The organism is Pseudomonas sp. NFX5 (assembly GCF_049132125.1).
GTDB lineage: Bacteria > Pseudomonadota > Gammaproteobacteria > Pseudomonadales > Pseudomonadaceae > Aquipseudomonas > Aquipseudomonas marginalis.
In genome coordinates, this window is sequence record NZ_JAFMZG010000009.1 from 514,771 (window position 1) to 571,002 (window position 56,232).

The following is a 56,232-nucleotide window of genomic DNA, read 5'->3' on the forward strand; positions in this document are numbered from 1 at the left end:
CACGTAGCGCGACAGTTGCCCGGCACCGATCAACAGCAGGCGCCAGCGCGGGCCATAGATAGCCCGCAGGCGTTCGCCATCAAAGGTGACCACATCGGTCTTGTTCGCACTGCTCAACGTGACTTCACCGGAGACCAGGTCCAGTTCCCGCGCGACAATTTCATGCGCTTCGCAACGCTCCAGCAACTGCGCGACCCAGGCCCAGTCTTGCACCCGCTCTTCGGTCAAGCGCAAGGTGCCGCCGCATGGCAGGCCGAAACGCGCCGCCTCGTCGCGCGTCACGCCGTAGGTCACCAACTGCACCGGCGGCCCGTCGTGCGTCAGGCGACCATCCTGCAAGCGGGCGATCAAGTCGTCCTCGATGCAACCGCCGGACACCGAGCCGATCACCACGCCATCCCCCCGCAACGCCAGCATGGCGCCCGGTGGACGCGGCGCGCTGCCCCAGGTCTGGACAACGCTATACAACACCACCTGCTGCCCGGCGCGGCGCCATTCGAGCACGCTGCGCAGGACATTCAAATCAACACTGTCCATATATCCTCCTGCCAGTCTGCGTTTGGAACATGCCGCGTAGCGCGAATTTCATCAGTCGCTGACTCTAAGTGAAAATATTGCAAAAAAGTAATCCCGCACAAACGCAAACGCCCCGAACCAGTCGGGGCGTTTGCGGATAGCTGTCGGCGCGGATTTCACGCCATCAGCGGTTTACTTGATCACAGGGGCTGGGCCCTCGGCCACGCCCAGGTCATCGACTTCGCGGGTTTCAGAGATACCGGTACCGCCGGATGCCAGCTCGCTTTGCAGCTTGTCGGTGTCCAGTTCCTTGACCCACTTGGCCACAACGAGGGTAGCAACGGCGTTACCCACCAGGTTGGTCAGTGCACGGGCTTCAGACATGAAGCGGTCGATACCCAGGATCAGCGCCAGGCCGGCAACCGGCAGGTGGCCGACAGCCGACAGGGTGGCTGCCAGTACGATAAAGCCGCTACCGGTCACGCCAGCAGCACCTTTGGAGGACAGCAGCAGCACCAGCAGCAGGGTGATCTGGTGGGTGATGTCCATGTGGGTGTCAGTTGCCTGGGCGATGAACACGGCAGCCATGGTCAGGTAGATCGAGGTACCGTCGAGGTTGAACGAGTAACCGGTCGGGATTACCAGGCCGACTACGGATTTCTTCGCGCCCAGACGCTCCATCTTGATCAGCATGCGTGGCAGTGCGGATTCGGAGGAGGACGTACCCAGAACGATCAGCAGTTCTTCACGGATGTAGCGGATCAGTTTGATCACGCTGAAACCGTGGGCGCGGCAGATACCGCCCAGCACCACCAGCACGAACAGCAGGCAAGTGATGTAGAAGCAGATCATCAACTGGCCCAACTGCACCAGGGAACCTACACCGTAGGCACCGATGGTGAACGCCATGGCGCCCAGGGCACCGATTGGCGCGAGCTTCATGATCATGTTGATGATGTTGAACATCACGTGGGCGAAGCGATCGATGAAGTCCAGCACCGGCTTGCCGTAGGCACCCAGGCGATGCAGGGCGAAACCGAAGATCACCGAGAACATCAGCACTTGCAGGATGTCGCCGTTGGCGAAGGCGCCGACGATGGTGTTCGGGATCACATTGAGGATAAAGCCAACGATGCTCTGGTCTTTACCGGCAGTGACGTAGGCCGCCACTTTGGAGGCGTCCAGGGTTGCCACGTCGATGTGCATGCCGGCGCCCGGTTGCACGACGTTCACCACGATCAAGCCGATCAGCAGTGCGATGGTGGAAACGATTTCGAAGTACAGCAGCGCGTAGCCGCCGGTTTTGCCGACCGATTTCATGCTTTGCATGCCGGCGATGCCGCTGACAACGGTGCAGAAGATGATCGGGGCGATGACCATTTTGATCAGCTTGATGAAGCCGTCACCCAGTGGCTTGAGCGCCACGCCGGTCTGCGGGTAGAAATGACCGAGCAAAATACCGATAACGATTGCAACGATCACCTGGAAATACAGGGATTTGTAGATTGGCTGACGAGTCGTCATTGCAAAATTCCTCAATCGTCCCGTGTGGCAAATATCCGCCATTGCCCACGACACTTGAATTGCGAACCCTCCTGCACTGGAGGGATTTGTTGTTTGCGAAGCCTGTAGGACCAGGCCTGCGCTGTAATCCTTATCGCAAACGCCGTGCCACTTTGCTGAAAACCCCTGGGAGCCTTAATACATCAGGGTTGCGGATTTCAAAGCCGCCACCAATGTGCCGAATAGGCTGGCGGATTTCCGCCACGCCGCCCAATCCCGTCCTACAATTTGGCGGATATCCGCCTTGTCGCCCTGCCAGGTGATGACTACCATCCGCCATTCCATGGACGAGGGCCCCGCATGCGTGAACGTACCATCGCCAGCCATTACGCCCGGGCAGCCCTGGGCGGTGCGCGTCGAACCGGTTACGACTATTCGGGCCTGTTGCAACAGCTGGGCATCACCCCGGAACTGTTGGCCGAACCCCGTGCCCGCATTGCACCCGAGCAATTCACCCGGCTGTTGCAAATGCTCTGGCTGGCACTGGACGATGAATACTTGGGGTTCGCCGACGGGCCGAGCAAACGCGGCACCTTCGCCATGATGTGCCATGCGCTGATCCACTGCCGCACCCTGGAGAAGGCCCTGGAACGCGGTTTACTATTTTATAGCCTATTCCCACAAGGCCCGCGCTGGCAGCTGACACGGGAAGGCGAAATGGCCCGCCTGAGCCTGGATGATTCTCACCTGTGGGACCCGGATCACTTCCTCAGCGAATGCCTGCTGGTGATCTGGCACCGCCTGGGCAGTTGGCTGATCGGCCGGCGCATTCGTTTGCACCAGGCCACCTTCAGCTACCCGATGCCGGCCCACGCCGCTGAATATGACCTGCTGTTTCCCTGCGCCCAGGTGTTCGGTGCCCCGCACAGCAGCCTGGTGTTTCCCGCCCGCTACCTGAGCCTGCCGCTGTTGCAGGACGAGCGCACCCTCAAGCATTTCCTCGAGCGCTCCCCCGCCGACCTGCTGTCACGCCCGGATGAAGGCGACAGTTTGAGCAGCCAGCTGCGACGCTTATTGAGCCGCGACCGCACGCCCTGGCCAGACCTGGAAGCCGTCGCCCGGCACTTGCACGTCAGCCCGCAAACCCTGCGCCGACATTTGCGCGAAGAAGGCACCAGCTTTCAGGCGCTCAAGGATGAATTGCGGCGGGACATCGCCATCTACCACCTGGGGCGGGCGGACTTGTCCTTGCAGGCGATCGCCGAGCAGCTGGGGTTCTCAGAACCGTCGGCGTTTCATCGGGCGTTCAAGAAGTGGACGGGGCTGACACCGGGGGCCTATCGGGCGCAGGAGAGCTAGCGCTGCGTCGTGTGTGGGGCCTCATCGGCGGCAAGCCCCCTCCCACCTTTGACTGTGTTTACAAAGTTTGATCTGTGAATAAGTTCAAAATGTGGGAGGGGGCTTGCCCCCGATAGGGCCAGCCCAGCCACTACCGTTCACAAGGCCGGAAAGTGAATCTTGAACGCCGCGCCACCCAGCGGCGAATCCCCCAGGGTCAATCGCGCGCCGTAGCTTTCTATGATGTCCTTGACCACCGCCAACCCGATCCCCTGCCCCGGATGCTGACGGTCCAGGCGCTCGCCCCGTTGCAGGATCCGTGCACGCTGGTCCGGCGGCACTCCGGGGCCGTCGTCCTCGATGCACAACTCGAGCCCTTCGGAATTTTCCACCAGGCTGATGCGTACTTCACTCAGGCACAACCGGTAGGCGTTTTCCAGCAGGTTGCCGAGCAATTCAAGCAGGGCACCCTTCTCGATCGGTACATCGCATTCGTCCGGCAATTCAAAGGACACCGTGACGCCCTTGTCGCGGTAGACCTTGCCCAGGGTATCGCAGAGGCTTTGCACTACCGGCTCCAGGCGCACCTGATGGCGCACCAGGCCGCTTTTGCGCAGGCTGGCACGCTGCAGCTGGTAGCCGATCTGCTGGCTCATGCGTTCGATCTGGGATTGCAGCACCCAGGCCTGGTCGCGATCTTCCGGACGTTGCGCCATGTCTTCGCTCACGCTTTGCAACACGGCGAGCGGCGTTTTCAGGCTGTGGGCCAGGTCATCGAGGGAGTCGCGGTAACGTGCCCGTTGTTCGCGCTCACTGTGCAGCAGGCGGTTAAGGGAGCCGGTGAGACGCAGCAATTCGCGCGGGTGTTGCTCGGAGAGGCTTTCGCGGGTACCGCCTTCGATCTGGTCAAGCTCCTGGCTCAATCGCCGCAGGGCCTGCAGGCCCCAGGTCAGGCCCAGCCACAGCAAGGTCAGCAGCACCAGCAGTGCCGCGCCGAAGCCCAGGTAGAGGTTTTCGCGCAGGCCTTCGAGGGTCAATTGGTATTCGCGCACCGGTTGCAGGGCCACGATACTGAACGCCGCGCTCTTGCCACCGAGCAGCCTGACCTCGACGTCGTAGACGAAGAACTCCTGGCCGTCGGCCTCGCGAATCCGCGCGAACTCATTGCCGCGCCCGTCATAGCGCGGCTTGTAGTTGATGTTTTCGTCCCGGGTGGCCCGCGAACGCCACACCAAGTGGCCTTCGCGGTCATAGATATAGCCGAGCAAGCGGCTATCGGTGAGGTTGAAGCGTTCATCCGGCAACTGCGCCGGCATCAGCAGGCGATTGTTTTCCACCCGCGCGGCGGAGATCAGGGTGGTGACGTCCGACGCCAGGCGCTGCTCGATGGAATCCTGCAATGCCAGGCTGAACGCACCCTGCATGGCGGGCAACAGGCCCAGCATAAACAGCACGGCCAGGGTGGCGGCCGCCAGCATCAAGCGCACACGGAGCGAGCGAATCAACGGCAGCGCTCATTGAACAGGTAGCCCAGGCCGCGCACGGTGTCGATCGGCTTGAACCCCGCCGGGCCTTCCAGCTTGCGGCGCAGGCGGCCGACCAGCACTTCAATCACATTCGGATCGCGCTCATCGTCGTCGGGGTAGAGCTGCTCCATCAGGCGGTCCTTGGCGACGACCTGCTGGTGATGGCGCATCAGGTATTCGAGGATGCGATATTCATAGGCGGTCAATGCCAGGGGCTGTTCATCGAGGGACGCTTGCTTGCGGTTGAGGTCCAGCAGCAAGGGCCCGGCGACGATGGTCGACTGGGTAAACCCGCTGGAGCGGCGCAGCAAGGCGTTCATCCGCGCCTCCAGCTCTTCGAACTGGAACGGCTTGACCACATAGTCGTCGGCCCCGGCGGCCAGGCCTTCGACCTTGTCCTGCCAGTTGCCGCGCGCGGTGAGGATCAGGATCGGAAAGGTCTTGGCCTGGCTGCGCAGTTGGCGGATCAGGTCCAGGCCGCCCATGCCGGGCAGGCCCAGGTCGATGATCGCCAGGTCATGGTTGAATTGACCGGTCTGGTACAGGGCCTCTTCGGCATTGGCCACGGCCTCGACCACGTGGCCGCTGTCGGTCAGGCGGGTAAACAGGTGATGGCGCAGCAGCGCCTCATCTTCCACCACCAGCAATTTCATAAGGCTCTCCAAAGCAAATCAACTGTCCGACAGAGGGGTATCATAGCGGCCCTGCAGGTCTTGCGGGCGCAGTTTAATGCCGTTGAACCGGCCGCTCAGGTGTTCATAGCCGGCGCGATAGCTCGGCTGCGGGGTGGCCTGGCCCAGGGACTGGCCCCAGGGCGCGGGCTGACTGCCAGCATCTTCGATGCTGACGCGCTGCATCAGGATGCTGGACTTCTTGGTTTTCTCACGACCGAATGCGGCAAAGGCACCATCGGAGGCCTGAACCCCGACGGTGGCACTGAGCATGGTTAAGGCCAACATCAGCTTCTTGATCGCAGTCATGGTGTTACCTCATTACGCGTTTGGCTGTGAGGCCAGACTACGCAAGCGCCCCTGAACTCCCCCTGAACAGGCTTTGAACCTCGCCTGAATCACGGCGGGCTATCCTCTTGCCCTCCAACTCGGCAAAATACCGCCCATGACCCCCCTACCCGCTTGCTGCACCCCACTCGACGCCCATTGGCCGCTGCCCGCCCCCTTGCCGGGCACGGTGTTTCTCAGCACCCGGTTCGATCCTGCATTGCTGGCACCCGGCGACTTCCAGCATTGCGCCGTGCCGCCACCGGCGAGTATCCAGCGTTCGGTGGCCAAGCGTCAGGCCGAGTTTCTCGCCGGTCGCCTGTGCGCGCGCGCGGCCCTGCAACGGCTCGATCAGATCAACTGCATCCCGGCGATCGGCGAAGACCGCGCACCGGTGTGGCCCGCCCATATCAGCGGTTCCATTACCCACAGCACCGGGCATGCCGCCGCGATTGTCGGGCACAAGGCGCAATGGCGCGGGTTGGGGATGGACCTGGAAAACCTGCTGAGCCTGGAACGGGCGGAGCGCCTGGCCGGGGAGATTCTGACGGCGCAAGAGCTGCAGCGTATGGCCGACCTGCCGCGAGAGCAGATCGCCTTGCTGGTGACGCTGACGTTTTCGGTCAAGGAGAGTTTGTTCAAGGCGCTCTACCCGATCGTGCAGAAGCGCTTTTATTTTGAACATGCCGAGGTGGTGGAGTGGTCAGAGGCCGGGCATGTGCGCTTGCGCTTACTCACAGATCTGTCCAGCGAGTGGTGCCACGGCAAGGAACTTACCGCGCAGTTTGCGGTGAATGAGGGGCAGTTGTTGAGCCTGGCTGCCATCGCCGCTTGATAGACCGACATCAGGGTTTGTCTTGATCCCTTGGCCAACTCAGGCTGAAACACGCACCGCCCAGGTTGTTGCTCTTGCTGATCAATGCTCGCCCGCCGTGCCAATAAATGATGCGCCGCACAATCGACAACCCCAGGCCATGCCCGCCCGAGGCGCGGGTGCGGCTGTCGTCCAGGCGCAGGAACGGCGTGAAGATACGCTCCCAGGCGCTTTCCGGCACACCGGGCCCGTCGTCCTCTACATCAATGCGACAGCGCACCTGGCCCACCTGATAACTGATCAGCACCTGGCCCTGGGCGTGGCGCATGGCGTTGCTCACCAGGTTTTGCAGGGCGCGGTGCAAGTAGCGCGGCTCGGCATCGACCCAAGCGTCGTCCCAATGTGCCGACGACAGGCAAATCCCCCTGGCCACGCTCACCTGCGGGCGCAGTGGCGATAATTCGCCGATCACCTGGTCAAGTAGCGCATCGAGGTCGACCCGCTGGAAAATCAACGCCGGCGCACCCTGCTCCAGCCTTGCGTAGGTGAGCATTTCATCCACCAGGCCGTCGAGGTCCTGGATATCACTGTCCATGCCTTCCAGGTACTTGCGCCGGGCTTCAGGCGTGGCGGCGTCGCCGATCATCTCCAGGCCGAAGCGCAGGCGTGCCACCGGTGTGCGCAATTCATGGGACACCGCGCGCACCAGTTCACGCTGGATCGCCAGCAGTTGCTGCAGGTGCTCGGCCATGCCATTAAAGGCCGCCGCCAGGCGCCCCACCGAGTCGGCACCCCGGGCCGGCACACGCACCTCGAGATTGCCTTTGGCGATGCGCGTGGCGGCGGCTTCCAGGCCTCGGAGCCGGCGCTCAAGCTGACGCACCAATAAATAGACAATCAGGCCGATCAGGGTCAGGCCGATCAACGCGATCAGGACCAGCCATTGCGCCGGATACGGGTTCATCTGATACAGCGGGCCAAGCTCCAGCACCCAGGGCGTGCCGACCATGCCGGCAAACACGCGGATCGAATCGCCGCCCTTGCCCAGGGCCATGACCGTATCGCCCTCCGATACGCGGCGGCGTTGGTCGTCGTCCATGTCGGCCTGGTCGAGGGTCATCAGGTGCATTTCGAAACCAAAGCCCTTGGCTTCCTTGATATCCGCCAGCCGTTGCGGCTGCTCGGCCACGGGGAAGCGCACCAGTTCATCGGCCAGCAGGTAAATGGTCGCGCGGGCCAGTTGCTCGCTGATCTGCTGCACCTCCCCCGTCAAAACCCACTGTTCCTTATCGCTGACCAGGCGCAGCACCCGGGCGGCGTGGGGGCCGGTCTGTTCCACCAACACCTGGCCGCGTTGCAGGCGGGTTCGCTGGCTGAGGTCCAGTTGGGCATCGGTAAGGCTGCGCAATTCCAGGGGGATGCCGAGCAAACGTTCCCACACGGCCAGGGCGCGCTGGCGTTCGATGGCGCTCATGGGCTGCAGGTTATCGCCCATCAAGGCAAAGGTGCCGTGGGCCAGACGCTCGCGGTATTGGCCGCTGCGCACCTCGTTGAGCAGGTGCAGGGCCAGCACGCCGAGCAGCGCCACCAGAATCAGCGCCGCGCACATGCCGCCGTAGATACGCAGGAAGATCGAGTTCACAACGGCATATCGGCAGCGGCTTCAGGGACGAACAGATAGCCTTTGCTGCGGATGGTCTTGATCAGCCGTGGGTGGATCGGGTCATCGCCGATTTTCGGGCGAATCCGTGAGATGCGCACATCAATGGAGCGGTCCTGGCCGTCATAGCCGATGCCGCGCAGGGCGATAAAGATTTCTTCGCGGGACAGGATGCGCCCGGCATTCGCCACCAGCAGCCACAGCAGGTCGAACTCGGCACTGGTCAACTCGATACCTTCACCCTGCAGCCAGGCTTCGCGCAGGGCGTTGTCCACCAGCAGCGGGCCGAATTGCAGGCGGCGCTGGCTTTCCACGCTGGTGGGTTCCGCCGGCTCACTGCGGCGCAACAGGGCCTGGATACGCGCGAGCAACAGGCGCGGGCGCACGGGTTTGCACACGTAGTCGTCGGCGCCCATGTCCAGGCCGAGCACCTGGTCCATGTCGTCGGTGCGGGCGGTGAGCATCAGGATCACGCCGTCGTAGCGTTCGCGCACTTTGCGGCAAATGCTCAGGCCGTCTTCGCCGGGCAGCATCAGGTCGAGAATCACCAGGTCCGGCTGCTCGGCGATGATCCGCGCCGCAGCCAGGGCGCCATCACCTTCCACAGAAACCCGCAGGCCGTTGCTCTCCAGGTAATCGCGGGTCAACTCGGCGAGTCGCTCGTCGTCCTCGACGATCAGGATGTGCCAGGCTTCTTGCTCCACGGGTGATCCTCGTTGTTATAAAGGGATGCGTTGGCCGAACAGGCCACACCTTATTTGTAATGTTTTGAGGGCATAACAGAGGCCGATTGTAGCCATGCCCAAGCCCTCTCGCACAAGCCGGGAAATCCATTCGGTGATCGCGCTTTTCTGTGATAGGGTTCGCGCCCTCAAAAATCCAACCGGCTGTTTTCAACTTGGAATATTCAGTGACAAACGGCCGAATCCAGCAGTGCTGCGGCCTACACGGGTGTTCCACGTTTCATACACATTTTACCCACAACGTTATCCACAGGTAGTGCGTTGCTAAGCCCCCCAAAACGCATTATCTTGTAGCTCGGCGCAAAAAAAACCCTACATGTAGGGTTTTCAGCGAAAAGACCCAACACAAATCAGACAAGAAACTCAAGCCCTTTCTTGCTCCTGTTGGGTCTAATCCAAGCATTTTTTGAAAGCCCAAACCGCTCAAGCGGATGGCAGCCGTTTTCCAGCTCCAACAGCGGAAAACGGTACGGGTGTTGCAGTGCTTGAACCTGGCAACTGTCACCCACCAGGAATACGGCCAAGGGCGTTTGAGCCCCGAACCGAAGACTTCGGCATGGAAGCGGCGCGTTCAGCTCCCTTCCTCCTGTCCCGAAGTTGTTATGCCAGGCCCAGGCCTGCTGTAAGTGCTTCAGGACGGAACGGTGGGCACCGTGATGGTGCCCAAATAAATATAGAAATGTGGAGACAACCCCCCATGCAAACCGACACAACTCGCGAGAACCCGCAAGGCTCCGTGCCGCAGGCCGCCGATTCGACTATGGATCTGTCCGCCACTGCACCTGGCCAATTGCGCGTGATCAAGCGTAACGGCACTGTCGTTCCTTACACCGATGACAAAATCACCGTCGCCATCACCAAAGCGTTTCTTGCAGTTGAAGGCGGCACCGCTGCTGCCTCGTCGCGCATCCACGACACCGTTGCCCGCCTGACCGAACAGGTCACCGCGACCTTCAAGCGTCGCATGCCGTCGGGCGGCACCATCCACATCGAAGAAATCCAGGACCAGGTCGAACTGGCCCTGATGCGTGCCGGCGAGCAGAAAGTGGCCCGCGACTACGTGATCTACCGCGATTCACGCGCCAAGGAACGTGCCGTCCGCACCCCGGCCGAAGAAGCCGCCGTGCAAGCGCACCCGTCGATCCGCATCACCCTGGCCGACGGCAGCTTCGCGCCGCTGGACCTGGGCCGCCTGAATACCATCATCACCGAGGCCTGCGAAGGCCTGGAAGAAGTCGACGGTGACCTGATCCAGCGCGAAACCCTGAAGAACCTGTACGACGGTGTGGCCCTGACCGACGTCAACACCGCCCTGGTGATGACCGCCCGTACCCTGGTTGAACGCGAGCCGAACTACTCGTTCGTGACCGCGCGCCTGCTGATGGACACCCTGCGTGCCGAAGGCCTGGGTTTCCTGGGCGTGGCCGACAGCGCCACCCACCACGAAATGGCCGACCTGTACGCCAAGGCGCTGCCTGCCTATATCGCCAAGGGTATCGAATTCGAATTGCTGAACCCGGTCCTGGCCACCTTCGACCTGGAAAAACTCGGCAAGGCGATCAACCACGAGCGCGACCAGCAGTTCACTTACCTGGGCCTGCAAACCCTGTACGACCGTTACTTCATCCACAAGGACGGGATCCGCTTCGAACTGCCGCAAGTGTTCTTCATGCGCGTGGCCATGGGCCTGGCGATCGAAGAGAAGCACAAGGAAGACCGTGCGATCGAGTTCTACAACCTGCTGTCGTCCTTCGACTACATGTCGTCCACTCCGACCCTGTTCAACGCCGGTACCCTGCGTCCACAGCTGTCGAGCTGCTACCTGACCACCGTGCCGGATGACCTGTCGGGCATCTACCACGCGATCCACGACAACGCCATGTTGTCCAAATTCGCCGGTGGCCTGGGCAACGACTGGACACCGGTGCGCGCACTGGGTTCGTACATCAAGGGCACCAACGGCAAGTCCCAGGGCGTCGTACCCTTCCTGAAAGTCGTGAACGACACCGCCGTAGCGGTTAACCAGGGTGGCAAGCGCAAAGGCGCTGTGTGTGCCTACCTGGAAACCTGGCACATGGACATTGAAGAGTTCATCGAGCTGCGCAAGAACACCGGTGATGACCGTCGTCGTACCCACGACATGAACACCGCCAACTGGATCCCTGACCTGTTCATGAAGCGCGTCTTCGATGACGGCAAGTGGACCCTGTTCTCGCCATCCGAAGTACCGGACCTGCACGACCTGACCGGCAAGGCCTTCGAAGAGCGCTACGAGTACTACGAAGCCCTCACCGAATACCCAGGCAAGGTCAAGCTGTTCAAGACCATCCAGGCCAAGGACCTGTGGCGCAAAATGCTGTCGATGCTGTTCGAAACCGGCCACCCATGGCTGACCTTCAAGGACCCGTGCAACCTGCGCAGCCCGCAGCAGCACGTGGGCGTGGTCCACAGCTCGAACCTGTGCACCGAGATCACCTTGAACACCAACAAGGACGAGATCGCCGTTTGCAACCTGGGCTCGATCAACCTGCCGAACCACATCGTCAACGGCAAGTTGGACACCGCCAAGCTGGAACGCACCGTCAACACCGCCGTACGCATGCTCGATAACGTGATCGACATCAACTACTACTCGGTGCCACAGGCGCAGAACTCCAACTTCAAGCACCGTCCGGTCGGCCTCGGCATCATGGGCTTCCAGGACGCACTGTACCTGCAGCACATTCCCTACGGTTCGGACGCTGCGGTCGAGTTCGCCGACAAGTCCATGGAAGCGGTCAGCTACTACGCGATCCAGGCTTCCTGCGACCTGGCCGACGAGCGCGGCGCCTACGAGACATTCCAGGGCTCGCTGTGGTCCAAGGGCATCCTGCCGCTGGATTCGCAACAGATCCTGATCGAACAGCGTGGCCAGAAGTACATCGACGTTGACCTGAACGAATCCCTGGACTGGGCGCCGGTACGTGCCCGTGTGCAGAAAGGCATCCGTAACTCCAACATCATGGCCATCGCACCGACCGCGACCATCGCCAACATCACTGGCGTATCGCAGTCGATCGAACCGACCTACCAGAACCTGTATGTGAAATCGAACCTGTCGGGCGAATTCACCGTGATCAACCCGTATCTGGTCCGCGACCTGAAAGCCCGCGGCCTGTGGGACTCGGTCATGATCAACGACCTGAAGTACTACGACGGTTCCGTGCAGCAGATCGAACGCATCCCGCAGGAACTCAAAGAGCTCTACGCGACCGCCTTCGAAGTGGACACCAAGTGGATCGTCGACGCCGCCAGCCGTCGCCAGAAGTGGATCGACCAGGCTCAGTCCCTGAACCTGTACATCGCCGGCGCATCGGGCAAGAAGCTCGACGTGACCTACCGCATGGCCTGGTACCGTGGCCTGAAAACCACTTACTACCTCCGTGCCCTGGCCGCGACCAGCACCGAGAAGTCGACCATCAACACCGGTAAGCTGAACGCTGTGTCCAGCGGTAACCACGGTGATGATTCGGTGCTCGCCGCCCCGGCCGGCCCGGCGCCAGTGCCAAAGGCCTGCGCGATCGACGAGCCGGATTGCGAAGCTTGTCAATAAGCTGAGCGGTTCACGGGCTTGAACGCCCGGAACTGAAAAAGCCCGATAGACCCCGACTGTATAGGGTTTATCGGGCTTTTTTCGTTTTCCGGCAAGACGTTTGCCACTCCAACCTCTAGAGAAATGTGTATGCAATACCCGCTTTGGGATGACCGCCACGGGTCCCCCACATCTCCACCAGCCCGCCAATCACAGCCATTGAATGGCCGTCATAGGCCACGATCCCCAACCTGCCATTCGCGAGTTCACTGCTCGTAGAAGGCCTGTAGAGCCCCCTCAACCCCAGACGATCCAAGGCCTCATGGGCCGCCTCGCCGTTGTTCATGCTTTCCAACGCATCGGCATAGCTCCTTTTTGATTTATTGATATCGTCGTCGATACCATTACCCTCCATTTCAATGCGCTTGCCGCTCACGGCAAACATGAAAATGGCGTCGGCCAGCATCTCCGGATCGGTCCCTTTAAACTTAGACGCAAGGGCAGCCTGCCTTAACTCGTCCTTGGTTAAATGAAGCTCAAATCCATCCCGCATCTTCACGTAATAGCCATCGTCCGTTTCTTTCACCTCCTTGAAGACATCGGTGGGTTTCTGGCCAAACTGCATCATTGCAGCCTTTATCGCTGAAACGGTGACGCAATTGCCATCAGGCCCCTGGCTGAATCCACTCCAAATATCATTGGGTTTCTTGCCAGGGTTGGATCGATCCGGTCGATAGTTAAAATAATTCGCCCCACTCAAAATGGGCTTGTTGCTCATTTTCTCGCCAAACCCATATACCCTGCCGCTTGAAGGTCCACCGCCAGCCGCACCTCCTCCTACTCCTAGACCCCCAGCAAGCCTTGGACCGAGCAACGGCTGAAGAAGCTGGCGAAACTGCGGGGACTCCGAGCCCGCAGCCAGCTCGCCAAGTATGTTTTTGAATTGTTCAGCACCCAGTTCCTCGCGAAGATCGTTCAGCTTATCGCGCAAGTCCTGAGCCAATTGTTTTTTTGAGCCTTGCTCTGCGTAAAACAGCTGGTTGAGCAACTGCTTGACCGCCGACCCGCCAGCCACGGGCTGAGTGCGAGTCGATGCTCCTGAAGCGATACCGGGCACGAATGTTACGTGCCCAGCGCCTGACACGGACACTATTGAACTGCACATCTTCACCTCTCCATAGATTGATGAGCCTGCAGGCCCTAGACCAATCAGTGGCAAGGTAGGAATGGAGTGTTCCTCTCCATACATTTCAACGCGTAACCTGCCGCGTCTAGAGGTATTTTCCCACATCCACAAAAAAGCCCCTCTTACGAGGGGCTTCTTGTGGAGCACTACCGCATCAGGTCATCTGAATGATGGTCTGCATGATGGTGCTCTGGGTGGAAATGGTCTTGGCGTTCGCCTGGTAGTTGCTCTGGGCCTTGATCAGGTCCACCAGCTCGTTGGTCAGGTTGACGTTGGAGTTCTCCAGGGAGTTGGCCACGATCGAACCCAGGGTACCGGATTGCGGGGAGTCATAACCCGGCTGGCCCGAAGCGAAGGTTTCTCTCCAGGTGGTGCCGCCCGATGGCTGCAAGCCTTGTTCGTTGTTGAAGCTGGCCAGGGAGATCTGGCCGATGGCCTTGCTCTGCTGGTTGCTGAACGTGGCGAACATTACGCCATTGCCGTCGATTTTCAGGCCGGTGATCTGGCCAGTGGCGTAACCGTCAGTGGTCGGCGGATTGCGGTAACTGGCGGAGTTGTACTGGGTGATATCGGCCATGTTGACGGCAATGTTTGGCGCTGTAGCCTTGTTAGGCGCCCATACGCCATTGGTCACTGTGCCCGGGATCCAGCCGGTGAGCGTCAGGGTCGTGCCGGACACGCCTGCGGTGGTGATATCCGTCAGTTTACCGGCACCGTCAAAGCTCAATACCGACGGTACGGGAGCAGTGGTACCCGTCGTTGTAGGCTTGGAACCATCCAGGTTACGGCCATCGATCAGCGTGTAGGCGCTCCACTTGTTGGCGTCGGTTTTCACCATGTACTGCACCATCTCGTGGGAGTTGCCCTGGGAGTCGTACAGGGTGGTGCTGTACTGGGTGGTGAAAGTGGTGGTGTCAGTCGGGTCGAACGGCTTGGTGGTCTGGTTGATCACCGGCTCCGACGAGTTCAGGTTACTGGTGGAGTCCACTTTGGTGGACGCCTTCGGTGGCAGGTACGACAGGTTCAATTGCAGGTCGGTCAAGCCGCCTTTGATGATCTTGCCGTCGTCATCCGCCGCGTAGCCCTGCAGGCGCGAGGTACCGGTGTTGTTGGTGATGTAGCCGTCTTTGTCGGCACGGAAGGCACCGCTACGGGTGTATTCCAGCGAGCCATCGCTGCCCTTCTGCACGAAGAAGCCACCGCCCTGGATCGCCATGTCCAGCACGCCGCCGCTGTTGTTGACGTCACCCTGGGTGAACTGCTGGGACACCGCTGCCAGGTTCACACCGTTGCCGATGCTGTTCTGGCCGGTGCCCAGTTTGGACGCGGCGTAGATATCCGCGAATTCCGCACGGGACGACTTGAAGCCAGTAGTCGCAACGTTGGCGATGTTGTTGCCGGTTACGTCCAGTTGTTTGTTGGCCGCATAGAGGCCGCTAAGGCCGATATTAAAAGACATGTTTCTCTCCCTCTGCCGTATTTAGCCGGCTCTATGTACCGATAGTCTGAATTTGCGACAGCTTGACGCTGCCCATGCCACCTGCAAGGTTCAGCAGCATTTCGCCGCCGGTCTTGCTCAACGTCACGCTGGTCACCGTTGCCGGCAACGAAGTCGCCATGGCCACCGATTCACCCTGGTCGTTCTTGGTCGTCGCCGCGAAGGTGTAGGTGCCGGCTGGGGCGACCTCGCCCTTGTCGTTCTTGCCATCCCAGATGAAGTCGGACGAACCCGCGCTTTGGGCACCCATATCGATAGTGCGCACCACGTTGCCGTCTTTATCGGAGATCTTGATCGAGACGTTGCCCGTCGCCGCAGTCACCGCCACCGAACCGGTCATGCTCTTGCTCGTGTCTACCAAGGCCTTGTTGGTCTGGGTAATGATCGAGCGCCCCACCAGCGACGAAGCCTGCAACGCCTGCGACGAGCTGAAGTTGCTGGAGATCGCATTGACCGAGTCGTTCAGGGTGTTGATGCCTTCCAGGCTGCTGAATTGCGCCAGCTGGGCCACGAACGCACCGTTGTCCTGAGGCGACAGCGGGTTCTGGTTTTTCAGTTGGGTCACCAGCAGTTGCAGGAACGCATCCTTGCCCAGGGACTGGCTGCCCGTCGCCGTCTTGGTAGCATCGGCGACGGTGGTGTTGTCGGTGGCGGTCTTGACCTTGGAGTTGAAAAGGTCCTGGACTGCCGTGTTGGTCGTGGTATCAACGATGGCCATTATTTGGCGCCCCTTATCACTGACCCAGGGTCAGGACCTTCTGCATCATGGTTTTGGCGGTGTTCATCATTTCCGCGTTGGTCTGGAACGAGCGGCTGGCGGAGATCATGTCTGCCATTTCCTCGACCACGTTGACGTTGGGGTAATAGACATAACCCTTTTCGTTCGCGGCAGGATGGTTCGGCTCGTAACGGGCCTCGAGGTTGCTCTGATCTTCGACCACACCGAGGACCTGCACGCCCTGGCCGGCAGCATCCTGGTTCTGGAACAGCGAATCGCTGCCACCGCTCTGGCCACCCTGGAACATGGTGGCGAACACCGGGTGACGGGCGCGGTAGGTCTGGTCGATGCTCGAAGACACGGTCTCGGCGTTGGCGATGTTACTGGCGACGGTGTTCAAGCGCGTGGTCTGCGCGCTCATGCCACTGCCGGCAATATTGAAAACACTGGACAGGGACATGGCTTACTCTCCACGCAGGGCTGACATCAGCCCTTTGAATTTACTGTTGAGCAGGGTAAAGCTGGCCTGAAAGTTCACCGAGTTCTCGGCATAGGCCGATTGCTCCAGCTGGGCGTCGACGGTGTTCTGGTCGATCGACGGCTGCATCGGCGTGCGATACAGCAGCGACTCGTCACCACTGCTCAGGCCTTGTGCTTCGATATGACGGTTGTTGGTCATGTTCAAGGCGAAGGTGCCGTTCTTGGTCTTGTCCTGCTGTGCGGCGAGCACGGCGGAGAAATCCAGGTCCCGAGCCTTGTAGTTCGGGGTGTCGGCGTTGGCAATGTTGTTGGCCAGGACTTCGGCACGCTGGGCGCGAAAGCCCAGGGCTTGTTCGTGGATACCGAGCGCTTTATCGAAGCTGATGCTCATGGCGGAAACCTTTAGGCTGACCTGCTGTTAACAGGGTTATAGCAAGGCGCATGCCAATATCTGATACCCCCGTAAATCAAGGGGTTGCGAGGAGCTTGCCGGCGGCAATGCCAGAAAAGCGGCAACGGGTTTCCGCGTGGCGCCAGTAAAGCGGCAATAGGGAGTTGCCGCTTTCTTCAACTTTTTTGCCGCAGAAACAAATGTGGGAGGAGGCTTGCCCCCGATAGCGGCTGATCAGTTGATGTCTCTATCACTGATACACCGCTATCGGGAGCCAGCCCGCTCCCACATTATTATCTGGCCTGATTATTTGGCCTGGTAGATGATCCCAGGGCTGCATTGCACCATCTGGAAGTGATCCGGCAAACCATTGAGCGCCTCGGATGCACCGAGAAACAGGTAGCCGCCACGCTTGAGGGTGCCGTGGATGCGCAACAGGATGTCTTTCTTCACCTCGGCCGAGAAGTAGATCAGCACGTTGCGGCAGAACACCATGTCGAACTTGCCCAGGCTGGCGTAGCTGTCGAGCAGGTTGAACGAGCGAAACTCCACACGGTTCTTGATCGGCGCCTTGACCGCCCAACGCCCTGCCCCTTTCGGGTCGAAGTAACGTTGCAGGCGTTCCTGGGACAAGCCACGGCCCAGGGCCAGGCTGTCATACTCGCCGGTCTTGCAATTGGTGAGCATGGTGCCGGACAGGTCGGTGGCGACGATCTGCGCCCCGGCTTTAAGCTGGCCCATGTTGATCCGCTCGAACTCATCGATGGACATCGAAATCGAGTACGGTTCCTGACCCGAAGAGCAGGCGGCCGACCAGATACGCAGGCGCTGGCCCGGGCTGGCCTTGATGGCCTCCGGCAGCACTTTGCTCTTGAGCACTTCAAAGGGGTAGGTATCGCGAAACCACAGGGTTTCGTTGGTGGTCATGGCATCGACCACCATCTCCTTCAGGCCACTGCGCGGCTGCCCCTGGATCCGCTGAACCAACTCGCCCAGGGACTTGATGCCCTGCTGCTCCATCAGTTTGTTAAGACGGCTGGATACCAGGTATTGCTTGTTTTCACCGAGCAATATGCCACAGGCTTTTTCCAGGAAGACCCGGAACTGTTCAAAATCCAAATTACCCGTAGACACTGATACCGCCTCTAAAATCGTATGACCGCCAGGGGAAAACCCTAGCCGTGATCTGCTGCCTTGATCCGGTCGACTACCCGGGATGCCAGGTCATCAGGGCGGAATTTGGCAAGGAAGTCATCGGCACCGACTTTCTTGACCATCGCCTGATTGAATACGCCCGACAACGAAGTATGCAGGATGATATGCAGTTTTTGCATGCGTGGATCGCTGCGTATCTCAGCAGTGAGGGTATAGCCGTCCATTTCCGGCATCTCGATGTCAGAGATCATCATCAAGAATTCTTCTTCCGGCTTCTTGCCTTCATCCACCAGCTTGCGCAGGTAATCCAACGCCTGGCGCCCGTCATTGAGGGCGACAACGTCCACGCCGACGGTTTGCAGGCAACGAGTCACCTGTTTACGCGCCACCGAGGAGTCATCCACCGTCAGCACACGCAGCGAGACCGCCTTGTGGGCCGTTTCGGCGTCGACCACTCCCACGGAAATCGATTCCGAGGTGGGCGCCACTTCGGCGAGGATCTTCTCCACGTCGATGATCTCCACCAACTGGTTATCGACCCGCGTCACCGCCGTGAGGTAGTGATCGCGACCGGTGCCCTTGGGCGGCGGATGGATCTCTTCCCAGTTCATGTTGACGATGCGCTCCACCGAGCGCACCAGGAAACCCTGGGTCTTGGTGTTGTACTCGGTAATGATCACGAACGGGTTCTCGCGATCCTGCAGGCCGGCCGAACCGGTGGCCAGGGCCAGGTCAAGAATCGGGATAGTCGCACCACGAATATTCGCCACACCGCACACCACCGGACTGGACTTGGGCATGATCGTCAGCTTGGGACATTGCAGCACTTCCCGCACCTTGAATACGTTGATGCCATACAACTGCTTGCCATCCAGGCGAAACAGCAGCAACTCCAGGCGATTCTGCCCTACCAGCTGTGTGCGCTGGTTTACTGAATCCATTACTCCTGCCATGCCATGACTCCTACGCTAAAACCTTTGGCTATACTTACAAGGGCGGCGCGCCCCAACACTAAAACGGCACGAGCTTTGCTATTTGTTCAATTATGGACATTACAACGACAGTTTCCCGACGCCTTCACCTGACACGGTTTTGCAGATTGCTCTGCGCACCGCTCGCGCTGCTTGCCTTCAGCCTGGGCACCACGGCCCGTGCAGAGAACGTCACCTTGCCTGATCTACTTATCGGCGTCACCCAAGGCTTTCTTGAGTTCACTGTAGAAGATTATCTGGCAACCACACAGACGCCGGGGCGTTATGAAATCCAGGTCAACCAGTTGGACCCGCGCCTGCGCATGCCGATGTGCGACAAGGAATTGACAGCAACCCTGGAAAGTCCCGCCCAACCCATCGGGCGCGTAACGGTCAAGGTACGCTGCGAAGGCGCCTCGCCCTGGACCGTGTTCGTACCGGCCCAGGTCAAATTGTTCCGTGATGTGGTGGTGGTTGCCCGCCCACTGAAGCGCACGGGCATCATCGATTTCGAGGACGTCGTACTGCGTGAGCGCGACATCAGCCAGATCAGCCAGGGCTACCTGACATCCCTGGACCAGGCCATCGGGCAGAGATTGACCCGACCAGTGGTCACCGATCAGGTGATTACCCTGGTACACCTGGAACAGGCCGAGGTCATCCGCAAGGGCGACCAGGTAGTGATTTCCGCGAGCAGCGGCGGCTTGAATGTGAAAATGCCGGGCGAAGCGCTGTCCAACGGCGGCATGAGCGAACAGATTCGCGTCAAGAACCTCAACTCCAACCGCGTGATCAAGGCGCGGGTAACAGCCCCAGGGCAAGTCGAGGTCGCTTTATAGATTACTGGTACAGGACGCTGGGTTTTCCTACACTGTGCACGAGAAGCCCCGTGCGGAGATTTATTGTCATTCGCGCCTAAAGTTTGTCCGGGTATGGCCGAAAACATGGCAAGCGTCCAAATACCCAGAGGTTTTTTTATCATGGTCATCGATTTCAGCCGTTTGAATAACACCCCGACGACGTCAGGCACTACGCGCACCACCAGTCCCAAGGACAACGTAGAAGCCAAGGCCCCGGCGCTGCCCGCCAAGGCAGAACAGGCCAGCGCCAGCCAGAGCGGGGAATCCGTACACCTGAGCAATGAGGCTCAACAGTTGCAGAAGGTCACTGACTCGCTGCGCGACCAACCGGTAGTCAATAAAGCCCGCGTGGCCGAATTGAAACAGGCGATCGCCGATGGCAGCTATAAAGTCGACAGCAACCGTGTAGCCAGCAAGCTGCTTAACTTCGAAGCCGAGCGCTAGGCAAAGGCCTGCGCAGGGCTTTTGGACGCTTAAAACCCAAGGCCAGCCATGCATCACGACGAACATTTGCTTCAACTGATCATTGATGATCTAGCGCCGACGCAACAATTGCTCGAGCTGCTCAAAGAAGAATCACTGACCCTCTATGGCCGGGACATGCCGCTGCTGGAAGAAATTCTGGCACGCAAGCAGTCGTTGATCGTCCTGCTGGAACAGCACGGCAAAAAACGCAGCCAGATCCTCATCAGCCTCGGCCTGCCGGCAGACCACGACGGCTTGGCGCAGTTGGCCAGCCACTCCTCGGTCGGCGATCAATTGCTGGCCCAGAGCAAAGAACTCAACCAATTGCTCGCCCAGTGCCAGGAAGCCAACCTGCTTAACGGTCAGTCGATCCAGCTTCAGCAAGCCACGACCGCCAACCAGTTGCGTATACTCCACGGCGGAGAGCCTCCGGCACTCTATAACGCCCAGGGCTCCACCTCGCGCCTGGTCAAGCCAAGCACCCGCAGCCAAGCCTGACACCGGTTTACAGCGCGCCCTATCCAAGGCGCGCCACATGCTGGCAAAATGCCGGTTCTTGCGTGTAGTCGTATTTTGTCTGGAGATGGAAGAACCGTGTTCAACGCCCTTAATGCGGAAGATGCCCCGCAGCCACCCAAGGTCCTCACCACGCCTCTGGAAATCGCCGGCACCTTGCGGATGCTGCAAGACAGCCATGATCCGCTGATCATCACTTTCCATGAACGCAGCCAGCGCTTCCAGAGCTACCTGGTGGACGTCAACCGCGACAGCAACACGCTGGCGCTGGACGAAATGATCCCCCGTGACGGCGAGCGCCACCTCGAAAACGGCGAACCCTTTCGCATCGAAGGTTTCCATGATGGCGTACGCGTCGCCTGGGAAAGCAAAGGCACCCTGACCATCAGCGAAAAAGGCGGCCACCGTATCTATACCGGCAGCCTGCCGGACGAGGTGGTCTATCATCAGCGCCGCAATGCCTTCCGCGCCGCGTTGAAGCTGGCGCAACTGGTGAATATCGAGCTGGGCGGCGAGAAGCTTCAGCTGCCGGTCAACGGCAAACTGCTGGATATTTCCGCCACCGGCTGCAAATTGCGTTTTGAAGGCGATATTTCCGAGCGCCTGCAACTGGGCCAGGTCTACGACCGTTTTATCGCAGCCCTGCCGTTTGGCAGCATGACCACCGCCGTCGAACTGCGATACCTGCACTTCGAAGAAAGGATCAACACGACCTTTGCCGGCGTGCGCTTCCACAACATGAGTGGTTTGGTGCAACGCCAGGTCGAGCGCTTTGTGTACCAACTGCAGCGTGAAGCACGACGGTTCGACAAAGACGACGATTTTTGATCCTTAACCATCGCAGCAAAAAAACGGGCAGACCCTTTGGGATCTGCCCGTTTTTGCTTTCAGGGGCGTGCCCTGCTCAATTCGTGAGGATGCTCGTCCGGCCCCAGGGGCTCAGGTGGGCCTTCGAAGGCGGGCTCATCCACCGGCGGCTCCGGATCGGCCTGCGGCTCGGGGTCGGGTACAGTCTGCATCTGCTCCTGCACCACCTGCTCGTCGACCCGCGGGTCCAGCGCCGCCACCAGCGGTGAACTCGACATACTGTCGGGCATTGCCACGTGATGCAGGGGGGCATCTTCCACCTGGTGCAGGTTGGTCACCGCCTTAGGACGGATTCGCCACACCAGGATCAGCGCGCACAGACTGAAAAACGCATACAGCATCTGGCTGCCGAACAGCTTCATCACCACACCCGCCAGCAACGGCCCGACGCTGGCGCCGATACCGTAGGTCACCAGCAGCATGGCCGTCAGCGATACCCGGCGATCCCCCTCCACATGGTCGTTGGAAAACGCCACCGCCAATGGGTACAGGCAAAACTGCACGAGAGAACACAGGAAGCCCGCCACGAACAGCACCTCCAGCGGCACCTGGGTCATGATTGCCAACGGCAGTGCCGCCACCGCCAGGCATAAGGCGAAGCAGCGGATCAGCAGCGCGCGATCATAACGATCCGACAACCAGCCCAGGGGCCATTGCACCAGCAACCCGGCAAAAATGCAGCTACCCATGAACAGGCCCACCTGTTCGGTGCTCAACCCTTGCTGGGAGGCATACAGCGGCGCCAAGCCGTAGAACGAACCGACGATCAACCCCGCCCCCAACACCGTACTCAGCGACTGCGGCACACGCTTGATAAAGAAGCGCGGCTCCATCGGCGCAGGATGCAAGGCCGCCGGGTGAATGCGCCGGGTCATGGCCACCGGCACCAAGCACAGGGCGAAACACAGCGCCACCAGCATCAGCAGCTCAAGGCCAAGCTGGGGATGCATCACCAGTATCAACTGGCCCAATACCAGACCCAGGTAGGAGGCGATCATATAACCGCTGAACACTACGCCACGCTGCTTGGCATCGGCCTGCTCATTGAGCCAGCTCTCGATGACCATGTACTGGCACATCATCCCCAGGCCCACGATTATCCGCAGCACAATCCAGGCCGGCAGCCAATCGACCAGGCCATGACCCAGCACCGCCGCACCGACAATCCCGGCACAGGTGGCATAGGCACGGATATGCCCGACCCGGGCAATCAGGCGATGCCCGATCTTGCCGCCCAGTACCAGGCCAAAGTAGTTGGCCGCCATCAGTGCACCCACCCATAGGCTGTCGACATGGTCGGCCGCCAGGCGCAAGGCCAGGTAGGTACTGAGCAGGCCGGAGCCAATCAGCATCATCAAGGAGGCGAAATAAAGGGCTCGAAAAGATTTCCAGATCTGGCGCATCGGCGTTCCGAGCGGCTCCTTGCGGTGAGGGACAGGGCTATCGGCATGATAGTCCGGGGTGACCGGGTCCGGACAGGCAACATGCGCTGTTTCCGGGGATTATTTTGCTTAACAGCTCAGACGCCGTCGGATGGCGCGCAAGGTACATGGTTGCGACAAATACATCACAGCACCTGCTGTGAACCTTGATCGGCGGCAAGGTTCGACCTGCGTGCAAAAAGATCGAGCACGCAAAAAAAAGCCCCGCCAGGAGGTTCTGTACGGGGCTTTCTCTATGGGCTACGAATCTGGTGTCCCAGGGCCGGTTCGAACGGCCAACCTTCCCCTTAGGAGGGGGATGCTCTATCCAATTGAGCTACTGGGACAAATGACAGCCATCAGGCCAAGGGCACTGCGACGGACGGCGTGCATGTTAACGGCCGAGGTGGGTTTTGTCATGTCGTCCGTGGGCTTTTTAAGTGTAGGCCGAGCCTTGCCCGAGCAATTGCGGTTTCGCCCCGCGAATACGGGCACCTGGCCTGATCGTGCAAAATGCAACCACCCAAAATGCCATCATTGCAAATTGCAATCCTTCACCTCCTCAAAGTAAACTCAAGCCATTGATTTTATTGAATTAATACATTGGCACGACACCTGCAACAGTTCTCCTGCAAACCCCATCCAGCCAAGGCATTAAACGGAGAACATGACCATGAACAGTGCCATTCTGTTAGCTCTCAACACCGTCGCCCTGGCTGCACTGGTGATGTTCCACTTTCAATCGACTGGCAGCAACGACCCCGCCCAGATCAGCCAGCAGGCAGTCCCCCACCACTTGCAACAACGTCCGCAACTGGCCGTGATGACACCGAATGCACAAGCGCCAGTACGCCTGACTCAAGGCACCCACGCCGCGCCAGCATCTGAACACTGGGTTTTTTAAGGACGCTGATCATGAGCAAATTTGCCTGGCTGTTCCTGAGCCTGACCATCGCCACTGGCCTTATGGGCCTGAGTGCAAGCTCCCAGGATGGGCAAACCAGCGCATTCGTCGCCGCCGGCGTTTTCGCAGGCCTGCTTCTGTTGACGCTCGTCGTGGGTCGCCGAATCAAATTTGACCCGGTTTTACGCTGACCCCTCCCTTCCCTGCGCTGCCCTCCCCCTACCTTATGTCGCCTCGTCCTAGTAAATCGGCAAATTGCCACTAGTCTTAAAACTAAGGGCAAAAGGCCACTTTGCTATAGGATGTGCGACCTCAAACCCTGTGGTGGCCTGGACTTACGGGAAGTTCCCTCGTGGAATCACTCATGGAAAAGTTTTCCAACCAGTCCGCAAAAATGCAAATGAGTGCTGGCATAAAGCCTCTAGGCAGTTCAATATTTGTCACAGAATTGACGCCAAGGAACTGGCAAATCTGAGGCATGATGCGGCCTCTTTGCAATTCGGGTTGAACTTTGGTCGTGAGTCTTGTCTTAACACTCATCTTGCGGCCAATTCCAATAACCGCTCCCCTGAACTAACCGGTTAAATATATGCGCCCATTGAAACAGGCAATTTATTCCAGCCGTACGGCTGACAAGTTCGTCGTACGTCTGCCAGACGGAATGCGGGAACGCATTGCCGAGGTGGCTCGCAATCATCACCGCAGCATGAACTCCGAAATCATCGCGCGCCTGGAGCAGAGCCTTATTCAGGAAGGTGCGCTGGGTGACGAACTGAGCATGCGCCTGGACAGCCCCGAGCTGTCGCTGCACGAACGCGAACTGCTGCAGCGTTTTCGCCAGCTCTCCCACCGCCAGCAAAATGCCCTCGTCTCGCTTATCGCGCACGACGTAGAGGCGGCCGCAGAAGCCAATTGATCCGCCACTGAAAGCCGAAGCCAGCCCTGTGCTGGCTTTTTTTTGCCTGGGATTCACAGGGCTCGGCATTCTTATCACGTAGCAGAGGGCGCCCGCCCGAGACAGATCAGAGCAGGAAGATCGTCGCCAAACCGAGGAAGATGAAGAAGCCACCACTGTCGGTCATGGCCGTGATCATCACGCTGGCGCCCATGGCCGGGTCGCGCCCAAGGCGTGCCAAGGTCATGGGGATCAGCACCCCCATCAGGGCCGCCAGCAGCAGGTTGAGGGTCATGGCAGCGGTCATCACCACCCCCAGGGACCAACTGCCGTACAGCAAGTAGGCCACCACGCCAATCACCCCACCCCACACCAGGCCATTGATCAGGCCCACGGCCAACTCCTTGCGCAGCAGGCGCGAAGAGTTGGCGGTACTGACCTGGTCCAGCGCCATGGCGCGTACGATCATGGTGATGGTCTGGTTGCCCGAGTTACCACCAATGCCTGCCACAATCGGCATCAACGCTGCCAAGGCCACCAGCTTCTCGATGGAACCTTCGAACAGCCCGATCACACGGGAGGCGATAAACGCGGTAATCAGGTTAACGGCCAGCCAGGCCCAGCGGTTATGCAGGGAACGCCAGACTGACGCAAAAATATCTTCCTCTTCACGCAAACCCGCCATGTTGAGGACTTCGGTTTCACTCTCTTCACGAATCAAGTCGACGATTTCGTCGATGGTCAGACGGCCGATCAGCTTGCCGTTCTTGTCGACCACCGGGGCAGAGATCAAGTCGTAACGCTCAAAGGCCTGCGCTGCGTCGTAGGCATCCTCATCGGGGTGAAAGCTCACGGTATCGCTGGCCATCAGGTCAGCAACCTTTTTCTCCGGATCGTTGACCAACAGGCGCTTGATCGGCAGCACGCCCTTGAGAATGCCTTCATAGTCGACCACGAACAGTTTGTCGGTATGACTCGGCAGCTCTTTCAGCCGGCGCAGGTAACGCAAGACCACTTCCAGGCTGACGTCTTCGCGGATGGTGACCATCTCGAAGTCCATCAGTGCGCCGACCTGATCCTCGTCATAGGATAACGCGGAGCGCACGCGCTCACGCTGCTGGCCGTCAAGGGCCTCCATCAACTCATGGACAACATCACGCGGCAACTCTGGAGCCAGGTCGGCCAGTTCGTCAGCGTCCATCTCCCTGGCGGCCGCCAGGAGCTCGTGATCGTCCATGTCGGCGATCAGGGTTTCACGGACCGAGTCGGATACTTCGAGCAGGATATCGCCGTCGCGGTCAGCCTTGACCAACTGCCAGAGAGTCAGTCGATCATCCAGGGGCAAGGCTTCGAGAATGTAGGCAACGTCGGCGGAGTGCAGGTCATCGAGCTTGCGTTGCAACTCGACGAGGTTCTGGCGGTGGACCAGGTTTTCGACGAGATCGTTATTCGGACCATCCTGGCGGTGCGTGAAATCTTCGACCACGCGCTGGCGCTGCAGCAGCTCGATGACTTGAGCCAGGCGATCCTGCAGGCTTTCCTGTGTTTTCTTTACTTCTACTTCGGTCATAGGCGAACTCCACTCCCAGCAGCGGGGCACGCCGGAAGGATCAATCAGTCAATTCATGATTGGTAAAACGGGGTACTGAGTAACTACTGGGTAAGTCCATGGAGGTATTCCATAAGCCCCGGCGGGGCTGACGGGCGCAATGATACACCGTGCGTCCGGTTTTAACGTCAAAAAACTGGAAAGAACAAGCGCTTGCGAGCCAAAGTTGAGTATTGGCCACACCTATTCAACTGCGACGCCATCACCGGAATGGAAAACACATAAGGAAGGAGAAAAAGATAAGGATCCACACAAACCCCAGACGGCAAAAAGCCCGCACTAGGCGGGCTTTTTGTTTGTATGGTGCACTCGACAGGATTCGAACCTGTGACCGCTCGGTTCGTAGCCGAGTACTCTATCCAGCTGAGCTACGAGTGCATATTGTGTTTTTAGACCAGATCACAACTGGTTGAAGCCGAGCTACCTGCATTGCTGCAACTAACTCTTAAATGGTGCACTCGACAGGATTCGAACCTGTGACCGCTCGGTTCGTAGCCGAGTACTCTATCCAGCTGAGCTACGAGTGCATTTGTTGCCGCGCATTATAGGCCGTTCAATCTCTATGTAAAGCTATTTTTTCGTTTAATTTCAACAACTTAACGAAAAAACCAGATTGCAACGTACTAAGCAAATAATGGCGGAGAACGGGGGATTCGAACCCCCGACACCCTTTTGAGGTGTACTCCCTTAGCAGGGGAGCGCCTTCGGCCACTCGGCCAGCTCTCCGCAACACGGGGCGTATATTAACCACGTTCATCCCCGTTTGCAAACATAAAAAACGATAAAAATTAAAGGCTTGGTTCTCAGTCCTTTTCCTCGTCCTTCTGTTCGTCGTTTTGCGCGTCCTGATCTTTACCCTTCTCTCTGTCCTTCTCTTTACTGATCCGCAAGAAGATTTCCTCGCGATGGACCGCCACCTCTTTCGGAGCGTTAACCCCGATACGCACTTGATTGCCTTTGACGCCGAGCACGGTCACGGTGATTTCGCCATCACCGATAATCAGGCTTTCTGCGCACCGACGAGTCAGAATCAGCATACCTTTCTCCTCACGCATTTCATTTCAGGAACAACAGTCTGCAAAAAAAAGGCGTTCGACCTACGACTCGAGAGCCATAGCCCTAACGGCCTAAGTATTGTCGAGCGCACGCAAAAGACCATGCGCCCTACAAAAAAATGAAAGGCGCGGTAAACCGCGCCTTCCTGGCATTGCATCACTCGCCCTGTCGGGCCGGAGCATCCAGCTCAAAAGCGGTATGCAGCGCGCGTACAGCCAGTTCCAGGTACTTCTCTTCAATCACCACCGAGACTTTGATTTCCGAGGTAGAGATCATCTGGATATTGATGCTTTCCTTGGCCAAAGCCCCGAACATGCGGCTGGCAACGCCGGCATGGGAACGCATGCCCACACCTACGATCGACACCTTGGCAATCTTGGTATCGCCGACCACTTCACGGGCGCCAATTTCGCTCGCGGTGTTCTCCAGGATTTTCAACGCCGCATCGTACTCGTTGCGGTGCACGGTGAAGGTGAAATCGGTGGTGTTATCGTGCGAGACGTTCTGCACGATCATGTCGACTTCAACATTCGCATCGCTGATAGGGCCCAGAATCTTGAAGGCCACGCCCGGGGTGTCTGGCACGCCACGGATCGTCAGCTTGGCTTCATCGCGGTTGAAAGCGATGCCGGAAATGATCGGCTGTTCCATGGATTCCTCTTCATCAATAGTAATGAGGGTGCCCGGACCCTCCTTGAAGCTGTGCAATACGCGCAGCGGAACGTTGTACTTGCCGGCGAACTCCACCGCGCGGATCTGCAACACCTTGGAACCGAGGCTGGCCATTTCCAGCATCTCTTCAAAGGTGATCTTGTCCAGGCGCTGGGCCACGGACACCACACGCGGGTCAGTGGTGTAGACGCCATCCACATCGGTGTAGATCTGGCACTCGTCAGCCTTGAGGGCCGCAGCCAGGGCCACACCGGTGGTGTCAGAACCGCCACGCCCGAGGGTGGTGATGTTGCCGTGCTCGTCCACACCCTGGAAGCCCGCTACAACTACCACGCGGCCTGCTTTCAGATCAGTGCGAATTTTCTGGTCGTCAATCTGCAGGATCCGCGCCTTGGTGTGCGCGCTGTCGGTGAGGATGCGCACCTGGCTGCCAGTGTAGGACACGGCAGGCACGCCACGCTTGTTCAGGGCCATGGCCAGCAAGGCGATGGTCACCTGCTCGCCGGTGGACACGATCACATCCAGCTCACGCGGCAGCGGCTGTTGCTCGCCACTGATGGCCTTGGCCAGTTCGATCAGGCGATTGGTCTCGCCGCTCATGGCCGACAGCACCACGACCAGGTCATCCCCGGCATCGCGGAATTTCTTAACCTTGTCGGCCACCTGCTCGATTCTTTCGACAGAGCCGACCGAGGTGCCTCCAAATTTCTGTACGATCAAAGCCATTTCCAAGCCGCCTCAGCCCGTAAAGGGGCGCCTAATATCCAATCAACCAGCACAGAACAGCCCGTGACTAGACCACGGGCAGGTTAACAGTGCCTTAAATACCTGCCTCGACAAATGGCACGGTCAGGGCCAGGGCCGCGTCCAGGGCACTGGCGTCTACACCACCGCCTTGCGCCATGTCCGGACGACCGCCGCCCTTCCCGCCCACTGCCGCAGCGGCCTGCTTCATCAAATCACCGGCCTTGAGTTGGCCAGTCAGGTCCTTGGTTACACCGGCAACCAGCACGACCTTCTCCTCATGGACACTGCCGAGCAGGATCACTGCGCGGCCGAGCTTGTTCTTCAACTGATCGACCAGGGCCAACAGCGCCTTGCCGTCCTGGCCGTCCAGGCGTGCAGCCAGGACTTTCACGTCCTTGACGTCAACGGCCGAAGCCGACAGATCGTCGCCCGCAGCGCTGGCCGCCTTGGCTTGCAACTGCTCCAGCTGTTTCTCCAGCGCACGGTTGCGCTCCAGAACGGCGGACAACTTGTCGATCAGGTTGTCGCGGCTGCCCTTGACCAGGCTGGCCGCTTCCTTGAGTTGTTCTTCAGCGGCATTCAGGTAGGCCAGGGCCGCAGCGCCGGTCACCGCCTCAATACGACGCACACCCGACGCCACGCCGCCTTCGCTGATGATTTTCAGCAGGGCGATATCGCCGGTACGGTTGGCGTGGATACCGCCACACAGTTCCACCGAGAAGTCGCCGCCCATGCTCAGCACGCGCACGCTGTCGCCGTATTTCTCGCCGAACAGCGCCATGGCACCCTTGGCCTTGGCCGTCTCGATGTCGGTTTCTTCAGTTTCTACCGGGGAGTTCTTGCGAATCTCAGCGTTGACGATGTCTTCCAGGGCCTTGATCTGCTCAGGCTTGATCGCTTCGAAGTGACTGAAGTCGAAACGCAGGCGCTGGCTGTCGACCAACGACCCCTTCTGCTGGACGTGCTCGCCCAGCACCTGGCGCAGCGCGGCGTGCAGCAAGTGCGTGGCCGAGTGGTTCAGCGCGGTGGCATGGCGCACCTCAGCATCGACCTGGGTGTCCACCGGCGCACCGACCGTCAGGTTGCCCAGCACCAGCACGCCGTGATGCAGGAACGCACCGCCGGTCTTGGTGGTGTCGCGCACCTCGAAACGACCGGAGGTCGAACTCAGGAAACCACAGTCACCGACCTGGCCACCGGATTCGGCGTAGAACGGCGTCTGGTCCAGGACCACAACTGCCTCTTCGCCTTCGCTCAACACGTCGACCGACTTGCCGTCTTTATAAATGGCAACGATCCTGGCCGCGCCAACGGTCGCCTTGTAACCGGTGAATTCGGTGGGCACGTCAACCTTGACCAGGGTGTTGTAGTCCAGGCCAAAGGAACTGGCGGAACGGGCGCGCACGCGCTGGGCTTCCATCTCACGCTCAAAGCCGGCTTCGTCGATGGTCAGCTCGCGCTCACGGGCAATGTCGGCGGTCAGGTCCATCGGGAAGCCATAGGTGTCGTACAGCTTGAACACGACATCGCCCGGCACCACGGTGCCTTTGAGCTCGGCCAAGTCCTGTTCCAGAATCTTCAGGCCGTGCTCCAGGGTCTTGGAGAACTGCTCCTCCTCCGCCTTGAGCACGCGCTCGATGTTGCTTTGCTGTTGCTTGAGTTCCGGGAAGGCATCGCCCATCTCGGCAACCAGTGCAGCGACGATCTTGTAGAAGAAGCTGCCGGTGGCGCCCAGCTTGTTACCGTGGCGGCAGGCGCGACGGATGATGCGACGCAGCACGTAGCCACGGCCTTCATTGGACGGCAGTACGCCGTCGGCGATGAGGAAACCGCAGGAACGGATGTGGTCCGACACCACCTTGAGGGACGACTGGCTTTCATTGGCACAACCAATGGCCGCGGCCGACGCGCTCAGCAGGTTGGTGAACAGGTCGATCTCGTAGTTGGAGTGAACGTGCTGCATCACCGCACTGATCCGCTCCAGGCCCATGCCGGTGTCCACCGAAGGCGCTGGCAGCGGATGCAACACGCCATCGGCGGTGCGGTTGAACTGCATGAACACGTTGTTCCAGATCTCGATGTAACGGTCGCCGTCTTCTTCCGGCGAGCCCGGTGGGCCACCCCAGATGTCGGCGCCGTGATCGTAGAAAATCTCGGTGCATGGGCCGCATGGGCCGGTATCGCCCATGGTCCAGAAGTTGTCGGAAGCATAAGGCGCGCCCTTGTTGTCGCCGATGCGAATCATGCGCTCGACGGGCACCCCGATTTCCTTGGTCCAGATGTCATACGCTTCGTCGTCCGTCGCGTAGACGGTCACCCAGAGTTTTTCCTTGGGCAGCTTCAACACGCCGGTCAGGAAGGTCCAGGCGAAGGTAATCGCGTCTTTCTTGAAATAATCACCAAAGCTGAAGTTACCCAGCATCTCGAAGAACGTGTGGTGGCGGGCGGTGTAGCCGACGTTTTCCAGGTCACTGTTCTTGCCGCCGGCACGCACGCACTTCTGGCTGCTGGTGGCGCGGGTGTAGGCGCGTTTTTCCTGGCCCAGGAAGCAGTCCTTGAACTGGTTCATCCCCGCGTTAGTGAACAGCAGGGTGGGGTCATTGCCTGGGATCAAGGAGCTGGAGGAGACACGGGTGTGACCTTGCTCTTCGAAGAAGCGAAGGAAGGCTTCACGGATTTCTGCGCTTTTCATAGGTTCTTCCACGGAGGCTGCGGCCAAAGGCCAGTGCGCAACATCATCAGACGGAGCGACGGCAAAAGGCCGCATTATATCGGCCCTTTGCCGGTGGTACAGCGTGTTTATGCGATAGAGAGGTTCAATTAGACGGTCTGCACACTCATTTGCGCGAAAATTCGACGAATGCCTCGAGCACTTGCTCGATCTGCGCCCGGCTCACATCCAGGTGCGTCACCATGCGCAGGCGCGGCGCAGCACTCAACTTGATCCCACGCTCGGCGGCAAACGTCTTCAAGGCCTGGGCCTGGTCGCCGATCTGCACGTAGACCATGTTGGTCTGCACCGGCTCCACCGCGTAACCGGCGTTGCGCAGCTCATCGCCCAGCCATTGCGCATTGGCGTGGTCGTCGGCCAGGCGCTGCACCTGGTGATCCAGGGCGTACAGCCCCGCCGCCGCCAGGGAACCGGCCTGGCGCATGCCACCGCCGACCATCTTGCGCAAACGGCGTGCCTTGGCGATCAACGCCGTGGAGCCGCACAGCACCGAGCCGATCGGCGCACCGAGGCCCTTGGACAGGCACACCGACACCGAGTCGAAATGCTGGGCGATCTCCCGTGCATCTACCCCCAGCTTGACCGCCGCGTTGTAGAGTCGCGCGCCATCCAGGTGCAGGGCCAGGCCATGTTCGCGGGTCAACGCCCGCGCCTTCGCCAGGTAGTCCAGCGGCAGCACCTTGCCCTGCATGGTGTTTTCCAGGGCCAGCAGGCGGGTGCGGGCGAAGTGGAAGTCGTCGGGTTTGATAGCCTCGAGCACCTGATTCAGGTCGAGGGAGCCATCCGCCTGCACGTCCAGCGGCTGCGGCTGGATCGAACCCAGCACGGCCGCACCGCCGCCCTCGTATTTGTAGGTGTGGGCCTGCTGGCCGACGATGTACTCCTCGCCACGCTCACAGTGGGCCATCAGCGCCAGCAGGTTGCTCATGGTGCCGGTGGGCACGAACAGCGCGGCTGCAAAGCCCAGGCGTTTGGCCAGCTCGGCTTCCAGATGGTTGACGCTGGGGTCTTCGCCGTAGACGTCATCGCCGCTGGCGGCATTGGCCATGGCGTCGAGCATGCCGGCGGTGGGTTGGGTCACGGTGTCGCTGCGCAGGTCGATCACAGACATGAAACAAGCCTCGAAGGGGTTCATTAAGCTTCTTATGAGGATGATTACTGCGGGCAAAGCCGCGGAATATCAAGCCCCACGCGTTCTCAATCGAATACCAACCAAACAAACCGATATAGCTTATCGATACGACGCTCGTGCAGTTTATGAAAAACCATGTTAAAAACTCTCCGCCACCAGGGTTCTGGTGGCAACGTTCTCAGGGCGGGGTGCAATTCCCCACCGGCGGTAATTGCACGCAATGTGCATAGCCCGCGAGCGCTTGGCGCCTCGAACTGCTCACGCAGGACGGCGACAAGGTCAGCAGACCCGGTGTGATCCCGGGGCCGACGGTCATAGTCCGGATGAAGAGAGAACGGGATTGGCACCTAAGGGCCGCACGCTGAGCGCATGCCTGCATGACTCGGCGGTTCGTACCCTTAAATCCCATTCGATTCATAACGCCCTGTTTTTTTCTTAAACAGGAGTCAGAACATGCAACCCACCGCAATCGACAGCAAAAGCAAAAACCATCACGGCGAGCGCGTCGCGTTTATCCAGGCTTGCTGGCACAAGGATATTGTCGACCAATCGCGCAAAGGCTTCCTCGCCGAAATGATCGCCCAGGGCTATCAGGAATCGGACATCGATTTCTTCGAAGTCGGCGGCGCCTTTGAAATGCCCCTGCACGCCAAGCTGCTGGCCAAGACCGGCCGTTACGCCGGTATCGTGGCCGCCGCGCTGGTGGTGGACGGCGGGATCTACCGTCACGAATTCGTCGCCCAATCGGTGGTCAGCGGCCTGATGCAGGTTCAGCTGGAAACCGAAGTGCCGGTGTTCTCGGTGTCCCTGACGCCGCATCACTTCCACGCCGGCAGCGAACATACCGCGTTCTTCCATGAGCACTTCGTGCACAAGGGCCAGGAAGCTGCACGTACATGCGCCGACACCCTGCACAAGGTGCGGGCGATCCGTCGCAGCGAGCCACGGGCGGTAGCGGTCTAAGCAACACTGCAAAACAAAATGTGGGAGGGGGCTTGCCCCCGATGGCGGTGTCTCAGCTCCAGATGAGCTGACTGACACACTGCTATCGGGGGCAAGCCCCCTCCCACATTTGGACCAGGTTAAGGCTCAGATCTACGCCAGCCCGGCCTCTGTGGTCGGCACAATCAATATCCCCGCCCGCAAGCCATTCTTTACCTTCGGGTTGGGGAAGATGATGCGCGCACCCTCCTCCTCGATCACCCAACGGGTCTTGGCCACGTCTTCGGCCAGCAGATAACCCTTTTCCAATTCCGAAAAGTTTTCCACGTCCGCCGGCAAGTGCAGCAGGAATGCATCGCTGTGCTTGATGACTTCCCGCGACACGGCGAACAGTTTCAACCCGTCCAGACTGTCAGTCTCAGGCTCGGTGCCTTCGATGATCTGCTTGAGGCGCAGCTCCAGGCGGGAGACATTCACGCCCTGGTTGTGCCCGAACGGTCGCGCCTTGCCCAGTTCGAGGGTGAAGGCCTCGGCCTCCAGCTGCTCGTAGGTAAACGCGGTGAAGGTGATCGAGCTCTTGTTCTGCAGCAGCACCGCTTCCATGCCAGCGGCGTTCAGGCGCGCCAGTTCGTGGCGTGAATGCTGGCGCCCCTCCTTCCAGGGGTACAGCGCAAACTGCTCGATCTTCGAGCCGCGGATGGCGGTGTGCAGGTCGTAATGCAGGCGCGAACGGCCAGGCTGGCTGAAGAAGCTGCGGGCCAGCTGTTCAAGTTCGGCGGCGCGCATGGCTTCGGGGCCGATGTTTTTTTCATGCCGGCCGTTGAACAGCCGGTTGACGTCCAGTTCAAGGTAACGCTCGCCGCGGCGCATGGCCTCGGGGTTGCCGAACAGGAACAGAATACGGGTGCGGAGCTTGATCTCCCCACGGGCGATGCCATGCAACAGGCGGTCGAGCAATTCGATCGGCGCGGTTTCGTTGCCATGGATGCCGGATGACAGCAACAGGTCGCGGCCATTGTCCGTTGCCTGCGGCGGGCGCACTTCGAGTGCGCCCTCGCTGAGCCAGCGCATCTGCACGCCGTCGACAGTCAGTTGAATTTTTTGCGCCGGTTCGCGACCGGCGAGGGTCAGTTCAAGCAGTTTGCCAAGGGCGAGCATACGCAGCTTCCTTAGTGGTTGCAGCCTGGGCCGTGGACGTGATCGTCATCATCACCTTCAACGTCGGCCGGTTCCATTTCCAGTTGCAGGCTCATCAGGTTGGTGGCCAGTGGGCGCATCAACAGGTTGGCGTATTCGGCGTCGCCTTCTTCCACGTCCACGCCGATCAGCAGTTGGCCACGGCCGTCGTGCTGGATCCAGATTTCCTTGCCCTGCCAGACCACGGCGACGCGGGTGCAGGAGGTTTCCAGCTGGGTGCCGTCGGTGTCTTCAAGGATCAGTTGCAGGGTGTCGGTGCTCATAAATAATTCTCAGCCATAGGGTGTAAAAAGAGGTGGCGTTAATTGATCTGGAAAGGATAAACCGAGCCCAGTTTAAGGATTTGCGTCAGTTCATCCAGTGCCGTCCGGCACTCAAGCAGTAATTGCGGGTCAGCCAGGTCGGTTTCGCGCAGGCTGTCGCGGTAGTGCTTGTCGACCCATTGGGTCAGTGTGTCGTACAACGGCGCGGTCATGATAACCCCTGGGTTCACCGCTGCCAGCTCGGTTTCATTGAGGGCCACGCGCAGGCGCAGGCACGCCGGGCCGCCGCCGTTCTGCATGCTTTGCTTGAGGTCGAAGACTTTGACTTCGCGGATCAGCCCCGCGGACGCCGTCAGGCCTTGCAGGTACTGCCAGACGCGCTCGTTGGCGCGGCATTCTTCCGGCACGATCAGCAGCATCGAACCGTCGGCGCAGGTCAGCAACTGGCTGTTGAACAGGTAGGAGCGCACCGCGTCCTCGACGCTGACCTGGGCACGCGGCACACACACCGCCTGGAAGTTGCCGCCCAGCTTGCCCAACTTGCCCTGCAACTCGGCCAGCATCTGTTCGGTATGGAGGAACGCGTCCTCGTGATAGAACAGCACCTCGCCGTTGCCCACCGCGATCACGTCGTTGTGGAACACGCCGGCATCGATCACCGCCGGGTTCTGCTGGGCGTAGACCACGCCTTCATCCTTCAGGCCATGCAGGCGGGCGACGGCCTGGGAGGCTTCGAGGGTCTGGCGCGCCGGGTACTTCTGCGGGGCCGGGTAACGGGGGTCGAACGCGCTGCGCCCGAACACGAAAAATTCCACCCCCGCGTCGCCATACTCACGGCAGAAACGCGTGTGGTTGGCCGCACCTTCGTCGCCGAACTGCGCCACCGCCGGTAACGCGGCGTGGTGGGCAAAGTGTTTCTGGTCGGCAAACATCGCCCCCAGCACGCGGCTGGTGGTGGGGTGTTCGATGCTGCGGTGGTATTTGCAGTTGAGGTTGGCGGCGGTGAAATGCACGCGGCCATCTGCCGTGTCGGCGCTCGGGCTGACGGTGGCGGCGTTGGCCACCCACATGCTCGATGCCGAGCAGCTGGCGACCAACAACGGCATGGCCTGCTTGGCCGCCTGCTGGATGACCTGGGCGTCGGTGCCGCTGAAACCGAGGTTGCGCAACGCCGCTACATCCGGACGCTCCTGGGGCGCAAGCACACCTTGCACAAAGCCCATGTCCATCAGCGCTTTCATTTTCTGCAGGCCCTGCAACGCCGCTTCCCTGGGGTTGGAATGCTGCTGGCTGTTGCTCTGGGAGGCGACGTTGCCGAAGGACAAACCGCCGTAGTTATGGGTCGGCCCCACTAGACCGTCAAAATTGACTTCATAGGATTTCATCGGCGAGGCTCCACGAACATCTGTTTTTATAGGCTTCAAATTACTTGAATACACCACTGACCCCCTGTGGGAGGGGGCAAGCCCCCTCCCACATTTAGATCAGCGTAATGCCGGGGGTTAGCGTGGCCGGTACCACCAGGCTTGGCGTTTCAAGCGACGCCACCGGGTACGCACAATAATCCGCCGCGTAATACGCACTGGCGCGATGGTTGCCCGAGGCCCCTACCCCACCAAATGGCGCGGTGCTGGCGGCGCCGGTCAGCTGTTTGTTCCAGTTGACGATGCCGGCACGGCTTTCCAGCCAGAATTGCTGGTAACGCGCTTCGGAATCGGACAACAGGCCAGCGGCCAGGCCGTACCGGGTGTTGTTGGCTTCGGCAATCGCCGCCGCGAAATCGGCGTAGCGGATCACCTGCAACAGCGGCCCGAACAGTTCTTCGTCTTCGCGCTCGGTCACGCCGGTCACGTCGATGATGCCTGGGGTCAGCAAGGCAGCTTGATCCTGGGGCTGGGTCATCTCCAACAGCGCCACGGCGCCATTGGCCAACATCAGCTCCTGGGCGTCCATCAGGGCTTTTGCCGCCGCCAGGGAAATCACCGAGCCCATGAACGGCGGTGGTTGCTGGTCGAACGCGCCGACTTCAATCGTCGCGCTCACCGCCACCAGCCGCGCCAGCAGCGCATCGCCCCAGGCGCCTTCCGGCACCAGCAGGCGACGGGCACAGGTGCAACGCTGGCCGGCGGAGATAAACGCCGACTGGATGATGGTGTAGACCGCCGCATCCACGTCGGCTACTTCATCTACCACCAGCGGGTTGTTGCCGCCCATTTCCAGGGCCAGGATCTTGTCCGGGCGCCCGGAGAACTGCTGGTGCAGATGATTGCCGGTACGGCTGGAACCGGTGAAGAACAACCCATCGATACCGGGGTTGGCGGCCAACGCAATGCCGGTCTCGCGCGCGCCTTGCAGCAGGTTCAACACGCCCGCCGGCAAACCGGCGTCGATCCAGCACTGCACGGTCAGCTCGGCAACTTTCGGGGTCAGCTCGCTGGGCTTGAACAGCACGGTATTACCCGCCAGCAACGCCGGGACGATATGCCCGTTGGGCAGGTGACCGGGGAAGTTGTAAGGACCGAACACCGCCACCACGCCGTGGGGCTTGTGGCGCAATACGGCGGTGGCGTCGCCCAGGGGGCCGCTCTTCTCGCCGGTACGCTCGCGGTAGCTTTGCACCGAGATTGCGATCTTGTTGGCCATGCTGGTGACTTCGGTGGCCGACTCCCACAGCGGCTTGCCGGTCTCCTCGCCGATGCAGCGCGCTATTTCATCGGCGCGACTTTTCAGGCTCGCGGCGAAGGCTTCCAGCACGCTGATGCGCTCTTCCAGCGGGCGCCGGGCCCAGGCCGGGAACGCCTGGCGCGCGGCCTGCACGGCCGACTCGACCTGCTCGACCGTGGCGCCATTACCGGCCCACAGCACCTGCTGGGTCACCGGATTGCGGGATTCAAACAGTTCACCCTGGCCAGCCAGCCAGCTACCTGCGATATACAACGAATTCATTATTTCGACTCCCGGGCAGCAGACAACGGTACGGCACGCACTTGATCACCCACCACCAGTTGCAGGCGCTTGGCGGTTTGCGGATCGACCACCAGCGTGCCGGCCGCCAGGCGTGCCGGTGCGGCGGTGATGCGGCAATCTTCGCGTTTGCGGTTATGGATCAGGAACGGCGTGGCGTCGTCCCCCGGTGTGCCGATGGCCAACACCAATGATTGGCTGTCGCGCACCGCACGGATCTTGGCGGTCTCGCACTCCACCGCCGGGCCGGCGTCGAAAATATCGACGTAGCCCTGGTAGCTGAAGCCTTCGCTCTTGAGCATGCTCAGCGCCGGCTCGGTGTCCGGATGGACCTTGCCGATCACGTTGCGCGCGTCTTCGGAAAGGAAGCAGCTGTACAACGGAAACTTGGGCATCAGCTCAGCAATAAACGCCTTGTTGCCCACGCCGGTGAGGTAATCGGCCTGGCTGAATTCCATCTTGAAGAAGTGCCGGCCCAGGCTTTCCCAGAACGGTGAACGCCCGGCGTCGTTGGACACGCCGCGCATCTCGGCGATGATCTTGTTGCCGAACAGCTGTGGGAACTCGGCGATAAACAGCAGGCGCGCCTTGGCCAGCATGCGGCCGTTGAGGCCGTTGCGGTAATCGGCATGCAGGAACAACGAGCACAGCTCGGAATTGCCGGTGAGGTCGTTGGCCAGGAACAGCGTCGGAATCTCACGGTAGATATTCAGTTCCTGGGAGGCGCTGACCGTCAGGCCGACCCGGAAGTTGTACCACGGCTCGCGCAGGCCGACGGCACCGGCGATGGCGGAAATCCCCACCACGCGGCCTTCGTCGTTTTCCAGCACGAACAGGTAGTCGGCATCACCGCGCCCGGCGTCGCCGCGAAAGGTTTTTTCCGCCCAGCCTACCCGGTGGGTCAGGCGCTCTTCGTTGGCCGGCAAGGTGGTGAGGCCGGTGCCGGTGCTGCGCGCCAGATCAATCAGGGCCGGTAAATCGCTGCTGCGTACGGGACGAACGATCATGCTATCTCCTCAGACGGGCCGCTGCTGCCAGCCACCCGCGACACTCTGTTTATACCGCTACCAGGCGCACACTCGCGCCTTCACCAACGCCCAGGGCTTCGGCGGCTGCCAGGTCCAGGGTCACCGGTTTGCCCGGCGCGTAGTCCAGCTCCAGCATCACCGCGCGGTAATCCTGCAACTGCGCGTTGCTCACCAGGTACTGGCGGCCGCCCCCCTTGACCATCTCGCCGATCTTCACCGGCACCACGCGACTCTGGGCAATCGAGCGAATGCCCGAGACCCGTGCGTGCAGCGTCGGGCCGCCGTCGAAGATGTCGATGTAGTGGTCAGTCTCGAAGCCTTCGCGCATCAGGATGTCGAAGGTGATCTGGGCACGCGGGTGCACCTGGCCCATGGCTTCCTGGGCTTCGTCCGGCAGCAGCGGCACGTAGATCGGGTAATGCGGCATCAGCTCGGCGAGGAACGTACGGCTTTTCAGCCCGCACAGGCGCTCGGCGGCGGCGTAGTTGAGGTCGAAGAAGTTGCGGCCGATGGCGTCCCAGAACGGCGAATCACCGTGCTCGTCGCTGTAGCCGACAATCTCGGTCACCACCGAGTCGGCAAAGCGCTCGGGGTGGCTGGCGACGAACAACAGGCGGCCGCGGGAATTGAGTTCCGACCACGGCGAACCGACCAGCTCCGGCACCACGTAGAAACTGGTGAGCAGGCTGTTGCCGGTGAGGTCGTGGCACTGGGAAAGCACGTGGATCTTGTTGTGGATCTTCAGCTCGCGGGAGGCGTGCACGAAGGTCTCGTTACGAAAACTGTAGAACGGCTCCGAGTAACCGGCCGAAGCGACGATGGCCGAGCAGCCGGCGAGCTTGCCGGTCTCGGTGTCTTCGAGCACGAAGAAATAGCTTTCTTCACCGTTGAAACTCACCTCGGCCGCGAAGGACGCTTCGCTGGCGGCGATCTTGTCGCTCAGGCGTTCCACATCATCCGGCAAGGAGGTGACACCAATCGGGCTATCCGCAGCCAGACGCTGTACCTCGCCCAGATCAGCCATTTGCGCGGGGCGCATCACCAGCATGGTGTCACTCCTTAACTCTAGAACTCACAGGAAAAAAATACCGAACAGGTCGGGAACACCCCATATCTTCATGTGGGGCATATTCCAGTGTGGGAGGGGGCTTGCCCCCGATAGCGGTGTATCAGTCACCAGATGCATCAACTGACAGATTGCTATCGGGGGCAAGCCCCCTCCCACATTTGATCCGGTCCGACAGACAGATATGTATCAGGCTTGGGTCAGCGTTTTTACCGCACGCTCGAAACGATCCAGGCCTTCGTTGATGTCCGCGTCTTCCACCACCAGGCTCGGCGCAAAACGCACCACGTCAGGGCCGGCTTGCAGGATCATCAGGTTTTCTTTCTCGGCCGCGTTGAACACGTCCTTGGCCTTGCCTTTGAACGCATCGCTCAGTACGCAACCGATCAGCAGGCCCATGCCACGTACTTCGGTGAAGATGCCGTACTGCTTGCCGATCTGCTCCAGGCGCGCCTTGAACAGGTCGTGCTTGGCGTTGACGCCGGCCAGCACCTCAGGGGTGTTGATCACGTCGATGACCGCTTCGGCCACTGCGCACGCCAGCGGGTTGCCGCCGTAGGTGGTGCCGTGGGTACCGACCACCAGGTGCTTGGCCAGGTCTTCACGGGTGAGCATCGCCGCAATCGGGAAACCGCCGCCCAGGCTCTTGGCGCTGGTGAGGATGTCGGGCACCACGCCGTAGTGCTGGTAGGCAAACAGATGGCCGCTGCGGCCCATGCCGGTCTGCACTTCGTCGAACACCAGCAGCGCATTGTTGGCGTCGCACAGTTCGCGGGCACCTTGCAGGTAAGCCAGCTCGGCCGGCAGTACGCCGCCTTCGCCCTGGATCGGCTCCAGCACCACGGCGCAGGTCTTGTCCGACACGGCGGCTTTCAGCGCTTCCAGGTCGTTATAAGGGACGTGGGTGATGCCGGTAATTTTAGGCCCGAAACCGTCGGAGTACTTCGACTGGCCACCGACGTTGACGGTGAACAGGGTACGGCCGTGGAAGCTGTTCAGCGCGGCAATGATCTCGTACTTCTCGCTGCCGAAACGGTCGAACGCCACGCGACGGGCCAGCTTGAATGCGGCCTCGTTGGCTTCGGCACCGGAGTTGCAGAAGAACACGCGCTCGGCAAACGTGGCGTCGATCAGCTTATGGGCCAAGCGCAGGGCCGGCTCGTTGGTGAAGACGTTGGAGACGTGCCACAGCTTGTTGGCCTGTTCGGTCAGTGCACCGACCAGCGCCGGGTGGGCGTGGCCCAACACGTTGACCGCGATGCCGCCGGCAAAGTCGATCAGCTCGCGACCCGCCTGGTCCCACACACGGGAACCTGCGCCACGCACGGGGATGAATGCGGCAGGTGCGTAGTTGGGAACCATGACCTGGTCGAAATCGGCACGTTGCACCGGGGCTTGCTCAACGGACATCGGAGTCTCCTGAAGAGGAACGCCTGCCTGGAACTGGCGGGCGATGCAGGGATTGTAAGGACAGTTTTCAGCGCGGCCTTGCCGCCAAGCGACAACTTCTTATAGCGCCAACCCCCGTTTTACGCGGGTTTACGCCAATGCGACAAATAGCGTCGCAATGGCGCAGTTTAAACGGATGCAGGGGTTTTCGGCAGTATGCAGGGAAGTTGCGCGATGGACGCGACACACCGCGCCAATCGTATTCACCCCACGTCAACCACGCTCGGACGGCACCGACGAGAGTTCGAACGGGCTGCTGCTGCGGCGCTGGTTGCGGTCTTCGCGAGGGGTGGCGCCAAAGAAGTTGCGGTAGGCGCTAGAGAAGTGCGGCCCCGAGGAGAAGCCGCAGGACAGGCCGATCTGGATGATCGACTTGCTGGTTTGCATGAGCATCTGGCGGGCCTTGTTCAGGCGCAGTTCCAGGTAGTACTGGCTGGGGACGCGATTGAGGTATTGCTTGAAGATCCGCTCCAGTTGTCGTCGCGACACGCACACATGCTGGGCGATTTCGTCGGTGGTCAGCGGCTCTTCGATATTGGCTTCCATCAGCAACACCGCCTGGGTCAGCTTCGGATGGCTGGAGCCCAGGCGGTTCTGCAGCGGGATGCGCTGGCGCTCGCCGCCTTCGCGGATGCGCTCCACCACCAGCTCTTCCGACACCGCACCGGCCAGTTCGGCACCGTGGTCACGGGCCAGCACCGCCAGCAACAGGTCGAGTACCGACATGCCGCCGCAGGCGGTCAAGCGATCACGGTCCCAGTCGAACAGATGGCTGGTGGCGATGACCTTGGGGAAACGCTCGGCAAAATCATCCTGCCAACGCCAGTGCACGGCGGCGCGGTAGCCGTCGAGCAGGCCGAGCTGGGCCAGCGGGTACACACCGGCCGACAAGCCGCCGATCACACAACCGGCGCGCACCAGCTGCTTGAGGGCGGTGCTCAGTTGCGAGGCGATCACGGCAGGCGGCTCGTCCGCCAGCAGGAACAGTTTCTGGAAGCCTTCCAGCTTGCCCGCCCACGGCTCGCCCGGCAGTTGCCAGGCGCCTTCGGTGGCCGGCTCTGCGAGCAAAAACGACAGCTCGTAGACCACCTCCGGATGCACCCGCTGAGCAACGCGCAAGGCCTCCTCAGCCAGCGCAAGCGTGAGTGCTTTTGTGCTGGGCCAAATCAGGAAACCAATTTTGTGGGCGGTCATGGAGTGCTATCCGAAGCGAGTAACAGTAATGAAGACAGAGGCCAATGCTAGCCCGTAAACCAACACAAAGCTTAAAAACGATAAAGACCTGCTTTCCTGTAGGAGCGAGCTTGCTCGCGAAAAACCTGAGAACACCACGGGGCATCAGGCTTCCCGCGTTATCGTTGACGATCTTCGCGAGCGAGCTCGCTCCTACAGGGGGGAGCAGCGGCCTTGATTATTTCAAGCTGCCGGACAGGAACTGCTGCAACCGCTCGGACTGCGGGTTGACCAGCACTTCCCGAGGGTTGCCACGCTCTTCGACGATGCCTTTGTGCAAGAACACCAGCTGGTTCGACACTTCACGGGCAAAGCCCATTTCGTGGGTCACCACCACCATGGTGCGGCCTTCCTGGGCCAGGTCCTGCATGACCTTGAGCACTTCGCCCACCAACTCGGGGTCGAGGGCCGAGGTGGGTTCGTCGAACAGCATCACCTCCGGCTCCATCGCCAGGGCTCGGGCAATCGCCACGCGCTGCTGCTCGCCACCGGACATATGGCCGGGGAACGCATCCTTGCGATGGCCCACACCGACCTTGGCCAGGTAGTGCTCGGCCTTTTCACGGGCGTCTTTTTTCGACATGCCCAGCACGTGCACCGGCGCTTCCATCACGTTTTCCAGCGCGGTCATGTGCGACCACAGGTTGAAATGCTGGAACACCATCGACAGGCGCGAGCGCATGCGTTGCAGCTGCTTAGGGTCGGCGGCCTTCATGGCGCCGTCCTTGTTGGCCACCAGTTTCAGCTCTTCGTTATTGAGCAGGATCTTGCCGGCGTGGGGTTGCTCCAGCAGATTGATGCAGCGCAAAAAGGTACTTTTGCCCGAACCACTGGAACCGATGATGCTGATCACATCGCCGGCTGCGGCGGCCAGGGACACGCCTTTGAGCACTTCATGACTGCCATAGCGTTTATGCAGGTCTTGGACTTCAAGTTTGTACATGCGGTCGGTTCTCACAAAAACAGGTGGTCAGTCGTTGAGCAAGCGCCCGTGACGCAGCGCTTCGCGCCCCGCCACCTTGGCCAGCCAGAAACCCGCTTGGGCATAACGTAGCCGTTCAACGGCAAACAACACCCCCGAGGTGCCCGCGCAGATAACGCTCACGCGGTCTTCCAGGGGATCAATCACTTCAAAAATCGGCTCGCCCTTCTCGATCCAGTCCCCGGCTTTACGCAGGTAACTGATCACCCCGGCGTGGGGCGCGAACAGCAATTCTGTGCCTTCGAAGGGCACGCCTTCACACGGTTCGTGTTGCGGCGCCGGCCATTCGCCCTTGATCAGGCCTTGCTCGGCGAGAAACGCGAGGATGCCTTCGGCGTGGAAGATCGCTTCGTCACGGCCGGTGTCCGCCTGACCGCCCAATTCCAGGGTTGTCGCCAGGCAGGCCAGCGGGATCTGTGCGTCGGGGAAGGCGCGGGACAACCGCAGCCACGGCAACGAACAGGCCTCATCGAACGAGCTGCCACCGGAGTCTTCCGCGAGCAGACCGACTTTCACATTCAAGTGCGCCGACAGCGAACGCCACTGCGGCCAGTGCTGGGGCAGCGCGTACATGTGCAATGCGGCTTCGGCGTCGCAGTGCAGGTCGAGGACGATATCAGCGCTGCACGCATGGCTCAGCAGGATGCGCTGCATGCCTTGCAACTGGCTGCTCGGCTCGGGCAATGCGTTGAGCGCATCGGCCATCGCCTGGCGAATCATGCGCACGTTGGCGTGAGCATCATCCCCCAGCTTGCCTGTGAGCAACTCGGCCACCGGCTCGCTCAACTCAACGAAATCGCGGTTGAAATTCTTGCCGCTGCCCACTTCGAAACGGCCCTGGTGGCTGCCTTGCAGCAACTGGCCCAGGCCCATCGGGTTGGCCACCGGCACCAACTCGATCACGCCGTTGAGGGCGCCTTGCGCTTCAAGTTCGGCGAGGCGTTTTTTCAGCTCCCACGCGGCGCGCATGCCCGGCAATTCATCGGCGTGCAGGCTGGCCTGGATATAGGCCTTGCGCTCGCCGGTGCCGAAACGGAACACGCTCAGCTGGCGCTCGCAGCCCAGGTGGCCCCAGGGCAACAGGTGATCGATACGTTCCATATCAGTGCTTCCGTGGAGCCAGGTAGCTCAGCCAGCGGCGCTCGGCCAATTTGAACAGGCGCACCAGGATAAAGGTCAGGCACAGGTAGAACACGCCGGCGGTGATGTAGGCTTCGAACGGCAGGTAGAACTGCGCGTTCACCGTGCGCGCGGCACCGGTGATGTCGATCAGGGTGACGATGGACGCGAGACTGGTGGTCTGCAGCATCATGATCACTTCGTTGCTGTACTGCGGCAGCGCGCGGCGCAGGGCCGACGGCAGCAGGATGCGGCGGTACAGCTTGTAGCGCGACATGCCCATGGCCTTGGCCGCTTCGATCTCGCCATTGGGGGTGGCCTTGAGGCTACCGGCAATGATCTCGGCGGTGTAGGCGCTGGTGTTGATCGCAAAGGCCAGGCACGCGCAGAAGGTCGCGCTGGACAGCAGCGGCCACAGGACGCTCTCGCGCACCGCTTCGAACTGCGCCAGGCCGTAGTAGATCAAAAACAGCTGCACCAGCATCGGCGTGCCGCGGATCACATAGGTGTAGAGCCAGGCCACGCCGTTGACGACCGGTTGCTTGGACACACGCATCAAGCCCAGGGGCAAGGCGGCGAGCAGGCCGAAGAACAGCGAGATGGCGAGCAGTTTCAGGGTGGTCAGCAGGCCGCCAAGGTACAGCGGCATGGCCTCCCAGATGACGTTGTAGTCGAAGATCATAGATCAGCCGCCCTTACGCCTACCGAGTAGCGCTTCTCAAGATGACGCAGGGCCAGCAACGACACGCTGGTGATCACCAGGTACATCGCCGCCACTGCGAGGAAGAAGGTAAAAGGCTCGCGGGTGGCATCAGCCGCCTGCTTGGCCTTGAACATCATGTCTTGCAGGCCCACCACCGAGATCAGCGCGGTGGCCTTGGTGAGTACCAGCCAGTTGTTGGTAAACCCGGGGATCGCCAGCCGGATCATCTGCGGCACCATCACCCGGAAAAACACCTGGAAGCTGCTCATGCCATACGCCAGGCCGGCTTCGGCCTGGCCCTTGGGGATGGCCATGAAGGCACCACGGAAGGTTTCCGACAGGTAGGCGCCAAAGATGAAACCCAGGGTGCCGATACCGGCGGCCAAGGGGTTCAAGTCGATATAGTCGTCATAGCCGAGCATCGGCGCGACGCGGTTAAGCAGGTCCTGACCACCGTAGAAAATCAGCAGGATCAGCACCAGGTCGGGGATCCCGCGGATCACCGTGGAGTACAAGTCACCCAGCCAGGCCAACCAGCGCACCGGCGACAGGCGTAACGCGACCCCGATCAGACCCAGAACAATGGCCAAGGCCATGGACGACAAGGCGAGCTGAAGCGTCAACCATGCGCCATCGAGGATGACGGCCCCGTAGCCTTTCAACATGATTCAGGTCCTCGAAAAGGGGGATGAAAAAATGGCGCAAACCGCAGGAATTCTGTTGCTTGCGCCATTTCGGACAGACAGCTGCGAATACTTACTTGGCTTCAGGGCCGTAAATATCGAAGTTGAAGTACTTTTTCTCGATTTCTTTGTATTTACCGTTGGCACGGATCGCGGCGATGGCAGCGTTGATACGGTCCAGGTTTTCCTTGTCGCCTTTGCGCACGGCGATGCCTACGCCGTCGCCGAAGTACTTGACGTCGGTGAATGCCGGGCCGGTGAACGCATAGCCTTTACCGGCTGGCGTATCGAGGAAACCTTCCTGCAGCAAGGTCGCGTCAGCCACGGTGCCGTCGAGGCGACCGGCTTCCACGTCGAGGTAGATTTCGTTCTGCGAGCTGTAAGGCACAACGGTGGCGCCTTTAGGTGCCAGGACTTCCTTGGCGAAACGGTCGTGGATCGAACCGCGCTGTACGCCGATCTTCTTGCCCTTCAGTTCATCCAGGCTGTCGCTGACGGCGGTGCCTTCCTTCAATACCAGGCGTGCTGGGGTCAGGTAGTAGCGGTTGGTGAAGTCCACGGACTTCTTGCGGTCTTCGGTGATGGACATGGACGACAGGATCGCGTCGATCTTGCGCACCTTGAGCGCCGGGATCAGGCCGTCGAACTCTTGCTCGACCCAGGTGCACTTGACCTTCATCTCTTCGCACAGGGCGTTGCCGATGTCGTAGTCAAAACCGACGATGCTGCCATCCGGCGCCTTCGAGGCAAACGGAGGGTAAGCCGCTTCGATACCAATTTTCAGAGGCTTGCCTTCAGCGAAAGCCTGCATGGACAGCACGGACAGCGCCAGGGCGCCCAACAGCACGAGTTTCTTCATCTTGGGACTCCATCGGTATAGGGCAAAACAGCAGTATGAGCCATGGCCCACGATGCGACTGAGTGAAACCGAATAGCGGTGCTGCGTCCTACACCAATTCAACAGTGGAGACGACGAGCGAGTGATCGGCATTCTAACGACAGGCCGGAAGCCGATATTTCCTCAATGCGACAACAATTTACAGAAGCACTGAGAAAGCGGTTCCAGCACATTGACAGCCTCTGAATTTTATGCAGAGACAAAAGATATTAAACCTGTTGATGCTGCAAATTGCGGGCCTATTATTCGCAAACCCTTCTAGCACGGCAAGTGTGGCGTTTAATCTTATGGCTCGGGGTGTCTAAAGCGCGGTTTTTCGGGGCATAAGCGTAGCCCTTTGCCTCAGGTTTGGGCGGGCGGTTACACATTTGCGCGACTCGGTAACATTCAGAAACCTCCTACGCGAAAAACCGATATTTATTTGACTGGTGGTCATGCGGGTCTGTCAGTTCCTCCTCCATACCCACATTGGATCTCCTCCGATTTCAAGCACTCACAAAAAAGCCCCACCCGGCTCACACCGAATGGGGCTTTGTCTGACCAGCCCGCCTTACGCGACGTTCATGGTCTTGTGGGTCTCAATCAAATGCGCCACTACACCTGGGTCCGCCAGGGTGGAAATATCGCCCAGCCCGTCGTACTCGGCCGTGGCAATCTTGCGCAGGATGCGGCGCATGATTTTCCCCGAGCGCGTCTTCGGCAAGCCCGGTGCCCACTGGATCACGTCCGGCGAGGCAATCGGCCCGATTTCCTTGCGCACCCAGTTCTTCAGCTCCAGGCGCAGGGCTTCGCTGGGTTCTTCGCCATTCTTCAGGGTCACATACACATAGATGCCCTGGCCCTTGATGTCGTGCGGCACACCCACCACCGCCGCTTCGGCGACTTTAGGGTGGGCAACCATGGCGCTTTCGATCTCGGCGGTACCCATGCGGTGGCCGGATACGTTCAACACGTCATCCACACGGCCGGTGATCCACCAGTAGCCATCTTCATCGCGACGGGCGCCGTCACCGGTGAAGTACATGCCACGGAAGGTCTTGAAGTACGTGTCGACAAAACGGTCATGGTCGCCGTACAGGGTACGGGCCTGGCCTGGCCACGAGTCGAGAATCACCAGGTTGCCTTCGGCGGCGCCTTCGATGATGTTGCCCAGGTTGTCCACCAGCGCCGGCACCACACCGAAGAACGGCCGTGCGGCAGAACCCGGCTTGAGTGCATGGGCGCCCGGCAGCGGGCTCATCAGGGTGGCGCCGGTTTCGGTCTGCCACCAGGTGTCGACGATCGGGCAACGGGATTGGCCGACGTTCTTGTAGTACCAGTCCCACGCTTCCGGGTTGATCGGCTCACCCACCGAACCCAACAGGCGCAGACTGCTGCCATCGACGCCTTCGCAGGCAGCGGTGCCGGACGCCATCATTGCGCGGATCGCGGTCGGGGCGGTGTAGAGGATATTGACCTTGTGCTTGTCGACGATCTTGCCCACCCGGGTAATGTCCGGGTAGTTCGGCACGCCTTCGAACAGCAAGGTGGTCGCGCCATTGGCCAGCGGGCCGTAGACAATATAGGTGTGGCCAGTGACCCAACCGACGTCGGCGGTGCACCAGTAGATTTCGCCCGGGCGGTAGTCGAATACGCGCTCGTGGGTCAGGGCCGCATACAACAGGTAGCCGCCGGTGGTGTGCTGCACGCCTTTAGGCTTGCCGGTGGAACCGGAGGTGTAGAGGATGAACAGCGCTTCTTCGGCGCCCATCTCTTTTGGCGCACACACGGTGCCCGCCACCTTCATCAGGTCTTCGTACCAGATGTCGCGATGCTGGTTCCACTTGATCTGGCCATTGGTGCGCTTGCACACGATGACCTTCTGGATGCTGCTGGTTTCCGGGTTGGTCAGCGCGTCGTCGACGTTGGCCTTCAGCGGAATCTTCTTACCGGCGCGAATGCCTTCATCGGCCGTGATCACCACCTTCGACTTACAGTCGATGATGCGACCGGCCAGGGCCTCCGGCGAGAAACCGCCGAACACCACCGAATGGATCGCACCGATGCGGGTACACGCCAGCATGGCGACCACGGCTTCGGGGATCATCGGCATATAGATGGTCACCACGTCGCCGCGGTGCACATCCTGGCCACGCAGGGCGTTAGCGAACTTGCAGACTTCTTCGTGCAACTCGCGGTAGGTGATGGTGCGGCTCTCGGCCGGGTCATCGCCCTCCCAGATGATCGCCGCCTGGTCGCCGCGCTCGGCGAGGTGACGGTCCAGGCAGTTGTAGGACACGTTCAGGGTGCCATCGGCGAACCACTTGATGTCGACATGGTGATCGTCGAAAGAGGTCTGCTTCACCGCGGTGAAAGGCTTGACCCAGTCAAGGCGCTTGGCTTGCTCGCGCCAGAAGCCATCGGGGTTGACCACCGACTGCTGGTACATGGCCTTGTAGGTTGCCTCGTCGGTCAGCGTGTTGGCTGCTACTTCGGGGCGAACGGGGTACAGGGAAGCCGCACTCATCTTTCTTACCTCGGTGACATAGTTGTTGTTGTATGACCCAGTTGTATCCGGGGTGGGCCTATAGAACCATTCGACGATGGTAGTAACAAGACCCTACAAAATGCCCTGCTATCCCCGTTTGCCGCTCTGGCCCGCAGCCTGTGGGGCTTTGCGGGCGGGTGAAAAAACCTTTACCACGGGATTGTTACAAAAACCGCCAATAGTCTTTATCAAAAGCACGGGTATATGAATATAACCCGCAGGCCTAGAATCACTTCCGCCAACCAAGGCATTGTGATTAACACAACAGTGATTAACAACGTAACAGCCCCCACGAAGGCACGTTAATCCGAACTAACCAATCCTAAGTTACACACGTGGCCTCACAAGGGCCCCGTGACCCCTTTCGCCCTGAAGAAGGTAAGTAAAGAAATGAAAGCTCTCGTAGTTATGGCCCTCAGCAGCTTGTGCGCCACCGCCGCCCTGGCCGACGAGGCCCCGACCGAGCTGGCCGGCCAGAACGCCCCGATTGTTGAGGACTACACCTATAGCACCAAGCTGGATGTGGCCAAAGTATTGTCCATGAGCACGATCCCGGAAGTTTGCGAAGTTGTGCCGGTAAAGATGGAATATGAGGATTCCCAGGGTCAGCGCCATATCCTTAATTACCATGTCATGGGTAATGGCTGCTCTAACGGATAACAACTTCGTTAGTTGGAACAGACCCGGATCTTATTCGCCGCAAGAAATCGTTCTTGCGGCAAAGAACCGGCGCCTGGCACGGCACGCGGTACATGTGGGAATGGGGTTGCTCCCGATAGCGGTCGTCACTCAGCCCCACCCCTCCCTTCCTCTCCCCAAAAAGTCCTACCCTACCCCCCACAATAAATAGCCCACCGCCCGTCAAAAATTTCCTACCCCATCAACCCCCCGCAAACCCTCACTCTGGCTCAAATAGCCGCCTTTTTGTCTCTGATCCGAGACCATCCGCCGCAACACAAAGCGGAATTTTTCCCTATAATGCGCGGGTAAATCGGGCCTGCAATATCCCTTTACACAGGGACGAAGAGCCAGACCTTGAGCCTGCGCTGGAGTATGCATCCACCGCTCCGCCCCTCAAGCCTCATGCAGTACCCGTTACCCAATTCCGTTTATTTGCCTGCGCGAGCTGTTGCAACAAACGATTCCTTAAGATCCACCGCGGCCCGAGGGCCGTGTGAACACCCAACCATCCGGTTTCACACGGGCACCTTTGAGCCCTCACGCAGGAGACGACACGTCATGCTGAGCTGGGACGAATTCGACAAAGAAGAAGACGGCGAAGTAGCCACCAAAGGCGCCAACGCCGGCCACGCCACCGAAGCCAACATGGACCGCCTCGACGGTGCCGGCGCCGCTGCCGCCATCGAAGCCCGCGCCGTCACCGCCAGTGACTCCGCCGCCATCGTGCGCGCCAAGGCTGCCCTGGACAAACTCGACGTCGCCGAAGGCCTTGCCGAACTCGAAGGCGCCTCCGCCCGCGTCGCCGTTGACGAAAAGCGCATGATCAACTGCCGCGCCGACCTCAACCAACTCGTGCCCTTCAAGTACGACTGGGCCTGGCAAAAGTACCTCGACGGTTGCGCCAACCACTGGATGCCGCAAGAGGTCAACATGACCGCCGACATCGCCCTGTGGAAAAACCCCGAAGGCCTGACCGACGACGAACGCCGCATCGTCATGCGCAACCTCGGCTTCTTCTCCACCGCCGACTCCCTGGTCGCCAACAACCTGGTCCTGGCCGTGTACCGCCTGATCACCAACCCGGAATGCCGCCAGTACATCCTGCGCCAGGCTTTCGAAGAAGCGATCCACACCCACGCCTACCAGTACTGCATCGAATCGTTGGCCATGGATGAAGGCGAGATCTTCAACATGTACCACGAGATTCCATCGGTGGCTAAGAAGGCAGCCTGGGGCCTGAAATACACCCGTTCGATCTCCGATCCGAAGTTCGAAACCGGCACCGTCGACACCGACAAGGAACTGCTGCGCAACCTGGTCGCTTACTACTGCGTACTGGAAGGCATCTTCTTCTACTGCGGCTTCACCCAGATCCTGTCCATGGGCCGCCGCAACAAAATGACCGGCGTGGCCGAGCAGTTCCAGTACATCCTGCGCGATGAGTCGATGCACCTGAACTTCGGTATCGACGTGATCAACCAGATCAAGATCGAAAACCCGCACTTGTGGGATGCCGAGATGAAGGAAGAAGCGACCCAGATGATCCTGCAGGGGACTCAGCTGGAGATTGAATATGCTCGCGATACCATGCCGCGTGGGGTGCTGGGGATGAATGCGGCGATGATGGAGGATTACCTCAAGTTCATCGCGAATCGTCGTTTGTCGCAGATTGGCTTGAAGGAAGAGTATCCGGGGACGACCAACCCGTTCCCATGGATGAGCGAGATCATGGACTTGAAGAAAGAGAAGAATTTCTTTGAAACTCGGGTTATTGAGTATCAGACGGGTGGGGCGTTGAGCTGGGATTGATTCCTTAGCACAGCAACACCAAGAAGCCCTGACTTGTTCGGGGCTTTTTTATGCGAGCTCACTAAAGACTCTCCGTACAAGGCAGAGAATTTAACAAAGTAGCTGACCGCTAAATCCTTCTAGATCGTAGGAAATTTCGTAGACGCAATAATAGCTACTCAGTATCGTCCGAGGGTTTTCTACCCTCGGCGGCTGTATGGACATTACGAAAGACAAAACGGACTGGAGCGACGCGGAGCTGGCAGCTGCGGTCGGGGCGTACCTGAAGATGTTGGCCTGGGAAAAAAGCGGCCAACCTTTCAATAAAGCCCTCGAAAACCGCCTTCTACGCGAAGGCCCGGTGGCAGGCCGTGCAAAGGGTTCCATCGAATTCCGCATGCAAAATATCTCCACTGTGCTTGTGCGTATGGGCTGGGACCGCATCGAAGGCTATAAGCCTGCGAAGAACGTAGGCACAGGCGTCGAACAACGCATCCGCCAAGCGCTTGCCGCGCAGGGTGTATTCGAATCCGAAGACGCTGCCCAAACAGCAGACGAGCAAACGCTTATCCGCCGCGCGTCCAAACTGCAGCAGCAACCTTTCACTCAGCTACCGGACGGCATTGCCCAGCCGCAGAAGGTCTCGACCGTCAGCGCCACTTTTGTTCGTGACCCAAAGGTCCGCGCCTGGGTGCTGAAAGAAGCCAACGGCATCTGCGAAGGCTGCGGCGCTAACGCGCCGTTTGAGGTCGACGGTTTGCCATTTCTTGAAGTACATCACGTCAAGCACCTGGCCCAGAAGGGTTCGGATCGCATCACCAATGCTGTAGCCTTGTGCCCCAATTGCCATCAGCGTTGTCACCGGTCGAGTGACCGGGAGGCTTTCACCGAGGGGCTTTACGCCAAGGTCGGAAGATTGGCACGGGAGTAGACTCCTGCTGTCACACCTGATGCACGCTCAAAAAAATACTAGATAGGACCGAGGCCAACCCGTGAACCCAGACATGCTCGAAGCCGGCCCCGTTGACGCCAAAGTACTCTCCGTTTTTGACTTCGACGGCACCCTGACCCACCACGACAGTTTCGTGCCCTTCCTCAAGTTTGCCTTTGGCACCGGCGAGTTTTATGGCCGAATGGTCAAGCTGGCCGTGCCCGGGCTGCGCTTTTTGGTGCGGCAGATCAGCCGGGATGAGTTGAAGGCGCAGTTGATCCGCACCTTTATGACTGGGGTGGAGAAGACGTGGGTGCAGCAGAAGGCCGAGGAGTATTGCCAGCGTAATTGGGCGCGGTTGATGCGCCCGGCGGGGGTGCTGTCGGTGGAGCAGGAGTTGGGCTCGGGGGCGGTGGTGACGCTGTGTTCGGCGTCGCCGGCGTTGGTGCTGCAGCCGTTTGCCGATCGGCTTGGGATCAAGTTGATCGGCACGGAGCTTGAGGTGGTCGACGGGGTATTGACCGGCAAGCTCACCGGGAATAACTGCCGGTGTGAGAATAAGGTGCTGCGGCTTGAGGCGGTGTATGGGGACCTGGGGGAGTATCGGCTGCGGGCCTGGGGCGATACGCGTGGGGATCGGGAGTTGTTGGCGGCGGCGCAGGATGCGCATTTTCGGCATTTTCATGCGAAGAAGAAAAAGCGGGCTCGGTTGCAGCGGTGATGCGGGGGGCGCAGAACCTGGCGGCGTTCGGTGGGGCGATGAGCCCGGTGATATGCGGGTATCTGCTGATCAACGCGGCGCCGGCCAGCATGTTCTATGCCTTGGGTACACTCACAGCGATAGGTGGGACCTTGTGCTTCCTGAGCGGACGCCGGGTTGCAGGTTCTAGCTGATATTTGCGCGGGTTCCCGCTATTAATAGCGAAACCTCTCACGGACCCGAGCCCCATGAAATTCGACACGGCCTACAGCCTGAGTCTCGATGAAAAGCTGTCGATCTACGACGTACGAGACCTGAATTTCGACGAAACCAACACCTTCGACTCCGACAAGGACAGTTTCCTCTGTCCCAACGATGCCTGTCGTGCTGCCTTTGAAGCAGGCAATGTGCTGAGCACGTTTAACGCCAAGAACGTCAACTACCAACGCACCCCGCATTTCAAAAACACGCCGAGCACCCGGCATATCGACGGCTGCCGCTATGCCAGCCTCCACAAGGGTGCAGCAGGCGAAAACGACGATGAGCGTGAGGACAATTTCCCATCGGAATTTGTCCTCACCCGCCGTACGTACGAGCGTAAAACCGCAGTGGCCGGCACCGAGGGGCTGGTCCCACAAGATTCAGCGAAAACACCTTCACCCCGCAGCGGCGAATCTGTCAGTTCGAGCGACACCACCCCGGACAAGACCAGCGTGTTCGCCCACCCGGTGGAATGTTTTGTGTCGAACATCGACGACAAGGAAAAACTCAAACGCATGCCGCTGAAAATCGGCGAGCACACCGCGACTTACGCGGCGTTTTTCAAGAAGATCGAATACCTGCAAGACAACAAGGGCCTGATCTACTGGGGCAAGGTCAAAGCGATCAAGGACTACACGAGCAGCTTTCGCATCGACTTCGAAAAGAAGGTGTGGCTCGACAAAAAGCCCTACTCGGTCAACGTCTACCTGAGCAAAAAGCTCATCGAGAACTACCGCAAGCGCAAGGCGTTCCTGGAGCAGATCAGGGCGGCGGCGGACAGTGAGCGGGCGTTGTATTGTTTCTTCTACGGGGTGACACCGGAGCTGAAACAAGTGCCCAGCAAGAAGAACCCCGAGCAGACCTTCGGGGTATTCAGCGCGAATATCGAGAACCTCGATCACCTGATCATTCGTGAGGCGCCGGGGTTGGAATAGTGGGTCGATAAGCATCCAGTTGATGAGCGGTCAAAACAACTGTACAAAAACACAGTATAGTTCGCCCTCCCCCGTCGAACCCTGGAGAAACCCCATGTCCTCCCTGGCAATGAGCTCTTTCGTAGAACAGCAGATCGTCCTGCACCAATTCACCGCCAAACACAGCGTACAGGCCCGCGCGATGCTGGGCTGGAGCCGCGACGAGCTGGCCCGCCAGGCGGGTGTGACGGTGGATGCCATCCAACAGTTCGAAAGCCAGGGCGATGTGGGTGATGAAACCCGCCTGGCATTGGCGTTTCGGTTGGAGGCGCAGGGGCTGGTGTTTTTCCCGGGGTTTGCGCCGGGGTGGGGCATGAGTGTACGGCGGTTTGACACCGCCCCTGCCGAACCCGCAGCACAAAACATTATGTCGCGGCTGATGGGCTCAACAGCGGCATCAATTGATTCACCAACGCCCCAGCCGAATGGTGCGTAGAGTCCAAGCGGATCACCGGACAGGTCAGTGCTGCCAACCAGGTTTCATGCCGACGCAGGCTGCGTAGGCTGTGGTTGCCGTTGTCGTAACGAGCGGCCCAGGCCAGGAAGGCAACGCTGTTCTCGTGGCGACTGCCACCTTCCAGGATTTCATCACCGTAGCGTTGCACCTCCCTCATGCGCAGACGGTGCAGGCGCACGTGCGGGTCGAGGCGCAGGAACACCACGTGGGTGAACTGCGCGATCATCGGGTCGCCCCAGCCACACAGTGAACCGGACAGCACCCAGCCTTCCAGGCCGACAGTCTGCTCCTGCAGCAGGCGGATGCGTTCATCCTTGGGCCGGGCAATGGTGAAGGGGGCGTCGGTTTGCTGCCAGTAGAAATAGTCGGTGTCGAAGTAAGCGACGTTCAGACTCTCCGCCAAGGCCCTGCCCAGGGTGGTAGTGCCCGCCCCCGCAGCACCG

At 60.0% G+C, this 56,232-nt stretch carries 53 protein-coding genes, 4 tRNA genes, 1 pseudogene and 1 riboswitch (2 of these 59 cut by a window edge); of the genes and pseudogenes, 18 read left to right on the forward strand and 40 right to left on the reverse strand.

The genetic code is table 11. The features are described from left to right. The 3 genes from J1N02_RS06375 to J1N02_RS06385 all read right to left on the reverse strand — a co-directional run. A protein-coding gene (locus J1N02_RS06375; protein ID WP_092359490.1) for an XdhC family protein crosses the window boundary here: on the reverse strand, positions 1–537 show its 5' portion. 450 nt of this gene lie to the left of the window's left edge; 537 of the gene's 987 nt are visible here — the first part of the coding sequence; the start codon lies at positions 535–537; its stop codon lies beyond the left edge, outside the window. Positions 538–708: 171 nt separating this feature from the next. Continuing rightward, entirely contained in the window at positions 709–2,040 is a 1,332-nt protein-coding gene (locus tag J1N02_RS06380; RefSeq protein ID WP_065939069.1) for a dicarboxylate/amino acid:cation symporter, read from the reverse strand. Between the two features lie 174 nt (positions 2,041–2,214). Next, positions 2,215–2,352, reverse strand: coding sequence for a hypothetical protein (locus J1N02_RS06385; protein WP_155954385.1), 138 nt, complete (start codon positions 2,350–2,352; stop codon positions 2,215–2,217). A gap of 27 nt (positions 2,353–2,379) precedes the next feature. On the opposite strand from J1N02_RS06385, the gene J1N02_RS06390 reads away from it, so the two are divergent. Continuing rightward, entirely contained in the window at positions 2,380–3,378 is a 999-nt protein-coding gene (locus tag J1N02_RS06390; protein ID WP_146477379.1) for an AraC family transcriptional regulator, read from the forward strand. 137 nt (positions 3,379–3,515) lie between these two features. On the opposite strand, the gene J1N02_RS06395 is transcribed toward J1N02_RS06390, so the two are convergent. From J1N02_RS06395 to J1N02_RS06405, 3 genes are read right to left on the reverse strand one after another with little or no spacing between them, the layout of a single operon-like run. Next, a complete protein-coding gene (locus J1N02_RS06395) occupies positions 3,516–4,862 on the reverse strand; it encodes an ATP-binding protein (RefSeq protein WP_027607794.1) in 1,347 nt (448 codons plus the stop codon). After that, positions 4,859–5,536, reverse strand: coding sequence for a response regulator (locus tag J1N02_RS06400; RefSeq protein WP_017138377.1), 678 nt, complete (start codon positions 5,534–5,536; stop codon positions 4,859–4,861). The genes J1N02_RS06395 and J1N02_RS06400 overlap by 4 nt, the downstream gene beginning before the upstream one ends. Positions 5,537–5,554: 18 nt before the next feature. Beyond that, positions 5,555–5,863, reverse strand: a complete 309-nt coding sequence (locus J1N02_RS06405) for a hypothetical protein (RefSeq protein WP_421147226.1) — start codon at positions 5,861–5,863, stop codon at positions 5,555–5,557. A gap of 136 nt (positions 5,864–5,999) precedes the next feature. On the opposite strand from J1N02_RS06405, the gene J1N02_RS06410 reads away from it, so the two are divergent. Beyond that, the gene (locus tag J1N02_RS06410) at positions 6,000–6,716 is read left to right on the forward strand and encodes a 4'-phosphopantetheinyl transferase family protein (protein WP_421147227.1); all 717 of its coding nucleotides are present in this window, start codon (positions 6,000–6,002) and stop codon (positions 6,714–6,716) included. A 10-nt stretch (positions 6,717–6,726) separates the two neighbouring features. Here the strand turns inward: J1N02_RS06410 and J1N02_RS06415 are convergent, their stop codons facing one another. Next, complete coding sequence (locus J1N02_RS06415) at positions 6,727–8,337, reverse strand: ATP-binding protein (protein ID WP_027607791.1); 1,611 nt, start codon at positions 8,335–8,337, stop codon at positions 6,727–6,729. Next, positions 8,334–9,059: a response regulator gene (locus J1N02_RS06420; protein ID WP_027607790.1), complete on the reverse strand. Its 726-nt coding sequence runs from the start codon at positions 9,057–9,059 to the stop codon at positions 8,334–8,336. Before J1N02_RS06420 ends, J1N02_RS06415 begins: the two co-directional genes overlap by 4 nt. A gap of 736 nt (positions 9,060–9,795) precedes the next feature. Here J1N02_RS06420 and J1N02_RS06425 point away from each other — a divergent pair. After that, positions 9,796–12,690, forward strand: a complete 2,895-nt coding sequence (locus J1N02_RS06425; RefSeq protein WP_027607789.1) for a ribonucleoside-diphosphate reductase subunit alpha — start codon at positions 9,796–9,798, stop codon at positions 12,688–12,690. 115 nt (positions 12,691–12,805) lie between these two features. On the opposite strand, the gene J1N02_RS06430 is transcribed toward J1N02_RS06425, so the two are convergent. The 7 genes from J1N02_RS06430 to J1N02_RS06460 form a co-directional block, all read right to left on the reverse strand. Then, positions 12,806–13,786, reverse strand: a complete 981-nt coding sequence (locus J1N02_RS06430) for a hypothetical protein (protein ID WP_223841624.1) — start codon at positions 13,784–13,786, stop codon at positions 12,806–12,808. Between the two features lie 223 nt (positions 13,787–14,009). After that, a complete protein-coding gene (gene flgE / locus J1N02_RS06435) occupies positions 14,010–15,314 on the reverse strand; it encodes a flagellar hook protein FlgE (protein ID WP_098478886.1) in 1,305 nt (434 codons plus the stop codon). A gap of 31 nt (positions 15,315–15,345) precedes the next feature. Beyond that, entirely contained in the window at positions 15,346–16,071 is a 726-nt protein-coding gene (flgD, locus tag J1N02_RS06440) for a flagellar hook assembly protein FlgD (RefSeq protein WP_098478885.1), read from the reverse strand. Positions 16,072–16,087: 16 nt separating this feature from the next. Beyond that, positions 16,088–16,531, reverse strand: a complete 444-nt coding sequence (flgC, locus tag J1N02_RS06445) for a flagellar basal body rod protein FlgC (RefSeq protein ID WP_024076985.1) — start codon at positions 16,529–16,531, stop codon at positions 16,088–16,090. Between the two features lie 3 nt (positions 16,532–16,534). Further along, positions 16,535–16,942 carry a flagellar basal body rod protein FlgB gene (gene flgB / locus J1N02_RS06450; protein ID WP_017529461.1) on the reverse strand — a complete coding sequence of 136 codons (408 nt, stop codon included), beginning with the start codon at positions 16,940–16,942 and terminating at the stop codon, positions 16,535–16,537. Positions 16,943–17,248: 306 nt separating this feature from the next. Next, entirely contained in the window at positions 17,249–18,076 is an 828-nt protein-coding gene (gene cheR / locus J1N02_RS06455) for a protein-glutamate O-methyltransferase CheR (RefSeq protein ID WP_421147228.1), read from the reverse strand. 41 nt (positions 18,077–18,117) lie between these two features. Then, positions 18,118–19,050: a chemotaxis protein CheV gene (locus J1N02_RS06460; RefSeq protein ID WP_027607784.1), complete on the reverse strand. Its 933-nt coding sequence runs from the start codon at positions 19,048–19,050 to the stop codon at positions 18,118–18,120. Positions 19,051–19,142: 92 nt separating this feature from the next. Here J1N02_RS06460 and flgA point away from each other — a divergent pair, with 92 nt between their 5' ends. The 4 genes from flgA (at position 19,143) to J1N02_RS06480 (ending at position 21,737) form a co-directional block, all read left to right on the forward strand. Further along, positions 19,143–19,907, forward strand: a complete 765-nt coding sequence (gene flgA, locus J1N02_RS06465; RefSeq protein WP_092359504.1) for a flagellar basal body P-ring formation chaperone FlgA — start codon at positions 19,143–19,145, stop codon at positions 19,905–19,907. A gap of 141 nt (positions 19,908–20,048) precedes the next feature. Further along, positions 20,049–20,372, forward strand: coding sequence for a flagellar biosynthesis anti-sigma factor FlgM (flgM, locus tag J1N02_RS06470; protein ID WP_065939081.1), 324 nt, complete (start codon positions 20,049–20,051; stop codon positions 20,370–20,372). 48 nt (positions 20,373–20,420) lie between these two features. Beyond that, on the forward strand, positions 20,421–20,891 hold the full coding sequence (locus tag J1N02_RS06475; protein WP_421147229.1) for a flagella synthesis protein FlgN: 471 nt from the start codon (positions 20,421–20,423) through the stop codon (positions 20,889–20,891). Between the two features lie 96 nt (positions 20,892–20,987). Continuing rightward, positions 20,988–21,737, forward strand: a complete 750-nt coding sequence (locus J1N02_RS06480; protein ID WP_027607780.1) for a flagellar brake protein — start codon at positions 20,988–20,990, stop codon at positions 21,735–21,737. Between the two features lie 59 nt (positions 21,738–21,796). On the opposite strand, the gene J1N02_RS06485 is transcribed toward J1N02_RS06480, so the two are convergent. Together J1N02_RS06485 and J1N02_RS06490 are read right to left on the reverse strand one after the other, a co-directional pair. Then, a complete protein-coding gene (locus J1N02_RS06485; protein WP_092359506.1) occupies positions 21,797–23,179 on the reverse strand; it encodes an MFS transporter in 1,383 nt (460 codons plus the stop codon). Between the two features lie 288 nt (positions 23,180–23,467). Then, a tRNA-Arg gene (locus tag J1N02_RS06490) sits at positions 23,468–23,544 on the reverse strand. Between the two features lie 326 nt (positions 23,545–23,870). Between J1N02_RS06490 and J1N02_RS06495 the strand changes: the two genes are divergently transcribed. The 3 genes from J1N02_RS06495 (at position 23,871) to J1N02_RS06505 (ending at position 25,017) form a co-directional block, all read left to right on the forward strand. Beyond that, on the forward strand, positions 23,871–24,101 hold the full coding sequence (locus J1N02_RS06495) for a hypothetical protein (protein ID WP_027607778.1): 231 nt from the start codon (positions 23,871–23,873) through the stop codon (positions 24,099–24,101). A gap of 11 nt (positions 24,102–24,112) precedes the next feature. Continuing rightward, positions 24,113–24,292 carry a PA3371 family protein gene (locus tag J1N02_RS06500; RefSeq protein ID WP_027607777.1) on the forward strand — a complete coding sequence of 60 codons (180 nt, stop codon included), beginning with the start codon at positions 24,113–24,115 and terminating at the stop codon, positions 24,290–24,292. A 398-nt stretch (positions 24,293–24,690) separates the two neighbouring features. After that, positions 24,691–25,017: an Arc family DNA-binding protein gene (locus J1N02_RS06505; protein ID WP_003175643.1), complete on the forward strand. Its 327-nt coding sequence runs from the start codon at positions 24,691–24,693 to the stop codon at positions 25,015–25,017. A gap of 106 nt (positions 25,018–25,123) precedes the next feature. Here J1N02_RS06505 and mgtE read toward each other — a convergent pair whose 3' ends face one another. The 8 genes from mgtE to ltaE form a co-directional block, all read right to left on the reverse strand. Continuing rightward, positions 25,124–26,566 (reverse strand): magnesium transporter, encoded by a 1,443-nt coding sequence (mgtE, locus tag J1N02_RS06510; RefSeq protein ID WP_065926188.1) that lies wholly within the window; start codon positions 26,564–26,566, stop codon positions 25,124–25,126. 340 nt (positions 26,567–26,906) lie between these two features. Beyond that, positions 26,907–26,983 (reverse strand) — tRNA-Arg (locus J1N02_RS06515). A gap of 72 nt (positions 26,984–27,055) precedes the next feature. After that, positions 27,056–27,132: transfer RNA gene (locus tag J1N02_RS06520), tRNA-Arg, on the reverse strand. Between the two features lie 108 nt (positions 27,133–27,240). Continuing rightward, positions 27,241–27,331 (reverse strand) — tRNA-Ser (locus J1N02_RS06525). A 77-nt stretch (positions 27,332–27,408) separates the two neighbouring features. Beyond that, positions 27,409–27,642 carry a carbon storage regulator CsrA gene (gene csrA / locus J1N02_RS06530; protein WP_051429402.1) on the reverse strand — a complete coding sequence of 78 codons (234 nt, stop codon included), beginning with the start codon at positions 27,640–27,642 and terminating at the stop codon, positions 27,409–27,411. Between the two features lie 175 nt (positions 27,643–27,817). Beyond that, complete coding sequence (locus J1N02_RS06535) at positions 27,818–29,059, reverse strand: aspartate kinase (protein ID WP_027607775.1); 1,242 nt, start codon at positions 29,057–29,059, stop codon at positions 27,818–27,820. Between the two features lie 94 nt (positions 29,060–29,153). Beyond that, positions 29,154–31,772 (reverse strand): alanine--tRNA ligase, encoded by a 2,619-nt coding sequence (gene alaS / locus J1N02_RS06540; RefSeq protein WP_146188258.1) that lies wholly within the window; start codon positions 31,770–31,772, stop codon positions 29,154–29,156. 145 nt (positions 31,773–31,917) lie between these two features. Continuing rightward, complete coding sequence (ltaE, locus tag J1N02_RS06545; RefSeq protein ID WP_146477374.1) at positions 31,918–32,922, reverse strand: low-specificity L-threonine aldolase; 1,005 nt, start codon at positions 32,920–32,922, stop codon at positions 31,918–31,920. A 191-nt stretch (positions 32,923–33,113) separates the two neighbouring features. After that, a riboswitch (FMN riboswitch) is annotated at positions 33,114–33,283 on the forward strand. A 113-nt stretch (positions 33,284–33,396) separates the two neighbouring features. Between ltaE and J1N02_RS06550 the strand changes: the two genes are divergently transcribed. Beyond that, on the forward strand, positions 33,397–33,906 hold the full coding sequence (locus J1N02_RS06550; RefSeq protein ID WP_065926190.1) for a 6,7-dimethyl-8-ribityllumazine synthase: 510 nt from the start codon (positions 33,397–33,399) through the stop codon (positions 33,904–33,906). A 132-nt stretch (positions 33,907–34,038) separates the two neighbouring features. Here the strand turns inward: J1N02_RS06550 and astE are convergent, their stop codons facing one another. The 14 genes from astE to acs form a co-directional block, all read right to left on the reverse strand. Next, the gene (gene astE / locus J1N02_RS06555) at positions 34,039–35,043 is read right to left on the reverse strand and encodes a succinylglutamate desuccinylase (protein WP_421147230.1); all 1,005 of its coding nucleotides are present in this window, start codon (positions 35,041–35,043) and stop codon (positions 34,039–34,041) included. 11 nt (positions 35,044–35,054) lie between these two features. Then, positions 35,055–35,345, reverse strand: coding sequence for a hypothetical protein (locus J1N02_RS06560; protein ID WP_027607770.1), 291 nt, complete (start codon positions 35,343–35,345; stop codon positions 35,055–35,057). 38 nt (positions 35,346–35,383) lie between these two features. Beyond that, positions 35,384–36,730: an N-succinylarginine dihydrolase gene (astB, locus tag J1N02_RS06565; protein ID WP_092359549.1), complete on the reverse strand. Its 1,347-nt coding sequence runs from the start codon at positions 36,728–36,730 to the stop codon at positions 35,384–35,386. A gap of 94 nt (positions 36,731–36,824) precedes the next feature. Next, positions 36,825–38,294, reverse strand: a complete 1,470-nt coding sequence (gene astD / locus J1N02_RS06570; RefSeq protein ID WP_166655335.1) for a succinylglutamate-semialdehyde dehydrogenase — start codon at positions 38,292–38,294, stop codon at positions 36,825–36,827. Continuing rightward, positions 38,291–39,316: an arginine N-succinyltransferase gene (gene astA / locus J1N02_RS06575; protein ID WP_027607767.1), complete on the reverse strand. Its 1,026-nt coding sequence runs from the start codon at positions 39,314–39,316 to the stop codon at positions 38,291–38,293. The genes astD and astA overlap by 4 nt, the downstream gene beginning before the upstream one ends. Before the next feature lie 49 nt (positions 39,317–39,365). Further along, positions 39,366–40,385: an arginine/ornithine succinyltransferase subunit alpha gene (aruF, locus tag J1N02_RS06580; protein ID WP_092359554.1), complete on the reverse strand. Its 1,020-nt coding sequence runs from the start codon at positions 40,383–40,385 to the stop codon at positions 39,366–39,368. Positions 40,386–40,592: 207 nt separating this feature from the next. Next, positions 40,593–41,813: an aspartate aminotransferase family protein gene (locus J1N02_RS06585; protein ID WP_027607765.1), complete on the reverse strand. Its 1,221-nt coding sequence runs from the start codon at positions 41,811–41,813 to the stop codon at positions 40,593–40,595. Between the two features lie 252 nt (positions 41,814–42,065). Next, a complete protein-coding gene (argR, locus tag J1N02_RS06590; RefSeq protein WP_027607764.1) occupies positions 42,066–43,046 on the reverse strand; it encodes a transcriptional regulator ArgR in 981 nt (326 codons plus the stop codon). 217 nt (positions 43,047–43,263) lie between these two features. After that, positions 43,264–44,028 carry an ABC transporter ATP-binding protein gene (locus tag J1N02_RS06595; protein ID WP_003214336.1) on the reverse strand — a complete coding sequence of 255 codons (765 nt, stop codon included), beginning with the start codon at positions 44,026–44,028 and terminating at the stop codon, positions 43,264–43,266. A 27-nt stretch (positions 44,029–44,055) separates the two neighbouring features. Next, the gene (locus tag J1N02_RS06600) at positions 44,056–45,168 is read right to left on the reverse strand and encodes a succinylglutamate desuccinylase/aspartoacylase family protein (protein WP_027607763.1); all 1,113 of its coding nucleotides are present in this window, start codon (positions 45,166–45,168) and stop codon (positions 44,056–44,058) included. A 1-nt stretch (position 45,169) separates the two neighbouring features. Beyond that, positions 45,170–45,868 (reverse strand): ABC transporter permease, encoded by a 699-nt coding sequence (locus tag J1N02_RS06605; RefSeq protein WP_027607762.1) that lies wholly within the window; start codon positions 45,866–45,868, stop codon positions 45,170–45,172. After that, positions 45,865–46,554 carry an ABC transporter permease gene (locus tag J1N02_RS06610; protein ID WP_010208305.1) on the reverse strand — a complete coding sequence of 230 codons (690 nt, stop codon included), beginning with the start codon at positions 46,552–46,554 and terminating at the stop codon, positions 45,865–45,867. Before J1N02_RS06610 ends, J1N02_RS06605 begins: the two co-directional genes overlap by 4 nt. Before the next feature lie 91 nt (positions 46,555–46,645). Beyond that, a complete protein-coding gene (locus J1N02_RS06615) occupies positions 46,646–47,431 on the reverse strand; it encodes an ABC transporter substrate-binding protein (protein ID WP_027607761.1) in 786 nt (261 codons plus the stop codon). A gap of 589 nt (positions 47,432–48,020) precedes the next feature. Beyond that, positions 48,021–49,976, reverse strand: a complete 1,956-nt coding sequence (gene acs, locus J1N02_RS06620; RefSeq protein WP_027607760.1) for an acetate--CoA ligase — start codon at positions 49,974–49,976, stop codon at positions 48,021–48,023. 411 nt (positions 49,977–50,387) lie between these two features. On the opposite strand from acs, the gene J1N02_RS06625 reads away from it, so the two are divergent. The 7 genes and pseudogenes from J1N02_RS06625 (at position 50,388) to J1N02_RS06655 (ending at position 55,768) form a co-directional block, all read left to right on the forward strand. Next, positions 50,388–50,657, forward strand: a complete 270-nt coding sequence (locus J1N02_RS06625) for a DUF2790 domain-containing protein (RefSeq protein WP_027607759.1) — start codon at positions 50,388–50,390, stop codon at positions 50,655–50,657. A gap of 579 nt (positions 50,658–51,236) precedes the next feature. After that, the gene (locus J1N02_RS06630; protein WP_024077017.1) at positions 51,237–52,487 is read left to right on the forward strand and encodes a ribonucleotide-diphosphate reductase subunit beta; all 1,251 of its coding nucleotides are present in this window, start codon (positions 51,237–51,239) and stop codon (positions 52,485–52,487) included. Between the two features lie 196 nt (positions 52,488–52,683). Next, positions 52,684–53,397, forward strand: a complete 714-nt coding sequence (locus J1N02_RS06635; protein WP_098478878.1) for an HNH endonuclease — start codon at positions 52,684–52,686, stop codon at positions 53,395–53,397. 73 nt (positions 53,398–53,470) lie between these two features. Next, entirely contained in the window at positions 53,471–54,118 is a 648-nt protein-coding gene (locus J1N02_RS06640; RefSeq protein ID WP_043293519.1) for an HAD-IB family hydrolase, read from the forward strand. A 5-nt stretch (positions 54,119–54,123) separates the two neighbouring features. Then, positions 54,124–54,291 (forward strand): annotated as a pseudogene (locus J1N02_RS06645) (MFS transporter); the annotation flags it as partial. 54 nt (positions 54,292–54,345) lie between these two features. Continuing rightward, positions 54,346–55,293: a hypothetical protein gene (locus J1N02_RS06650; protein WP_368964346.1), complete on the forward strand. Its 948-nt coding sequence runs from the start codon at positions 54,346–54,348 to the stop codon at positions 55,291–55,293. Positions 55,294–55,387: 94 nt separating this feature from the next. Next, positions 55,388–55,768, forward strand: a complete 381-nt coding sequence (locus J1N02_RS06655; RefSeq protein ID WP_081744427.1) for a helix-turn-helix domain-containing protein — start codon at positions 55,388–55,390, stop codon at positions 55,766–55,768. Here J1N02_RS06655 and J1N02_RS06660 read toward each other — a convergent pair. Beyond that, positions 55,698–56,232 carry the 3' portion of an AAA family ATPase gene (locus J1N02_RS06660; protein WP_368964343.1) on the reverse strand. 23 nt of this gene lie beyond the right edge of the window, so the window shows 535 of its 558 coding nt (coding positions 24–558); its start codon lies beyond the right edge, outside the window; the stop codon is at positions 55,698–55,700. The two genes, J1N02_RS06655 and J1N02_RS06660, sit on opposite strands and share 71 nt — an antisense overlap.

What these genes read in the sequence shown, in the direction of transcription:
- csrA (WP_051429402.1), bottom strand. Translation starts at nt 27,642, where the DNA reads ATGCTGATTCTGACTCGTCGGTGCGCAGAAAGCCTGATTATCGGTGAT.
- J1N02_RS06655 (WP_081744427.1), top strand. Translation starts at nt 55,388, where the DNA reads ATGTCCTCCCTGGCAATGAGCTCTTTCGTAGAACAGCAGATCGTCCTG.
- astE (WP_421147230.1), bottom strand. Translation starts at nt 35,043, where the DNA reads ATGCTCGCCCTTGGCAAACTGCTTGAACTGACCCTCGCCGGTCGCGAA.
- J1N02_RS06385 (WP_155954385.1), bottom strand. Translation starts at nt 2,352, where the DNA reads ATGGTAGTCATCACCTGGCAGGGCGACAAGGCGGATATCCGCCAAATT.
- J1N02_RS06505 (WP_003175643.1), top strand. Translation starts at nt 24,691, where the DNA reads ATGCGCCCATTGAAACAGGCAATTTATTCCAGCCGTACGGCTGACAAG.
- J1N02_RS06380 (WP_065939069.1), bottom strand. Translation starts at nt 2,040, where the DNA reads ATGACGACTCGTCAGCCAATCTACAAATCCCTGTATTTCCAGGTGATC.
- J1N02_RS06410 (WP_421147227.1), top strand. Translation starts at nt 6,000, where the DNA reads ATGACCCCCCTACCCGCTTGCTGCACCCCACTCGACGCCCATTGGCCG.
- J1N02_RS06550 (WP_065926190.1), top strand. Translation starts at nt 33,397, where the DNA reads ATGCAACCCACCGCAATCGACAGCAAAAGCAAAAACCATCACGGCGAG.
- aruF (WP_092359554.1), bottom strand. Translation starts at nt 40,385, where the DNA reads ATGCTGGTGATGCGCCCCGCGCAAATGGCTGATCTGGGCGAGGTACAG.
- ltaE (WP_146477374.1), bottom strand. Translation starts at nt 32,922, where the DNA reads ATGTCTGTGATCGACCTGCGCAGCGACACCGTGACCCAACCCACCGCC.
- J1N02_RS06640 (WP_043293519.1), top strand. Translation starts at nt 53,471, where the DNA reads ATGCTCGAAGCCGGCCCCGTTGACGCCAAAGTACTCTCCGTTTTTGAC.
- J1N02_RS06605 (WP_027607762.1), bottom strand. Translation starts at nt 45,868, where the DNA reads ATGATCTTCGACTACAACGTCATCTGGGAGGCCATGCCGCTGTACCTT.
- flgD (WP_098478885.1), bottom strand. Translation starts at nt 16,071, where the DNA reads ATGGCCATCGTTGATACCACGACCAACACGGCAGTCCAGGACCTTTTC.
- J1N02_RS06600 (WP_027607763.1), bottom strand. Translation starts at nt 45,168, where the DNA reads ATGGAACGTATCGATCACCTGTTGCCCTGGGGCCACCTGGGCTGCGAG.
- flgC (WP_024076985.1), bottom strand. Translation starts at nt 16,531, where the DNA reads ATGTCCCTGTCCAGTGTTTTCAATATTGCCGGCAGTGGCATGAGCGCG.
- J1N02_RS06390 (WP_146477379.1), top strand. Translation starts at nt 2,380, where the DNA reads ATGCGTGAACGTACCATCGCCAGCCATTACGCCCGGGCAGCCCTGGGC.
- J1N02_RS06615 (WP_027607761.1), bottom strand. Translation starts at nt 47,431, where the DNA reads ATGAAGAAACTCGTGCTGTTGGGCGCCCTGGCGCTGTCCGTGCTGTCC.
- flgM (WP_065939081.1), top strand. Translation starts at nt 20,049, where the DNA reads ATGGTCATCGATTTCAGCCGTTTGAATAACACCCCGACGACGTCAGGC.
- astA (WP_027607767.1), bottom strand. Translation starts at nt 39,316, where the DNA reads ATGATCGTTCGTCCCGTACGCAGCAGCGATTTACCGGCCCTGATTGAT.
- J1N02_RS06475 (WP_421147229.1), top strand. Translation starts at nt 20,421, where the DNA reads ATGCATCACGACGAACATTTGCTTCAACTGATCATTGATGATCTAGCG.
- J1N02_RS06585 (WP_027607765.1), bottom strand. Translation starts at nt 41,813, where the DNA reads ATGTCCGTTGAGCAAGCCCCGGTGCAACGTGCCGATTTCGACCAGGTC.
- J1N02_RS06405 (WP_421147226.1), bottom strand. Translation starts at nt 5,863, where the DNA reads ATGACTGCGATCAAGAAGCTGATGTTGGCCTTAACCATGCTCAGTGCC.
- J1N02_RS06625 (WP_027607759.1), top strand. Translation starts at nt 50,388, where the DNA reads ATGAAAGCTCTCGTAGTTATGGCCCTCAGCAGCTTGTGCGCCACCGCC.
- J1N02_RS06495 (WP_027607778.1), top strand. Translation starts at nt 23,871, where the DNA reads ATGAACAGTGCCATTCTGTTAGCTCTCAACACCGTCGCCCTGGCTGCA.
- alaS (WP_146188258.1), bottom strand. Translation starts at nt 31,772, where the DNA reads ATGAAAAGCGCAGAAATCCGTGAAGCCTTCCTTCGCTTCTTCGAAGAG.
- mgtE (WP_065926188.1), bottom strand. Translation starts at nt 26,566, where the DNA reads ATGACCGAAGTAGAAGTAAAGAAAACACAGGAAAGCCTGCAGGATCGC.
- J1N02_RS06535 (WP_027607775.1), bottom strand. Translation starts at nt 29,059, where the DNA reads ATGGCTTTGATCGTACAGAAATTTGGAGGCACCTCGGTCGGCTCTGTC.
- J1N02_RS06425 (WP_027607789.1), top strand. Translation starts at nt 9,796, where the DNA reads ATGCAAACCGACACAACTCGCGAGAACCCGCAAGGCTCCGTGCCGCAG.
- astB (WP_092359549.1), bottom strand. Translation starts at nt 36,730, where the DNA reads ATGAAATCCTATGAAGTCAATTTTGACGGTCTAGTGGGGCCGACCCAT.
- J1N02_RS06400 (WP_017138377.1), bottom strand. Translation starts at nt 5,536, where the DNA reads ATGAAATTGCTGGTGGTGGAAGATGAGGCGCTGCTGCGCCATCACCTG.
- J1N02_RS06460 (WP_027607784.1), bottom strand. Translation starts at nt 19,050, where the DNA reads ATGGCAGGAGTAATGGATTCAGTAAACCAGCGCACACAGCTGGTAGGG.
- flgB (WP_017529461.1), bottom strand. Translation starts at nt 16,942, where the DNA reads ATGAGCATCAGCTTCGATAAAGCGCTCGGTATCCACGAACAAGCCCTG.
- flgA (WP_092359504.1), top strand. Translation starts at nt 19,143, where the DNA reads ATGGACATTACAACGACAGTTTCCCGACGCCTTCACCTGACACGGTTT.
- J1N02_RS06635 (WP_098478878.1), top strand. Translation starts at nt 52,684, where the DNA reads ATGGACATTACGAAAGACAAAACGGACTGGAGCGACGCGGAGCTGGCA.
- argR (WP_027607764.1), bottom strand. Translation starts at nt 43,046, where the DNA reads ATGACCGCCCACAAAATTGGTTTCCTGATTTGGCCCAGCACAAAAGCA.
- J1N02_RS06650 (WP_368964346.1), top strand. Translation starts at nt 54,346, where the DNA reads ATGAAATTCGACACGGCCTACAGCCTGAGTCTCGATGAAAAGCTGTCG.
- J1N02_RS06560 (WP_027607770.1), bottom strand. Translation starts at nt 35,345, where the DNA reads ATGAGCACCGACACCCTGCAACTGATCCTTGAAGACACCGACGGCACC.
- acs (WP_027607760.1), bottom strand. Translation starts at nt 49,976, where the DNA reads ATGAGTGCGGCTTCCCTGTACCCCGTTCGCCCCGAAGTAGCAGCCAAC.
- J1N02_RS06595 (WP_003214336.1), bottom strand. Translation starts at nt 44,028, where the DNA reads ATGTACAAACTTGAAGTCCAAGACCTGCATAAACGCTATGGCAGTCAT.
- flgE (WP_098478886.1), bottom strand. Translation starts at nt 15,314, where the DNA reads ATGTCTTTTAATATCGGCCTTAGCGGCCTCTATGCGGCCAACAAACAA.
- J1N02_RS06500 (WP_027607777.1), top strand. Translation starts at nt 24,113, where the DNA reads ATGAGCAAATTTGCCTGGCTGTTCCTGAGCCTGACCATCGCCACTGGC.
- J1N02_RS06610 (WP_010208305.1), bottom strand. Translation starts at nt 46,554, where the DNA reads ATGTTGAAAGGCTACGGGGCCGTCATCCTCGATGGCGCATGGTTGACG.
- J1N02_RS06485 (WP_092359506.1), bottom strand. Translation starts at nt 23,179, where the DNA reads ATGCGCCAGATCTGGAAATCTTTTCGAGCCCTTTATTTCGCCTCCTTG.
- J1N02_RS06630 (WP_024077017.1), top strand. Translation starts at nt 51,237, where the DNA reads ATGCTGAGCTGGGACGAATTCGACAAAGAAGAAGACGGCGAAGTAGCC.